This is a genomic window from Catenulispora sp. GAS73, from assembly GCF_041262085.1.
Classification (GTDB): Bacteria; Actinomycetota; Actinomycetes; order Streptomycetales; family Catenulisporaceae; genus Catenulispora.
On the sequence record NZ_JBGCCM010000030.1, the window covers coordinates 1 to 57671 of the forward strand.

Annotated in this window: 45 protein-coding genes and 1 pseudogene (1 of these 46 running past the window's edge); 29 read left to right on the forward strand and 17 right to left on the reverse strand. The window is 70.1% G+C overall.

Going from position 1 to position 57671, the window contains the following annotated elements; all coding sequences use genetic code 11:
- Positions 1–331 precede the first annotated feature (331 nt).
- The 5 genes from ABH935_RS36090 to ABH935_RS36110 all read left to right on the forward strand — a co-directional run bounded on the left by ABH935_RS36090 (position 332) and on the right by ABH935_RS36110 (position 6982).
- On the forward strand, positions 332–1357 hold the full coding sequence (locus tag ABH935_RS36090) for a LacI family DNA-binding transcriptional regulator (RefSeq protein ID WP_370382459.1): 1026 nt from the start codon (positions 332–334) through the stop codon (positions 1355–1357).
- 153 nt (positions 1358–1510) lie between these two features.
- Complete coding sequence (locus tag ABH935_RS36095; protein WP_370382460.1) at positions 1511–2665, forward strand: substrate-binding domain-containing protein; 1155 nt, start codon at positions 1511–1513, stop codon at positions 2663–2665.
- 2 nt (positions 2666–2667) lie between these two features.
- Complete coding sequence (locus tag ABH935_RS36100; protein WP_370382461.1) at positions 2668–4386, forward strand: sugar ABC transporter ATP-binding protein; 1719 nt, start codon at positions 2668–2670, stop codon at positions 4384–4386.
- On the forward strand, positions 4383–5402 hold the full coding sequence (locus tag ABH935_RS36105) for an ABC transporter permease (protein WP_370382462.1): 1020 nt from the start codon (positions 4383–4385) through the stop codon (positions 5400–5402). Before ABH935_RS36100 ends, ABH935_RS36105 begins: the two co-directional genes overlap by 4 nt.
- A 104-nt stretch (positions 5403–5506) precedes the next feature.
- A complete protein-coding gene (locus tag ABH935_RS36110) occupies positions 5507–6982 on the forward strand; it encodes a hypothetical protein (protein WP_370382463.1) in 1476 nt (491 codons plus the stop codon).
- A gap of 52 nt (positions 6983–7034) precedes the next feature.
- On the opposite strand, the gene ABH935_RS36115 is transcribed toward ABH935_RS36110, so the two are convergent.
- Entirely contained in the window at positions 7035–8273 is a 1239-nt protein-coding gene (locus tag ABH935_RS36115) for an MFS transporter (RefSeq protein WP_370382464.1), read from the reverse strand.
- A gap of 60 nt (positions 8274–8333) precedes the next feature.
- On the opposite strand from ABH935_RS36115, the gene ABH935_RS36120 reads away from it, so the two are divergent.
- Positions 8334–9320 carry a transcriptional regulator gene (locus ABH935_RS36120; protein WP_370382465.1) on the forward strand — a complete coding sequence of 329 codons (987 nt, stop codon included), beginning with the start codon at positions 8334–8336 and terminating at the stop codon, positions 9318–9320.
- Between the two features lie 41 nt (positions 9321–9361).
- Here ABH935_RS36120 and ABH935_RS36125 read toward each other — a convergent pair whose 3' ends face one another.
- On the reverse strand, positions 9362–10228 hold the full coding sequence (locus tag ABH935_RS36125) for a hypothetical protein (RefSeq protein WP_370382466.1): 867 nt from the start codon (positions 10226–10228) through the stop codon (positions 9362–9364).
- A 95-nt stretch (positions 10229–10323) separates the two neighbouring features.
- The gene (locus ABH935_RS36130; protein WP_370382467.1) at positions 10324–10794 is read right to left on the reverse strand and encodes a winged helix-turn-helix transcriptional regulator; all 471 of its coding nucleotides are present in this window, start codon (positions 10792–10794) and stop codon (positions 10324–10326) included.
- Between the two features lie 97 nt (positions 10795–10891).
- Between ABH935_RS36130 and ABH935_RS36135 the strand changes: the two genes are divergently transcribed.
- Positions 10892–11584, forward strand: coding sequence for an SDR family oxidoreductase (locus ABH935_RS36135; protein ID WP_370382468.1), 693 nt, complete (start codon positions 10892–10894; stop codon positions 11582–11584).
- Between the two features lie 14 nt (positions 11585–11598).
- On the forward strand, positions 11599–13191 hold the full coding sequence (locus ABH935_RS36140; protein ID WP_370382469.1) for an MFS transporter: 1593 nt from the start codon (positions 11599–11601) through the stop codon (positions 13189–13191).
- Here the strand turns inward: ABH935_RS36140 and ABH935_RS36145 are convergent.
- Together ABH935_RS36145 and ABH935_RS36150 are read right to left on the reverse strand one after the other, a co-directional pair.
- Positions 13154–14386 (reverse strand): cation:proton antiporter, encoded by a 1233-nt coding sequence (locus ABH935_RS36145; protein ID WP_370382470.1) that lies wholly within the window; start codon positions 14384–14386, stop codon positions 13154–13156. The two genes, ABH935_RS36140 and ABH935_RS36145, sit on opposite strands and share 38 nt — an antisense overlap.
- Positions 14387–14503: 117 nt before the next feature.
- Positions 14504–15385, reverse strand: coding sequence for an endo alpha-1,4 polygalactosaminidase (locus ABH935_RS36150; protein WP_370382471.1), 882 nt, complete (start codon positions 15383–15385; stop codon positions 14504–14506).
- Positions 15386–15566: 181 nt separating this feature from the next.
- On the opposite strand from ABH935_RS36150, the gene ABH935_RS36155 reads away from it, so the two are divergent.
- Positions 15567–16982 (forward strand): hypothetical protein, encoded by a 1416-nt coding sequence (locus ABH935_RS36155; protein ID WP_370382472.1) that lies wholly within the window; start codon positions 15567–15569, stop codon positions 16980–16982.
- Between the two features lie 416 nt (positions 16983–17398).
- Here ABH935_RS36155 and ABH935_RS36160 read toward each other — a convergent pair whose 3' ends face one another.
- On the reverse strand, positions 17399–18208 hold the full coding sequence (locus tag ABH935_RS36160) for a DeoR/GlpR family DNA-binding transcription regulator (RefSeq protein ID WP_370382473.1): 810 nt from the start codon (positions 18206–18208) through the stop codon (positions 17399–17401).
- A gap of 421 nt (positions 18209–18629) precedes the next feature.
- Here ABH935_RS36160 and ABH935_RS36165 point away from each other — a divergent pair, with 421 nt between their 5' ends.
- From ABH935_RS36165 to ABH935_RS36190, 6 genes are all read left to right on the forward strand, one after another.
- Positions 18630–19964, forward strand: a complete 1335-nt coding sequence (locus ABH935_RS36165) for an ABC transporter substrate-binding protein (RefSeq protein ID WP_370382474.1) — start codon at positions 18630–18632, stop codon at positions 19962–19964.
- Positions 19965–19975: 11 nt separating this feature from the next.
- Positions 19976–21067, forward strand: coding sequence for a carbohydrate ABC transporter permease (locus tag ABH935_RS36170; RefSeq protein ID WP_370382475.1), 1092 nt, complete (start codon positions 19976–19978; stop codon positions 21065–21067).
- Positions 21067–21900, forward strand: coding sequence for a carbohydrate ABC transporter permease (locus ABH935_RS36175; RefSeq protein ID WP_370382476.1), 834 nt, complete (start codon positions 21067–21069; stop codon positions 21898–21900). The genes ABH935_RS36170 and ABH935_RS36175 overlap by 1 nt, the downstream gene beginning before the upstream one ends.
- 107 nt (positions 21901–22007) lie before the next feature.
- A complete protein-coding gene (locus ABH935_RS36180) occupies positions 22008–22919 on the forward strand; it encodes an SIS domain-containing protein (RefSeq protein WP_370382584.1) in 912 nt (303 codons plus the stop codon).
- 31 nt (positions 22920–22950) lie between these two features.
- A complete protein-coding gene (locus ABH935_RS36185) occupies positions 22951–24279 on the forward strand; it encodes an alpha-glucosidase/alpha-galactosidase (protein ID WP_370382477.1) in 1329 nt (442 codons plus the stop codon).
- 499 nt (positions 24280–24778) lie between these two features.
- Entirely contained in the window at positions 24779–25708 is a 930-nt protein-coding gene (locus ABH935_RS36190; protein ID WP_370382478.1) for a carbohydrate kinase family protein, read from the forward strand.
- On the opposite strand, the gene ABH935_RS36195 is transcribed toward ABH935_RS36190, so the two are convergent.
- The 5 genes from ABH935_RS36195 to ABH935_RS36215 are packed head-to-tail and all read right to left on the reverse strand — an operon-like array spanning position 25695 to position 31268.
- The gene (locus tag ABH935_RS36195) at positions 25695–26969 is read right to left on the reverse strand and encodes a spherulation-specific family 4 protein (RefSeq protein ID WP_370382479.1); all 1275 of its coding nucleotides are present in this window, start codon (positions 26967–26969) and stop codon (positions 25695–25697) included. The two genes, ABH935_RS36190 and ABH935_RS36195, sit on opposite strands and share 14 nt — an antisense overlap.
- 43 nt (positions 26970–27012) lie before the next feature.
- Positions 27013–28248, reverse strand: coding sequence for a Gfo/Idh/MocA family protein (locus tag ABH935_RS36200; protein ID WP_370382480.1), 1236 nt, complete (start codon positions 28246–28248; stop codon positions 27013–27015).
- Positions 28249–28250: 2 nt separating this feature from the next.
- Entirely contained in the window at positions 28251–29072 is an 822-nt protein-coding gene (locus ABH935_RS36205; protein WP_370382481.1) for a carbohydrate ABC transporter permease, read from the reverse strand.
- Entirely contained in the window at positions 29065–30015 is a 951-nt protein-coding gene (locus tag ABH935_RS36210; RefSeq protein ID WP_370382482.1) for a carbohydrate ABC transporter permease, read from the reverse strand. The genes ABH935_RS36205 and ABH935_RS36210 overlap by 8 nt, the downstream gene beginning before the upstream one ends.
- On the reverse strand, positions 30012–31268 hold the full coding sequence (locus ABH935_RS36215) for a sugar ABC transporter substrate-binding protein (RefSeq protein WP_370382483.1): 1257 nt from the start codon (positions 31266–31268) through the stop codon (positions 30012–30014). The genes ABH935_RS36210 and ABH935_RS36215 overlap by 4 nt, the downstream gene beginning before the upstream one ends.
- Before the next feature lie 275 nt (positions 31269–31543).
- Between ABH935_RS36215 and ABH935_RS36220 the strand changes: the two genes are divergently transcribed.
- On the forward strand, positions 31544–32719 hold the full coding sequence (locus ABH935_RS36220) for an ROK family protein (RefSeq protein ID WP_370382484.1): 1176 nt from the start codon (positions 31544–31546) through the stop codon (positions 32717–32719).
- Here ABH935_RS36220 and ABH935_RS36225 read toward each other — a convergent pair.
- Positions 32706–33581, reverse strand: coding sequence for a LysR family transcriptional regulator (locus tag ABH935_RS36225; protein WP_370382485.1), 876 nt, complete (start codon positions 33579–33581; stop codon positions 32706–32708). The two genes, ABH935_RS36220 and ABH935_RS36225, sit on opposite strands and share 14 nt — an antisense overlap.
- A 93-nt stretch (positions 33582–33674) precedes the next feature.
- Here ABH935_RS36225 and ABH935_RS36230 point away from each other — a divergent pair, with 93 nt between their 5' ends.
- Positions 33675–34418, forward strand: a complete 744-nt coding sequence (locus ABH935_RS36230) for a glucose 1-dehydrogenase (protein ID WP_370382486.1) — start codon at positions 33675–33677, stop codon at positions 34416–34418.
- 34 nt (positions 34419–34452) lie between these two features.
- Here the strand turns inward: ABH935_RS36230 and ABH935_RS36235 are convergent, their stop codons facing one another.
- Positions 34453–35436 (reverse strand): alpha/beta fold hydrolase, encoded by a 984-nt coding sequence (locus tag ABH935_RS36235; RefSeq protein WP_370382487.1) that lies wholly within the window; start codon positions 35434–35436, stop codon positions 34453–34455.
- 122 nt (positions 35437–35558) lie between these two features.
- Here ABH935_RS36235 and ABH935_RS36240 point away from each other — a divergent pair, with 122 nt between their 5' ends.
- Both ABH935_RS36240 and ABH935_RS36245 read left to right on the forward strand, forming a co-directional pair.
- Positions 35559–35966 carry a hypothetical protein gene (locus tag ABH935_RS36240; RefSeq protein WP_370382488.1) on the forward strand — a complete coding sequence of 136 codons (408 nt, stop codon included), beginning with the start codon at positions 35559–35561 and terminating at the stop codon, positions 35964–35966.
- Positions 35967–36126: 160 nt separating this feature from the next.
- A complete protein-coding gene (locus ABH935_RS36245) occupies positions 36127–36777 on the forward strand; it encodes a LysE family translocator (RefSeq protein ID WP_370382489.1) in 651 nt (216 codons plus the stop codon).
- Between the two features lie 72 nt (positions 36778–36849).
- Here ABH935_RS36245 and ABH935_RS36250 read toward each other — a convergent pair whose 3' ends face one another.
- Positions 36850–40452, reverse strand: coding sequence for a hypothetical protein (locus tag ABH935_RS36250; RefSeq protein ID WP_370382490.1), 3603 nt, complete (start codon positions 40450–40452; stop codon positions 36850–36852).
- 422 nt (positions 40453–40874) lie between these two features.
- Here ABH935_RS36250 and ABH935_RS36255 point away from each other — a divergent pair, with 422 nt between their 5' ends.
- Positions 40875–42572: an ABC transporter substrate-binding protein gene (locus ABH935_RS36255; protein ID WP_370382491.1), complete on the forward strand. Its 1698-nt coding sequence runs from the start codon at positions 40875–40877 to the stop codon at positions 42570–42572.
- A 53-nt stretch (positions 42573–42625) separates the two neighbouring features.
- On the opposite strand, the gene ABH935_RS36260 is transcribed toward ABH935_RS36255, so the two are convergent.
- Positions 42626–43591 carry an acetylxylan esterase gene (locus ABH935_RS36260; protein WP_370382492.1) on the reverse strand — a complete coding sequence of 322 codons (966 nt, stop codon included), beginning with the start codon at positions 43589–43591 and terminating at the stop codon, positions 42626–42628.
- 97 nt (positions 43592–43688) lie between these two features.
- Between ABH935_RS36260 and ABH935_RS36265 the strand changes: the two genes are divergently transcribed.
- The 8 genes from ABH935_RS36265 (at position 43689) to ABH935_RS36300 (ending at position 54020) form a co-directional block, all read left to right on the forward strand.
- Complete coding sequence (locus tag ABH935_RS36265; protein WP_370382493.1) at positions 43689–44327, forward strand: maleylpyruvate isomerase N-terminal domain-containing protein; 639 nt, start codon at positions 43689–43691, stop codon at positions 44325–44327.
- Between the two features lie 230 nt (positions 44328–44557).
- A complete protein-coding gene (yicI, locus tag ABH935_RS36270) occupies positions 44558–46825 on the forward strand; it encodes an alpha-xylosidase (protein WP_370382494.1) in 2268 nt (755 codons plus the stop codon).
- Positions 46826–46876: 51 nt separating this feature from the next.
- Entirely contained in the window at positions 46877–48574 is a 1698-nt protein-coding gene (locus ABH935_RS36275) for a Tat pathway signal sequence domain protein (RefSeq protein ID WP_370382495.1), read from the forward strand.
- 89 nt (positions 48575–48663) lie between these two features.
- Positions 48664–49596, forward strand: coding sequence for an ABC transporter permease (locus ABH935_RS36280; RefSeq protein WP_370382496.1), 933 nt, complete (start codon positions 48664–48666; stop codon positions 49594–49596).
- Entirely contained in the window at positions 49593–50540 is a 948-nt protein-coding gene (locus ABH935_RS36285) for a carbohydrate ABC transporter permease (protein WP_370382497.1), read from the forward strand. The genes ABH935_RS36280 and ABH935_RS36285 overlap by 4 nt, the downstream gene beginning before the upstream one ends.
- A gap of 85 nt (positions 50541–50625) precedes the next feature.
- Positions 50626–50814, forward strand: a complete 189-nt coding sequence (locus ABH935_RS36290; protein ID WP_370382498.1) for a hypothetical protein — start codon at positions 50626–50628, stop codon at positions 50812–50814.
- A gap of 147 nt (positions 50815–50961) precedes the next feature.
- The gene (locus ABH935_RS36295) at positions 50962–52977 is read left to right on the forward strand and encodes a beta-galactosidase (RefSeq protein WP_370382499.1); all 2016 of its coding nucleotides are present in this window, start codon (positions 50962–50964) and stop codon (positions 52975–52977) included.
- 35 nt (positions 52978–53012) lie between these two features.
- Positions 53013–54020 (forward strand): LacI family DNA-binding transcriptional regulator, encoded by a 1008-nt coding sequence (locus ABH935_RS36300; protein ID WP_370382585.1) that lies wholly within the window; start codon positions 53013–53015, stop codon positions 54018–54020.
- 656 nt (positions 54021–54676) lie between these two features.
- Here the strand turns inward: ABH935_RS36300 and ABH935_RS36305 are convergent.
- Positions 54677–54915, reverse strand: a pseudogene (locus ABH935_RS36305) (SAM-dependent methyltransferase); the annotation flags it as partial.
- A 39-nt stretch (positions 54916–54954) separates the two neighbouring features.
- Positions 54955–57084 (reverse strand): beta-galactosidase, encoded by a 2130-nt coding sequence (locus tag ABH935_RS36310; RefSeq protein WP_370382500.1) that lies wholly within the window; start codon positions 57082–57084, stop codon positions 54955–54957.
- Between the two features lie 181 nt (positions 57085–57265).
- Here ABH935_RS36310 and ABH935_RS36315 point away from each other — a divergent pair, with 181 nt between their 5' ends.
- A protein-coding gene (locus ABH935_RS36315; protein WP_370382501.1) for an ABC transporter substrate-binding protein crosses the window boundary here: on the forward strand, positions 57266–57671 show its start. Its footprint extends 908 nt past the window's final position; only the first 406 of its 1314 coding nucleotides appear in the window; the start codon lies at positions 57266–57268; the stop codon falls past the right edge of the window.

Below are 57671 nucleotides of genomic sequence, written 5' to 3' on the forward strand. Positions count from 1 at the left end.
CATCATCCGCCTCGGCCCCACCGACGTGGTCCCGGCCGACGTGCGCCTGCTGACCGCGCAGGACCTGGCGGCCGACGCGGACCCCACAACACGGCCACACTCTCCTTACTCAGGGAGCCGTCGACCGTCACCGTGTTCCAGTGCCGCTTGCCCACCACGCGCGCACCCCCGGTTGCGAACAGGTTGCGGACTCTTGACGCTCCGGATGTTTGCGCTAACAATCGTCAACGCACAGCAACGCGCCACTGCTCGAAGCGGCAGAGCTCTGCCTTGCCGCCGTTCCTCGTCTGGGCCCGACCACCACCCGCCACCCCGAGAGATGTGAGGCGTCATGCAGATCGTCGTCGGCGACCGCGCTCCGGTCATGGCCGACGTCGCGCGGGTGGCAGGGGTGTCGCAGCAGACTGTGTCCCGCGTGCTCAACGATCGCCCGAACGTCCGGCCTGCCACGCGCGACCGCGTCATGGAGGCCATCAGGGAGCTGGGGTACCGCCCCAACGCCGCGGCTCGGACGCTGGTCACGCGGCGGACCCGCACTCTCGGCGTGATCAGCTTCAACACCACGCTCTACGGCCCCGCCTCCATGCTTTACGGCATCGAGCAGGCGGCGAAGCAGCACGACTACTTCGTCACCGTCGCCGCGCTGGCCGCCATGGACCGGCGGTCGGTGTTCGAGGCCGTGGAGCGGTTGCGCGACCAGGCGGTCGAGGGCATCGTCGCGATCGCGCCGCAGACCACCGCGGTCGGCGCGCTCGCGAACATGCCCTCCGACGTGCCGCTGGTCGCCGTCGGGTGCGGGGTGCACGCGCCGCTGAGCACGGTCGCGGTCGACAACGAGGCCGGGGCCGAGCGCGCCACCTCGTACCTGCTCGACCTCGGCCACCGCACCGTGCACCACCTGGCCGGTCCGCGTACCTGGCTGGACGCCCAGGAGCGCGAGGTCGGCTGGCGCCGGGCGCTGACGGTGCGCGGGGCGCGGGTCCCGGAGCCGTTCAAGGGCGGCGACTGGTCCGCGCGCACCGGGTACGAGCTCGGCCGCCAGATCGTCGGGGACGCCGACGTGACGGCCGTGTTCTGCGCCAACGACCACCTGGCGTTGGGCCTCATCAGGGCCCTGCAGGCCGCCGGGCGGCGGGTCCCGGAGCAGGTCAGCGTCGTCGGCTTCGACGACATCCCGGACGCCGAGTTCTTCGGCCCGGCGCTGACCACGGTCCGCCAGGACTTCGACGAGCTGGGGCGGCGCGCGCTGGTCGCCCTGATCCGCTCGATCGGCGGCGGCCGGCGTGCCGGGGAACCGGTGGCCGCCATCGACCCGAGCCTGGTGGTGCGTGCGTCCACCGCACGTCCCGCCCCCTGACCCCACTGATCGCACCACGCACACCGCGCCGCCGGCCGGCGCGAAATGTTACCGCTAACACTGCACCGCACCGCCAACAAAGCACCGCCAACACCGCACCGCCAAAGCACCGCCAACACACTCAGCAGGACTCCGGAAAGGATCTGAACGAGGATGGGCACCAGGACAATCCGCATCACCGCAGCCTGCGCGGCTGCGCTGCTCGTGGCCACGGCCGCGGCCTGCTCGAAGAACGGGTCGGGATCCTCCCCGTCGGGCACCGGCTCCACCGGTTCCGGCGGCGCCACCTCCGCACCGCCGGCCGCGCTGGCCGGCTCCATCACCTTCAACCAGGACAACCTCGCCAAGCTCGACGCGGCGCTGAAGACCGCGCTGGCCGGCAAGGACCTGTCCGGGGTGAACATCGCGATGGTGGTCAACGTCGCCGCCGACTACTGGAAGGCCGGCCAGGTCGGCTTCCAGAAGGGCTGCTCGGACCTGGGCCTGTCGGGCTCGAAGTGCACCTACTACGCGCCGCCGAACGGCAAGCTCACCGAGCAGAACTCCGAGATGGAGACCCTGCGCTCGCAGGGCGTCACCGGCTACGCGATCTCCGCGATCGACCCGACCTCGGCGGCCGGCACCATCCACACCGACGTCCAGCACGGCGTCAGCGTGCTGGCGATCGACTCCCCGCTGCCGGGCACCGACGCCGCCTCGCTCTACCTGGGCACGCCGAACTACACCGCCGGGCAGCAGGCCGGCCTGGCGATGAAGCAGGTCCTGGGCGGCAAGGGCAAGGTCGCGGTGCTGGTCGGCTCGCTGACCGCGGCCAACGCCACGCAGCGCATCCAGGGCTTCGAGGACGCGCTGAAGGGTTCGAGCATCACCGTCGCCCAGAAGGTCAACGACAACCTCTCGGCAGCCACCGCCACCTCCGACGCCGAGACCATCCTGGCCAACAACCCGGATGTGAACGGCCTCTACGGGGTCTACTCCTACGACGGCCCGGCGCTGGCCCAGGCGGTGCAGTCGGCCGGCAAGTCCAGCAGCGTGCACATCGTCTCCGACGACTCCGACGCCCAGACCCTGGGCTTCATCAAGTCCGGCGTCATCTCCGGCACCGTCGTGCAGATGCCCTACCAGCAGGGCTACACCGGCGCCTACATCCTGGCCGCCGAGAAGGTCCTCGGCAAGGACGCCACGATGGCGCTCGTCAAGCCCTACCTGGAGTCCGACGGCTCCACGCTCAGCTCCGGCGTGGGCCTGGTGACCTCCGCGGACCTGTCCGGGTACCAGGCGCTTGAGACGCAGCTGGGGATCAGCTGACGATGGCAGCCTCCGTCGACGCCCCCGGCCGCGCGGTCACCGCGCGGCTGCGGGGGGTCCACAAGTCCTACGGCCCGGTGCGGGTGCTGGACCTTCCCGAGCTGGACCTCTACGCCGGCCAGGTAGTCGGCGTCGTCGGGGAGAACGGCGCCGGCAAGTCCACGCTGATGGGCACGCTGTCCGGGTCGGTGCGCCGGGACGGCGGCGAGATCGAGATCGACGGCACGGCCCTGGTCCCGGGCTCGACCGAGGCCGCCGCCGCGCTCGGCATCGCCATGGTCTCCCAGGAGTTCCCGCTGGTCGGGCAGCTCTCGGTGGCCGAGAACCTGCTGCTGGGACGGCGTCCGCGCGGCTCCCGGCGGCGGGTCCTGCTCGACCGGCCGGCGCTGCGCCGCGAGGCGGTCGAGATGCTCGCCGAGATCGGCCTGTCCGCCACGGCCGTGCAGGTCGGCCGCCAGGTGCGGACCCTGCCGGTGCCCACGCGCCAGATGATCGAGATCGCCAAGGCCTGGGGCCGCCGCCCGAAGCTGCTCATCCTGGACGAGCCGACCTCCTCCCTCGGACCGGTCGAAGGCGCCCAGGTGCTGCGTCTGGCGCGCGAGCTGGCCGCGCGGGGCGGCACCGTCCTGTTCATCGGGCATCGGCTCGACGAGGTCCGCGAGGTCAGCGACCGGGTCCTGGTGCTGCGCAACGGCCGGCTGGTCGCCGACCTGACACCCGGCGAGGCGAGCGAGGAGCGCCTGATCCGGGAGATGGTCGGCGGCGAGGTGGCGCACTCGCGGCCGAAGGAGGAGCCGACCGACGCCCCGGTGCTGTTGTCCTTGCGCGGCCTGACAGCCGACGGCCTGGGCCCGGTCGATCTGGACCTGCGGGCCGGGGAGATCGTCGGGGTGGCCGGGCTGATGGGCTCCGGTCGCAGCCGCCTGATCCACACCGTGGCCGGGGCGCAACCCGCCACCGGCGGCAAGATGACGATCGCCGGTTCCCCCTACGCCCCGCACGGTCCCGGCGACGGCACGGCCGCGGGCATCGCGATGATCCCCGAGGACCGCAAGGAGCAGTCCCTGGTGGTGTTCGCCCCGATCCGGGCCAACGTCACGATCCCGATCCTGCGCCGCATCAGCACCCGCGGGCTGCTCGGCCCGCGCCGGGAACGGGCCGAGGCCGAGCGGATCACGGCGAGCGTCAACGTCCGCATGCGCTCCGTCGACCAGCCGATCGGCGCGCTGTCCGGGGGCAACCAGCAGCGCGCGATCTTCGGCCGGGCCTTCGCCACCGAACCGCGGCTGTTGCTGCTGGACGAGCCCACGCGCGGGGTCGACGTCGGGGCCAAGGCGGAGATCTACGAGCTCATCGACCGGGCCGCCGAGCGCGGGATGGCGGTGCTGGTCGCGTCCTCCGAGCTGGAGGAGCTGCTGTGGATCTGCCACCGGATCGCGGTGCTGAACCACGGCCGGCTGGCGACCGTGATCGACCGGGCCGAGGCCACCAAGGAACGGATCATGACGGCCGCGGCAGGCTCCGCCCCGATCGCGCCGATGGCAGAGGACGAGCCGGCGCGCGTGCCCGACGACGCGCCGGCACCGGTGCCGGAAGACGTACCAGAAAGCGTGCCCGAAGCCGGCGCGGAAAACGGGTCGGAAGACGGTCCGGCAGTCGGCTCGGAAGACGCGCAAGCAGACGTGTCGGAACACGTGTCAGAACACGGAGACGCACCATGACAGCACAGAGCACCCTGACCCCCGAGCAGGCGCCGCCGCGCGGGCAGCCGGCCGTCACGCGGCTGCTGCGCAAGCTCGCCGAATCGCCCGAGGCCGGCGTCATCGTGGCCTGCGTGCTGGTGTTCGCGATCATCGCGGCCAACGCCCCGACCTACACCTCGGTCGGCAACCTGCAGGTGATGGGCCGGGACCTGGCGCAGGTCGGGATCCTGGCGGTGGGGGAGTCCGTGGTCATCCTGACCGGCGGGATCGACCTGTCGGTCGGCGCGCTGGCCGGGCTCGCGGGCATCCTGACCGCCTGGTTCAACGTCAACCAGGGCCTGCCCGCGCCGGTGGCGATCGTCCTGACGCTGCTGATCTGCGCCGCGGTCGGGGTCTGGCACGGCACCATGGTGACCCGGCTGAACGTGCCGCCGTTCGTGATCACGCTGGTCACGTACACCATCGCGCAGGGCATGGCGCTGGCGATCACCACCGGCACGCCGATCAACGGGATCGATCCGCTGTTCAGCAACCTGAGTCAGTACTACATCGGCCGGGTGCCGGTGCCCGCGCTGTTCTTCCTCGGCGCGGTCGTGATCGCCTGGTTCGCACTGGAGCGCACGTACGTCGGGCGGCAGATCTACGCGGTCGGGGGCAACAAGGAGGCGGCCCGGCTGGCCGGTATCCCGATCGCGCGGCGCGTCACCTCCGCGTACGTCTCCAGCGCGGTCCTCGCCGGTGTCGTCGGCGTGCTGGTGATCGGCCGGATGAACGTGGCAGACCCCTCGGTCGGCAGCGGCTGGGAGCTGACCGCGATCGCCGCCGCCGTGGTCGGAGGAGTGTCGTTGTTCGGCGGCGAGGGGCGCATAGTCGGCATCGCGGCCGGCGCGATCCTGCTGGAGTTCATCGCCAACGGCCTGCTCGCGCTGCACGTGAACACCTACTACCAGACCGTCGTGCAGGGGGCGGTGCTCGGCGCCGCGATTCTGCTGGATCGGCTGCGGGCCAGGCTCTTCGGCAGGATCCGGAGATGAGGTTCTGAAGGCTGTTCCCTACTCCCCGGCTGCCGCAGTCTCCCTTTCTCGGCTGCGGCGACCGGGCCGCTCCTGCGACCGAGCCCGCCTGGCATCCTGGCCCCATGGACGCTGACGCCCCGACTCCGGTTCACCTCGGCAAAGTGGTGGACGGGCTGGCGGCGAACCCCGCCCTGCCGGCCGCCATGATCCGGCGCCTGTTCGCATGGCGGCGGGGAATGGGGAAGGTGGCGAAGCGGCGGGACCTCACCGATGACATGATCGCCGAGATCATCGAGCTCGACGACCACTGGCTCCTGCACAGCCTGGCACTCAACGAGCGGCTGCCGGACCGCTTCCGCATCCGACTCGCCTCCCACCGGAACAAGGGGGTGCGGTCCGCGCTCGCCGTCCGCGCCGCGACCGCGCCGAGGCAGATGCTGGAGCTGCTGATCGACGATCCCGAACCACAAGTCCGCGAGGAACTCGCCCAAAGCCGTCATACACCGCCCGATCTCCGAGCCCGCCTCGCCGCCGACCCCGACCCCGCGATCCGCGCCGCCCTGGCGAGATACTGGACCCAAGCGCCCGAGGAGGTCCGGCGGATCCTGCTGACCGATGCCGAGCCCAGGGTCCGTGGCGCCGCGTGCTCGACCTACTTCGCGCGCCCGCCGCATCCGACACCGCCCGCGGACCTGGTGCCGGCGCTGCTGGCGGATCCGGTGACCCGAGCGGGTGCGGTGATCCACGCCGTCCTGGACGCGGACACCCTTCGCCGGCTTGCCGAGGACCCGGACGACAACGTGCGCGCCGAACTCGCCCGCCATCCGGACCTGCCGCCGCCAGTCCGCGACATCCTCGCCGTCGATCCGGCCTTGAACGTCCGGATCAAGGTCTTCGCCCGGCCCGACACACCCGAGCACCTGCGGGCGCAGATCCACGCCTCGGTCCACGAGCTCTCGCGCGCGACGGCCGATCCGGGCCCCGACGTCGACGACGCAACGGAACAGCGCTGGATCGAGAATACTTTCGCGCCCATGGAACTGCGCATCCTGCATCTGGACTGGGTCACGGCCGATCCGCTGCCGCACATCGACTCGCCCTACGTCAGCTTCCGAGTTTCCGCGGCCTGCAACAAGTCCCTTCCCGCTGACGGGGTGGCACGGTTGCTGGACGACGAGGCGGAGAGGGTTCGCCTCACCATGGCCCACACCGCCCCGCACCTGGTCGATCCGGCGACGGCCGAGAGCATCGAGCGCCGCTACCGAGTGCGGGGGGACAAGTTCACGTTCTGGTGGGACGACGCGGAGGTCTTGACCTTCCCGCCGGAGACTCTGCGGCGCTTCGCCACCGACCCCGAGCCCAGGCTCCGCTCCTTCGCACCCCGCGATCCGGACCTGCCACCGGAACTCGCCGAGAAGCTGGCCCGCGACCCCGCGGATCGTGCTCGCCGCGCGGTCGCGGGCCACCGCAACCTTCCACTTCCAGCCCTGCTTCGGCTGCTCGCAGACTCATCAGAGTGCGTCGCGGAGGCTGCCGCCGCATCGCCGTCCCTTCCCGTCGAGCACATGGAACGGCTGCTGGCCCTGGCAGGCCTCTAACAGACAGGCCGCTGAGGTCCGGTTGCGATCGAGCGCATCGGCACGCTGATCCCTACGACGCGGGGGTGAGCGCGGGCACGGGCGAAGCTTCGGGTGCGGGCTCAGGCGTGGGCGTGGGCGTGGGCTCGGGCTCACGCTCGTCCCGCAGCCCACGAGCCAGACTCAGCGTCACCACCACCGACAGCGCGGCCATCACGGTCATCGCCGTACTCGGCGTGAACCACTGCGCCAGCACCCCGGCGACCACGGCCCCGACTCCCTGCATGGTCAGCATCCCCGACGACTGCAAACCCAGCGCCTGGCCGCTCAGCTCGTTCGGGGTCAGGGCCATGAGACGTTCCTGGAGCAGCAGACTCGCGGCGTACCCGATCGAGGCCAGCATGACCGCCACGGCCGCGATCGGTATCGCCGGGTGCAGCGCGAACACCAGGTACGGCACCGCGAGCAGGAGCCGCAGCGGCGCGCCGAGCATCCGACGCCACCGCGCGGGCAGGAAGCGGCCGGTCATGGTGTCGCCGAGCAGCATGCCGAACGCGGCGCTCGCGAACAGGACACCGGCGTGCTGCGGCGACAGCGACACGAACAGCGATTCGCAGCCCACGATCAGCCCGTTCGGCACCCACAGTGCGAGGAACACGTACCGGCGCGGTACGGAGGACCACAGCATCGCGTTGTTCCGCCACGTCTGGGCGATCGACGGCCGCCCCGACGCGCGCTGCGGCCGGGCGCTGAGCCCGAGGCGTGCGACGACGGCGGCGGCGAAGTAGAGCCCTGCGCCGACCAGCAGCGTCACGCGCGGCGACAGCGCCGTCAGCAGCACGCCGCCGAGGCCGTAGCCGCAGATCTGCATGGTCCCGACCGCCATGTTCAGCACCGAGCGGCCGAGCAGGTAGCCGTCCTTCGGCAGGACCTCGTTGAGCAGGCCGTAGCGCACGCCGCCGCCGACCGAGGCCAGCACGCCGATCACGAACAGGATGCCGAACGAGGCCGCGACCGGCAGCCCCGGGATCGCCTGCGCGGCCGTGGCGATCGCGAACGCGAGCGCGAGGCCGGACAGCGCGGCGCGCGGCGGGATCAGGTCGGCGGCCGACATCAGCGCCGTCGCCCCGACCACTTGCGCGAGGCTGGGCCCGAACATGCTCAGGGCCGACAGCAGCGGCGATCCGGTGGCCGCGTAGATGAGGGTGCCCAGCGCCAAGCCACTGACGGTCTGCGCGGCGACCTGGGACAGGCTGGTGAAGAACAGGGGCTGGAATTCGGGGGAAGCGAAGAGCTGCCGGTACGTTCGCATGGTCGTCAGTGTGCGAGCGGATGCGCGGCGCCAGGTACAGTTTCGCCAGGAGGCGAAACCATGACGCTGTGGCTGGTCGACACCGACACCCTCGCCAGCGGCCGGTTCGTGGTCTCGCCGCTCGCGGAGACGCTGGCTTGCCTGCAGACGCTCCACCGCCGGACCACGGCGCACCCGGCGGAAAAGGCCTGGTTCGACGAACACAATCCCGCCTTCCTCGCCATGGTGGCCGCCGACCCGCTGACCGGCCCGCTGCTGGAGGCGGCTCTGGGCTCCCGCTCGCACTGGATCGCCGATCTGCTGGCCCCGGTGCCGACCGGCGACCAGAGCTTCGAGGAGGAAGTGCGGCAGGTCCGCGCGACGTCACCGGAGCTGGCTCTGGCGAACCTGACCGTCGCCCACGGCGGCCCGCTGCCCGACCTCCTGGACCGCACGGACCTCGCGCCGCGCCTGGCCGACATCCTGGAGTGGATCTGGACACAGACCGCAGAGGCCACGTGGGAGCGCCGCCGCCGGCTGATGGAAGCCGACATCGTCTCCCGCACCGCCCAACTGAGCCAGGCCGGCTGGGCCGCCGCGCTGAGTGCGATGCGTCCCGGCATGCGGTGGCTCGGCGACGGCACCCTGCAGATCAACCTGCACAACTTCCCGCCCCGCCAGGTCTCCGGCGCGCGCCTGTACTTCGCGCCGGTGACGCCCGGGCGCGGCTGGGTGGCCTGGGACGACAAGCCGCAGTACGCGATCATCTATCCCTGCACCGGCGCCATGGCGGACGTCGGCACGACCGTCGCACCCCGGCCGCTGGCCCGCCTGCTCGGTGCGAACCGCGCAACGATCCTGCTGCTCCTGGCCTCTCCGAAGAGCACCACGCACCTGGTCACGCTGACCGGCCAGCCGCTCGGCTCGGTCGGCCGCCACCTCAAGGTCCTGCTCGACGCCGACCTGGTGCGTCGCCGCCGCTCCGGCCGGTCGGTGCTGTACTACCGGACGTCGGCCGGCGACGTGCTCGTCGAGAGCGCTTCGCGCGGGAGTCGGGACGACGAGTAGGCGGCATCAAGATCTGCGACATGCCCCGACCACATCCCTTTTCAGCCCTCCATGGAGAGCATCACCGGTGTCGCGTCCTCGCCCCGGAAGTGGACGGCCATCCAGTACCCGTCGGCGAAGTATCCGGCACCGCCGTCGCTGTAGTTCAGGATGAAATCGCCGGAGTAGTAGAACTCCAGCCGGAAAGCGATGGCCTCCCTGAAGAGCTCAGCTTCGGCCTGCTCCGAGGTCCGATCATCCGGGCCGCGGTCCCACAGATATCGAAGCCAGCGGTCCCACAGGTAGCGAAGCCCGGACTGCCGGATCCGCTCGAAGTCGTCCAGCAGCGTGCGCACTGATGGGAGCAGAGCCTTGATGCGTTCGGGCTCCGCCGCGCCGAAACGGACGTACACCTGGTCCGAGGGTGGCTCAAAAGTCGCTGAGTATTCGTACAGATCCTCATCGAACTCGAAGCCGCCGAGCACCTCGTCGCTGATCTCGGGGACGGGGCGGTCCGGCGCGTCGGTCGCGTACATGCGCGCGATCGCCTCCCACGACTGCTCCAGATGCGCCTGGTAGCAGGGGTTGTGTTCCTCGTCGAGGATCGGCGGCTGGTTGGCGAACTGGCCGGGGGTGGCCTTCAACGTGCGGCCGTCGGCGGCGTGCAGGATCCAGTGCCGGTCGTCGTGGTCGATGCGCTGGACGCGGAACGAGCCCGGGATGTCCTGGACACCGAACACCGGCCTGTTTGCCGCGCGGGCCAGCGCCACGGTGCCGGTCTGCCGGCCATCCGGACCGGGCTCGACGACGAAGACGCTGTTCAGCGGGCGCGCGACACCGGCCACGGCGCCTTCGGGCAGGTTCTCCAGCAGCGGCGTCGCGTCGCCTTGCACCGCCTTGCACCACAGGTCGTGGTCACTGTCACGCACGTGCTCTCCTCGGTCAGACAGACGACCGGCCGAACTTCTCACGCGTCGTGGACAGCGGCGGACGGCACTTTTGACGTTGTCGCGGACGCCACCGCTTAGTCAGGCCGCCGACTCCACAGTTCCACCTCATCAAGCCCCACCTCATGGTGGCTCCGGCAGGACACAGTCACATCCACACTCTCCCCGCAGCCGATGTGCGCGATGTCCACCGACTCCGGTCCGCCTGCGTGCTTCTGGCCCCAGCGGAACAGCGCGAACATCGCGGGCATCAGATCCCGCCCCGACTCGGTGAGCAGGTACTCCTCCCGGGACCGGCCGCCGGGGTCGCGGTAGGGCTGGCGGGCCAGCAGGCCGGCGTCGGCCAGCGCCTTGAGGTTCGCTGAGGTGGTCGCCGGGGCCATGCCGACGCGCTGCGCGAAGTCGTCGAAGCGGGTGGTGCCGTAGAAGGCCTCGCGCATGATCAGCATTGAGTTGCGGGTGCCGATCACGGCCATCGCCTTCTCGACGGGGCAGGCGCCGATCGGGGACCAGGTGGTCCGGTCGTCCAGGGGCGGGTGCAGCTCCATGGGCACGGCCTCCTCCGAGTTGACTTCAGTTTGCTGTAGTCAGATACTACCCGGTGTCAGCTGACTTCAGTTAGCCGAAGTGTCAAAGGAGCCCGCCATGAAGCTTGAGAACAGCGTCGTCCTGGTCACCGGTGCCACCGGTGGCCTGGGGCAGGAGTTTGTCCGGCAGGCCCTGGAGCGGGGCGCCGCCAAGGTCTACGCCGCCGCGCGCCGGGACCGGGACTGGGCCGATCCGCGGGTCGTGCCGATCAAGCTCGACGTCGCCGACCCCGCCGCGATCGAGGCCGCCGCAGCCGCCGCAGGGGACGTTACCGTCCTCATCAACAACGCGGGTGTCAGCGGCCCGCGTTCGCTGCTCACCGGCGACCTGGAGGAGATCCGCGCGACCTACGAGACCAACGTGTTCGGTCCTCTGGCACTGGTCCGGGCCTTCGCGCCAACACTCGCGGCCAACGGTGGCGGCGCGGTCGTCGACATCCACTCGGTGCTCAGCTGGATCGCCACGCCCGGTGCCTACAGCTCCAGCAAGGCAGCGTTCTGGGGCCTGACCAACTCCCTGCGTCTGGAGTTGGCGGCGCAGGGCACGCAGGTCCTCGGCGCGCACTTCGGCTACGTCGACACCCCCATGACCGCGCACCTGCCCGAGGGCACCGACAAGTCAGCGCCCGACGACATCGCCGGCCGGGTCCTGGACGCCCTGGAAGCCGACGAGAAGGAAGTCTTCGCCGACGCCCTGACCGAGTCGGTCCGTGCGGGCCTGGCCGGCCTGACCACCGGCGTCTTCGCCTAGGAAGCGCGCCGACCATGACCGAGACCCACCTGGCGTCGTCCTCCGGCGCCCCCGGACCTTCCTCGGACGCCGGCTCCGGCTCCGTGCGCAGCTCACCGACCCCGCCTCCCGCCGGCGCCAAGAACCGCGCGCTGGCCCTGGCTGTCATCTGCGTCGGCACAATGATGGCCTTCGTCAACGTCTCCTCGACGATCGGCGCCCTGGCCCGCATCCAAGCCGACCTGCACTCCTCGCCGACCGCCATCGTCTGGATCACCAGCGCCTACAGCCTGGTCGTGGCCGGCCTCATCCTCGCCGCCGGAACACTCAGCGACCTGATCGGCCGCCGCCTGGTCTTCGGCCTGGGCGTCCTGTTCTTCATCGGTGGCAGCGTCATCGCCGCCACCGCGGGCCAGACCGGCACGCTCATCGCCGCCCAGGCGGTCATCGGCGTCGGCGGCGCGCTGCTGCTGCCCAGCGGCTTGGCCATCGTCAGCCACGAGTTCTCCGATCCCCGGCAGCGCACCGAGGCCGTCTCGATCTGGGCCGGCAGCTCCGGGCTGGGCCTGGCGATCGGGCCGGTCGGGTCCGGCCTGCTGCTGGCGCACTACTCCTGGCACGCGATCTTCACGATCAACATCGTGCTCGGCGCGCTGGCCCTGGCCGGGACCGTGTTCCTGATCCCGGACAGCCGGCACCCGGGACGCCGGCTCGACCCGGTCGGGCTGGTCCTGGGGACCGTCACGGTCGTGATGCTGACCTTCGGCATCATCCAGGGCAAGACGCTCGGCTACGGCTCGCCGGCCATCCTGTCCTCCTACGCGGTCGCGGCCGTCTGTCTGGCCGCCTTCATCTGGTACGAGGCCCGGCATCCGGACCCGATGATCGACGTGCGGCTGTTCCGTTCGGCCTCGTTCAGCGCGGTGATGGCGGTGGCGGCCACGTCGATGATCGGCTTCACCGGCACGGCGCTGCTGAGCGTGCTCTACCTCCAGCGCGTCCAGGGCCTCACCCCGCTCGGCGCGGGCACGCGCGCGCTGATGATGTTCGTGCCCTTCATCGCGGTCAGCTCGGTGGCCGGCCGGATCGTGCACCGCGTCGGTTTCAAGCTCGTCCTCACCGCCGGGCTGCTGGCGATGGCCGCGGGGATCTTCGCGCTGCGCTGGTCGCAGGCCGGTCCCGGCTTCGGGCACGTGTGGCCCGGGCTGCTGGTCGTCGGCATCGGCGCCGGGCTGCTGGTCGCGCCGTCGACCGCGGCGGCGGTGATCAGCGTTCCGGCCGCGCGGGCGGGGATGGCGAGCTCGGTGGTGAACATGTTCCGGCAGCTCGGGAACGTGCTCGGCGCCAGCGTCCTGGGGACGATTCTGACCTCGAAGTTCGCCGACAACCTCACCTCGGATCTGACCCGGCGCAGGCTGCCGGGGCCGGTCGTGGACCAGGTCGTCGCCGGGGCTAAGCGCGGCGCGGACGCCTCCGGGCTGCCGGCGAACCTGGCCTCCGTGGTCGGGGACGCCGCCCGGCACTCCTTCAACGAGGCCTTCCATACGGGCCTGCTCGTCGCCGGGGTGTTCGTGCTCGTGATCGCCGTACCTACGCTGGTGCTGGTTCGTCATCGGCCGGCGAGCTGAGCCGTTGCGCGGCCAGCGGCACCGCCACCCCGTGCAGCAGCAGGCTCCCGAGCAGCACGATCGTCATCGTGGCGAGCGTCAGGTCGGCGTCCTCGTCGCGGGTGGCGTTGTAGGCGAGCAGCCCGAACACGATCGACGTAGTACCGCGCGGTCCGACCAGGCCCAGGAGCGTGCGGTCCACGAACGTCGCGCCGGTGCCGAGCATCGCCAGATACACCGGCACCATGCGCACGACCGTCAGCACCAGGACGCTGTAAAGGATCACCGATCCCGGAACGCCGACCTGGAACACCAGCACCGCGACGGCGCCGAACACGAACCACACGATCAGCGAGGCGACCGTGCCCAGCGCCTCGACAGTGGCGAACTCCGACTCCGGCAGGGGAGTTTGCTCGCCTCGGAACCCCATCCGGGCACGCTTGTAGGAGATGCCCGCCAGGAACGCCGCCACGAAGCCGTTCCCGCCGACGGACACCGCGATCGAATAGGTGACGATCGGCAGCAGCAGCGCCGCGATGCCCACCGACTCCGCGCTCGACCAGCGCTCGCGCTCCGAGCGCCGCAGCACGGTGCCGGTGACCGTGCCGAGCCCGACACCGACCAGCACCGCGTACGCCGCGGCCGGGAACGCCTGCCGCAGCGCGTCCTCCGGGGATCCGCCGTGCCCTGATTCGCCGATCAGCAGGATGCCGAAGGCGAACGCGGGGGAGAACAGGCCGTCGTTGTAGCCGCTCTCCACGGCCAGTACGTGCCGCACCCACAGCGGCAGGTTGCGGTCCTTGAGCAGGTGTGGGGCGGTGGCGAAGTCCAACGGCGCCACCACGCAGGCGATCACGAACGCCACCGCCCACGACGGCGTCGGCAGCAGCGGCACCCCCACGGCGAACGCCGCGGCCACCATCACCGGCAGCGCGATGAACAGCAGCCGCACCACCGCGCCGCGCTCGCCGGCCAGGAACCCGTCGCGCACCACGGTCGCGTCGACGAACAGGAGCACGGCCAGCACGAGTTCGACGATGCGCTCGGCGATGTGCGTGTCCAGACGCTCGGCGAAGCCGGTCCCGCCGATCAGCCCGGCCACGACGCCGCCGGCCACCATGAACAGCGGGCCGGAGATGTGCCGGCGCGCCAGGCGGCGCGCGGCGAAGGTCCACGCCAGCATCACGACCAGGCTGGACACGATCAGGGGCAGCATACCGTGAGGTTACTGACATAGTGGGCTGATTCCGGCACAGGCGAGGGAAGGCGAGCGTGTCCCCACCGGCAGCGCTCGCCTTCCCTCTTTATCAGTCGGGCTGGTGGTCAGGCTGGATCAGCGGCAGGGCTGGAAGGTCTTGTCGTCCAGGTTGATGTCGAAGCGCACGCCGTTGAAGTCGTTCGCGTTGTCCTTGGAGCAGAACGAGGAGGTAGACAGCTTGTACTCGGCCTGGAAGACCGGCTTGCCGGCGGCGACGTACTGGTCGTAGCCGTAGTCGCCGTTCTGTGCGGTGGTGCATTCCTTGTACTGGTTGCACTGCTCGTTCAGCGCGCCGTCGAAGTAGGGGAGCAGTTGTGGGATCTGCTCATTGTCGTTCTTCTGCAGGACGCTCATGCCGCGGGCGTGGGAATCGTTGGCCAGGGTGGCGTTGAAGTAGAGCTGGTCGGTGGCGGTCAGCGGGAAGCCGGTGCTGTTGGTGTAGCCGTCGACGTTGTCGAGCTCGACCATGTCGAAGCCCTTCTGGCGGCACATGTCCAGGCGGGCGTCCATGATCTTGCGTAGGGCGCTGCCGGACTTCTGGATCTCGCGGACGTCCAGCCACTTCTCGCCGGGCCAGCCGTTGCGGCTGCCCAGGACCGCGGACGGGAACTGCGAGGCGTCCGGGCGCCAGTTCTCGTAGGTGCCCGCGGACAGGTAGCAGACGGCCTTGATGCCGGCCGAGTGCAGCGCGGAGACGTTCGCGGCGGAGTTGTTGAAGCCGTCGACGTCGTACATCTGGACGTTGCGGAAGGGCGCGCTCGGGACCGTGGACAGGACCCAGTTCCAGGACGTCTGCAGGTTCGGCTGCCAACAGCCGTTGCAGGCGGCCGGGCTCGGCAGGGACGGCGTCGCGGTGGCCGCTGAGGCGGCCGGGGTGAGGGCGACGGTCGCGGCGGCGGCGAGGGCGAGGCCGGCTGCTGCCGCGGCCATGCGCTTGGGCGATGGAGTCAGGGGCATGATTTCTCCTCGTCGAGAATTGTGGCGGTTCTCGTGCTGGGCGATTCTTAGCAGCGGGGCCGTCGCAGTGTCGAGGTATGGATGGGAAACGCGCAGTCCCGGTGAGCGACTGGGCCGAATCGCTCATGTCGGGTGCGTTTTCGTTGACGGGGGTCGGTGCGGTGCGCACGCTCTGTGCGGTATGAAGCCACAAGTCCTGGCAGTCGCGGCTCTGGCCGCGCTCGTGCCGTCAATGCTCGCGGTGTCGGCCTTCGCCGACGCTTCCGGCGCCCCCTCCACGGTGTATGTCGCTCCGGGCGGCTCCGATTCGGCGGCGGGTAGTTCGACCGCTCCGTTCGCCACGATCCAGCGCGGGGTCTCGGCGGTGTCTGGCGGTGGCACGGTCGTCGTGCGCGGCGGGACCTACGCGCAGCGCGTCAGTCTGCACAACGCGAAGAACGTCACCATCACCGCGGCCGCCGGCGAGCACCCGGTGCTCGACGGCTCCAAGCTGACCGTCCCGAGCGGCCGCTCGGCGATGGTCGACATCGCCGACAGCACCTCGGTCGCGGTGCAGGGCCTGGAGATCACCGGCTACCGCACCAAGGACATCGCCGGGATGCCGATCGGGATCTACGTCCACGGCGGGGACACCGGCGTCACGATCAGCGGCGACCATGTGCACGACATGGGCAACGACAACGGCACGCTCGGCAGCATGGCGATGAACGCGCACGGCATCGCCGCGTACGGGGACTCCCCGACGCGGTCGATCAGCGGCCTGGTCATCGACCACAACGAGGTCGACCACCTGCACCTCGGGGCCAGCGAGTCGGTGGTGGTGAACGGGAACGTCGACGGGTGGCGGATCACCGCGAACCGGGTTCACGACAACAACAACATCGGGATCGACGCCATCGGCTTCGAGGCGACGCTGCCGCCGGCGTACCGGTACACGGACCTGAACCGTGCCCGCAACGGGGTGATCAGCGGGAACACCGTGGAGAACATCATCTCGGCGGGCAACCCCGCGTACTGGTCGTCGACCGGCTGGTGCAACTGCGCGGACGGTCTCTACGTCGACGGCGGCACGCACATCGACATCGCCGGCAACACGGTGCACGCCGACGACATCGGCATAGAGGTGGCGGCGGAGAACCCGAAGGGCGCCGCCGACCACGTGACGGTCGAGGGCAACGCGGTCAGCGACAGCCGCTACGTCGGCATCACCACCGGCGGCTACTGCGACGGCGGCCAGGACTGCGGGGGCGTGCAGACCGGGACGTCGTTCGCGAACACGTTCACCGGCAACGTGCTGCGGAACAACAACACGGACCACGACGGCTCACCGGAGTTCCTGATCCAGTACCACGAGAGCGGCAACCGCATCACCGGCAACACGATCTGCGCCGCCGGCCCCGGCACGCTGCTGATCGGCACGGTCGCACGTTCGGGCTCGGGCGCGGGGGATGTCGTGGACGGGAACCGGTACTCGGCCGCTGCCGCGGACGCGGCGTCGGCGCGGTGGGGGTGGCATGCGGTGACGTACACCGGGTTCGGCGCCTATCAGGCCGCGACGGGGCTGGACGCGCATAGCGTGTTCGCAGGGTCCTGCTGAGCGGACGGAAAGCCATGGCATCGGCAGCTCGATGATTCGGGCTGCCGATGGCGCTTGGGCGCTGGCGGGTTGCGGTTGGCCCGGGGGATGGCAGGCCGCCGCCGTACCGCCGCACCGCCGCACCGCCGCACCGCCGCACCGCCGCACCGCCGCGCCGCCGCGCCGCCGCGCGTGTTCGCCGGTCAGCTGCCTGCGCCGCGCCCGGCCAACTGCCCGCTGGTGTGCCCGCCGCCCCGCACCGCCGCGCCGCCGCGCGTGTTCGCCGGTCAGCTGCCTGCGCCGCGCCCGGCCAACTGCCCGCTGGTGTGCCCGCCGCCCCGCACCGCCGCGCCGCCGCGCGTGTTCGCCGGTCAGCTGCCTGCGCCGCGCCCGGCCAACTGCCCGCTGGTGTGCCCGCCGCCCCGCACCGCAACCCCTCACCGCCGCGCCGGCTCCGCGATCCGCACCGAAACCCCCTGAGCCGCAATGGCCTGCAGCTCCGCCGGGTCCGCGCTGCTGTCGGTGACCAGCTGGTCGATCGCGTCCAGCCCGACCACGTGCGCCAGATGTGTGCGCCCGATCTTCGAGCCGTCCGCGACCACCACGACCCGCTGCGCGCGGCCGATGATCACCGCGTTGGTGTGCGCCTCGACTTCGTCGTGGGTGGACAGGCCGCTGGCGGCGCTGATGCCGTCGATGCCGATGAAGGCCGTGTCCACGTTGAAGCGGCCCACGATGGTTTCGGCCCAGGGGCCGACCATCTCGTAGGAGTTGGAGCGCGCCACGCCGCCGGTGACCACCAGTTTCACCTTCGGGCGGTTCACCAGGATGCCGGCGATGTTCAGGGCGTTGGTCACCACCGTCAGTTCGGTGCGGGTGGCCAGGAGGCGCGCCACCTCGCTGGTGGTCGTGCCGCCGTTGACGGCCACCACGTGTCGGCCCGGCGCCAGTGCGCGCAGTGCCATGCGGGCGATGGCCTGCTTGGCGGCGCGGCCGTGGTTGTCCCGGTAGCGGACCGGGAGCTCGTAGGCGACGTCGCGTCCCACCGCACCGCCGCGGGTGCGGACCAGCAGGTTCTGGTCGTCCAGGAGGGTCAGGTCGCGGCGGATGGTCGCCACCGACACGCCGAGTTCGCGCGCGGCCGTGGCGACGTCGACGCTCCCGCCGTAGGCCAGCCGGTCCAGGATGGCCGTGACCCGGTCGGAGCGGTGCATGGTCGGAGTGTTCTTGCTCTGCAGTTCGGTCATCGCCGGACCCGCTACGCCTGGAACGGCGGCCCGGGGCGGACTGGACCTGCTGGGGGAAGGGTCGATCGGGCATCGATGAGGCTCACGGTGAGCTCCATTGTGCTGGTGGGCACGACCCCGCCTCGGAAAGCCGCCCGCACGATCGGCGGGCGGTCCTGGCGACTCGGTCCGGGCTCGCGGCGGTGCCGACATACCGGATGGGCGTACCTCTGACGTCGCGTTTCCACAGCGGCGCACCCCGATGCTACGCGTGCGTCCCGGTGCTGCCAAGCACTTGCTCATCGCGCCGCTTCGCGCGTCTTCGAGCATCCCCGGTGAGCGAAACGTGCGTGGATCTTGTGAGTTCGGTGTGCGGAGCCCTTGAATGACGGAACTCTTCCATCTCTGTTCCCCTCGTCTTCTCCGCCTGGGAGGTCTTCCCGTGCATCCAAGAACGGCTCGCACCCTTCGCTCGGCCGCCGCGAGCGCCACCGTCGCCGCGCTGGCGCTGACCGCCGCCTGCTCGTCGTCGTCTTCTTCCTCCACCTCCTCCAAGGCGCCCGCGGACCCGACGAAGCCCGTCACCATCACCGTCTGGACCGGGCAGGACGTCAACCCCGAGAAGCTGCTGGAGGGCCTGGCCAAGCAGTTCCACGACGCGCACCCGAACGTCACCGTCGACGTCTCGCCCGGCGCGCCGACCACCGACCAGCTGCTGCCCAAGCTCACCGCCGCCTTCACCAGCGGCACCTACCCGGACATCTCCTACAACTTCGGCAGCTGGGCCACCCAGATGCAGCTGTCGGGTCGCGCTCTGGACATCACCGACAAGGTCAAGGACCCGGCCGTGAAGTGGGAAGAGTTCCCGCCGGCGGCCCGGCAGACCGCGACGCCCAACGGGCACGTGATCGGCTTCCCGGCGGTCGTGGACAACCTGGCGCTGATGTACAACAAGAAGCTGTTCAAGGCCGCGGGCCTCGCCGAGCCGACGAACACCTGGACGTGGGACGACTTCCGCGCAGCGGCCAAGAAGCTCACGGACACATCCAAGAACGTCTACGGCACCGCCTACTCGGTCTCCGGCACCGAGGACACCACCTGGCACTTCTGGCCGCTGCTCTGGCAGAAGGGCGGCAGCGTCCTGAACTCGGACAACAGCAAGGCCGCGTTCGACTCGCCGGCCGGCGTGGCGGCCCTGACATTCCTGCAGCAGATGGCCGTGACCGACAAGTCCGTGTACCTGTCGCAGGACGACCAGAAGTACGCCGACCTGTTCAAGTCCGGCCTGATCGGCATGATCATGAGCGGCCCGTGGCAGCTGTCGGACAACGTCACCGCGAACCTGGACTACGGCGTCACCTACCTGCCGTCCTTCGACGGCACCAACCACCAGACCATCTCCGGCCCGGACATCTGGACGCTCTACGACCACCACGACACCGACCGCGCCTACTGGTCCTACCAGTTCGCGCAGTGGCTGACCTCGGAGCAGACCGACCCGAAGTTCAACCTCGCCACCGGTAACCTGCCGCTCCGTATCAGTGAGGCCGCCAGCCCGGAGTTCCAGGCCTACTCCAAGCAGTACCCGGGAGCCCAGACGCTCCTCGACAATCTGACGAACGCCACGACCGCCCGGCCCACCGTCCCCGGCTACGTCGGGCTCTCCCAGGCCGTCGGACAGGCCATCGCCAAGGTGCTCCAAGGGCAGGGTGATCCGGCCTCGGCGTTGAAGGACGCGGCCAAGGCCGCCGACGTCGCACTGGCTCAAGCGGATTGAGGTCGGGTGCGATGAAACACGGAATCCTGATATCGGATCATGAGAAGGCCGGGGGCGGCGGGGTCCGGCGCCGGCACGCCGCAGCGGGGTCGGGTGCGGCGCTCACTGCCGGCTCCGACGCCCGCCCCGACGCCCGCCCCGACGCCCGCTCCGGCGCCGGCTTCGCGGCCGACGACCTCGGCGGGGCTTTCGGCCCCGGCCGGGAGAAGCCGAAGTGGACCGCCCGGCGCCGCCGCGTCGTCGCGAACCTCACCGGCTGGTCCTTCGCCGCGCCGGCCACCCTGATCATCCTGGGCCTCACCCTGTTCCCGGCCGCCTGGGCGTTCCTGATCTCCCGGGAGCACTGGAACGGCATCACCCCGGCCCGTCAGATCGGCTGGGACAACTACCGCCTGATGCTGCAGGACTCGGACTTCCGGTCCGCGGTGAACCACACCGTGCTGTTCACCGTCCTGTATGTGCCGGTGGTACTGGTCCTCGGCATGTTCCTGGCGATCGCGCTGAACCGGAAGATCCGCTTCATCTCCTTCTACCGGACCGCGCTGTTCGTGCCGCTGGTCGTCTCCGCGGCGGCCACCGGCATCCTCGCCAACTTCGTGTTCGACCAGCAGTTCGGCCTGGCCAACAACCTGCTGCGGGTGCTGCACCTGCCGCAGCAGGGCTTCCTGGCCGACCGGCACGAGGTCATGTGGGTCATAGCCCTGATCTACCTGTGGACGGACCTGGCGTTCTCCGTCATCGTCTACCTCGCCGCGCTCCAGGACATCCCGACCGACTGCCTGGAGGCGGCGCGCATGGACGGCGCCAACCGCTGGCAGCAGTTCCGGCACGTAATCCTGCCGAGCCTGGCCCCGGTCACCGTGTTCGTCGGAGTTTGGGAGACGATCTCGGTGCTCCAGATCTTCGAGCTGGTCCTGACCACCACGCACGGCGGACCGCTGGGAGCGAGCCAGACCGTCGTGTACTTCGTCTACAACCAGGCGTTCAACCTGTCGCGCTACGGCTACGGATCCGCCGTCGCCTACACGCTGTTCGGCGCCACCCTGGTGATCACCCTCGGGCTGTTCGCGTACGCCCGGCGCAGCAAGATCGAGGCCTTCTGATGAGCCGCCTGACCCACACAATCAGCAGAGCCAGCCGCTGGCACCTGTTCCTGATGCCGTTGTCCCTGCTGTTCCTGCTCCCGCTGCTGCAGATGGTGCTGGCCTCGTTCACCTCGAACGCGGACATCAACCGGTTCCCGCCGCGGTTCATCCCCTCGGCCCTGCACATCAGCGGCTACGTGCGGCTCTTCCGGGACGCCCCGGTCGGGCGCTGGATGCTGAACTCCGCGATCGTCTCCGGCATCGCGATCGTCAGCCACCTGATCCTGTGCTCCCTCGGCGGCTACGCCTACGCGCGGCTGTCGTTCCGGGGGCGGACCGTGGCGTTCGTGACACTGGTCGCCACGATCATGATCCCGACCCAGATGCTGATGATCCCCACCTACTTCATGTTCACCCACCTGGGGCTCATCGACACCCTCGGCGCGGCCTTCGTGCCGTTCCTGACCTCGGCCTTCGGTGTGTTCCTGATGCGGCAGTTCTTCCTGTCGCTGCCCAAGGACCTGGAGGAGGCCGGCCGGATCGACGGCCTGACCACCTTCGGCGTGTTCTTCCGCATCGTGCTGCCGCTGGCCCGGCCGGCGCTGGCCACGCTGGCCGTGTTCACGCTGCTCAACTCCTGGAACGACCTGCTCTGGCCGCTGATCGCGATCAACGACCCGTCGAAGTTCACCATCCAGCTCGGGCTGATCAACTTCCAGGGCGCGCACCACATCGACTGGCAGGAGCTGATGGCCTGCAACGTCGTGGCCACGGCGCCGCTGATCCTCGGATTCCTCGTCGCGCAGCGGCAGTTCGTCCAGACGATGAGCATGTCCGGGCTCAAGGGCTGAGGCGGGCGCCGGCGGTTTCCCGGTTCCGAAGAACTCTCCTATCAGCTTGCCGAACAACCTGCTTGAACACGTTGCCTGAACGGAGCACCATGCCTTCCTTGCCTTCTCTGCCTTCTTTCGTCGCCGCCGAGCTCACCGACCAGCCGCAGAGCTGGCAGCGCGCCGCCGACCTGGCTGCCTCGGCGGACGGCCTGCCGCAGCCCGGCGAGCGGGTGGCCGTCGTCGGCTGCGGGACGTCCTGGTTCATGGCGCAGGCCTACGCCGGTCTGCGCGAGGCCTCCGGCGCCGGGGAGACCGACGCCTTCACCGCCTCCGAACTGCCGGCCGGCCGCAGCTACGACCGGGTGCTGGCGCTGAGCCGGTCCGGGACCACGACCGAGATCCTGGACGTGCTGGCCGCCGCCACCGCGCCGACCACGCTCATCACCGGCGTGGCCGACTCCCCGGCTCCGGCGCTGGCCGGCAGCGTCGTCGTGCTGGACTTCGCCGACGAGCGGTCGGTGGTGCAGACGCGCTTCGCCACCACGACGCTGCTGTTGCTGCGCGCGCACCTCGGCGAAGACGTGTCGGGCGCGATCGCCGACGCGCAGACCGCGGTCGGGTCGCCGCTGCCCTCGGGCATCGCCGACCGCACGCAGTTCACGTTCCTGGGCGCGGGCTGGACGACCGGCTTGGCCGCCGAGGCCGCGCTGAAGATGCGCGAGGCGGCGCTGGCGTGGTCGGAGTCGTATCCGGCCATGGACTACCGGCACGGTCCGATCGCCATCACCGACGAGCAGTCGGCGGTGTGGATGTTCGGCGAGGCCCCCGAGGGGCTGGCCGAGCAGGTCGGGGCCACCGGCGGGATGTGGGTCCGGCAGGACCTTGACCCGCTGGCGTCGCTGATCGTGGCCCAGCGCCTGGCGTTGGAGCTGGCCGCGCGGCGTGGGCTGAACCCGGATGCGCCGCGGCATCTGACGCGGTCGGTGATTCTTCGTCCGCACAGTGCTTCTGCTGCTTCGTCTGCTTCCTCCGCCTGATCCCGATCTCGATTTCGAAAGAGAATCCCGCGTGTTCCGCATAGTCTTCATCGGCGCCGGCTCGGTGGTCTTCACCCGCCAGCTGCTGCACGACATCCTGTCCTATCCCGAGCTGTCCGGCGTGACCATCGCGCTGCACGACATCGACCCCGAGCGGCTGCAGGTCGCCGCCGCGCTCGCCGACCACGCCGTGCGCACGCTCGGCGCCGAGGTGACCGTCACCGCCACCACCGACCGCCGCAAGGCCCTGGACGGCGCCGACGCCGTGGTCAACATGATCGCGGTCGGCGGCCACCGGGCCGTGGTCACCGACTTCGAGGTCCCGGCCGCCGCCGGCCTGCGGCAGACCATCGGCGACACGTTGGGCGTCGGGGGCATCTTCCGCGCCCTGCGGACCTTCCCGGTGCTGAAAGCGCTGGCTGACGACATGGCCGAGGTGTGCCCGGACGCCTGGCTGCTGAACTACACCAACCCGATGGCCATGAACATCCAGTACCTGAGCACGGTCGCGCCCCGGCTGAAGGCCGTCGGGCTGTGCCACTCGGTGTACTGGACGGTGCGCGGGCTCTGCGAGATCATCGGCGTCCCGGACGAGGAGGTCGACGTCCTGTCGGCGGGCGTCAACCACCAGGCCTGGATCCTGCGCTGGCAGCACCGGGGCCGCGACCTCTACCCGGAACTGGACGCGGCCATCGCGGCCCGACCGGACCTGGCCCGGCGCGTCCGCGTCGACATGTACCGGCGGCTGGGCTACTACCCGACGGAGACCAGCGAGCACAGCTCCGAGTACGTGCCCTGGTACCTCGGCCACGACAGCGAGATCGCCCGCCTCCGCATCCCGGTCGGCGACTACATGACCATCAACGCGGAGAACCTCGCCGAGTACCAGGCACTCCGCAAGGCGGTCGCCGACGGCGCCGACCTGGCCGGCGGCTGGGAGAGCGACGCGGCGGAGTACGCCCCGCAGGTGATCCACAGCCTGGTCACCGGCACCCCCCGCACGATCCAGGTGAACACCCCCAACACCGGCCTGATCAGCAACCTGCCCCCCGGCGCGGCGGTGGAGGTCCCGGCGACCCTGGACCGCCTCGGCGTGCACCCGCACCACGTCGGAGCGCTGCCAGTGCAGCTGGCGGCGCCGAACCGCCACTTCCTGAACGTGGTCGACCTGGTCGTCGCCGCAGCGGTCGAGGGCGACCCCCGCCACATCCGCCACGCCGCGATGGCGGACCCGGCCACGGCAGCGGCGCTGACGGTCGAGCAGATCTGGGCCCTGTGCGACGCGATGGTCGAGGCCCACGGCGATGCGCTGCCGGAGCCGCTGCGGCGCGCGCCGCTGGCTGCCCGGGGTGGTCGGTGAGCGGGGGCGGGAGGCGCCGGTCCGGTCGAGGCGTCGGTTCGCGCGCCGATCAGAGTGGGTTCGAGCAAAAGGCTGCGGTGGGCGGCTTCGGGCGAGCGGCTGCGGCTGCGGCATGTGGTTTGGGCCGCGTGGTTGTGCGGGGCGGGTTCGGGCAGAGGGCTGCGACAGGCGGCTTTGGCCGGGGCGTCGCGGTGAGTGGCGCGGGCCCGGCTGTGGCGCGCGGTGCGTGGGAGTGCGGGCGAGCAGCGGTGGGTGCTGGTGAGCGTGGGTTCGGGCAGAGTCTTGCGACAGGCGGCTTCGGCCGGGGCGTCGCGGCGAGTGGCGCGGGCCCGGCTGTGGCGCGCGGTGCGTGGGAGTGCGGGCGAGCAGCGGTGGGCGTTGGTGAGCGTGGGTTCGGGCAGAGTCTTGCGACAGGCGGCTTCGGCCGGGGCCTCGCGGCGAGCGGCGCGGGCCCGGCTGCTGCGCGGAGGATTGGTGGGCGTGGTTTGGCGGCGCTGACATGACCTTCGACCTCCTCGTCGTCGGCGACGCGAACCCCGACGTGCTGCTCTCCGGTGTCCCGCCGGTCCCGCCCTACGGCCAGGCCGAGACTCTGGTCGACTCCGGTGTCCTGGCGCTTGGAGGGTCGGCGGCGATCGTCGCGCATGGTGCCGCGCGGCTCGGCATTTCTACCGCGCTGGCGGCGGTGGTCGGGCGCGATGCCGCCGGCGACTTCGTCCTCGACACGCTCACCTCCGCCGGCGTCGACATCGGTGCCGTCACGCGCCATGCCGAGCTGCCCACCGCCCTGACCGTCTGCCTCGGTGGACCCGGCGGTGACCGGGCCATCCTCACCGCCGCTGGCTGCCTCGCCGCGTTCGATCCGCGCGCGCTGCCCGAGGCCCGGCACGTCCATGCCGCGTCCTACTTCCTGCAGCCGAGCTTGGCGGTGCGGCTGCCCGACCTGTTCCGTGCGGCGCGCGCCACCTGCTCCCTCGACACCAACCACGACCCGGCCGGTACCTGGCGCCTGGCGCCCGGATTGCTCGAAGCCTGCGACTACATCCTGCCCAACGAGGCCGAGGCGCTGGCCCTGACCGGCGCCGCGACCGTCGATCAGGCGATGGCGGCCTTCGTCGAAGCCGGTGTCACCCCGGTCGTCAAACGCGGCCGTGATGGCGCGACGGCCCGCCGCAGCGCGGAAACGCATACCGTGCAAGCAAAGCCGCTCGACCCTGTCGACACCGTCGGCGCGGGCGACAGCTTCGACGCCGGCGTCCTCGCCGCCCTGCTGAACGGCGAGGACCTGGACCGGGCCCTCGCCGTCGGCTGCGCCTGCGGCGCCCTGTCCACCCAGGCCGTCGGCGGTACCGCGGCTCAGCCCACGTGGGACGAGGCCACCGCCTACGCGGCCCCGCTCAGGCGCTCGGCCGACCTCAGCCCCGGCTGAAGGTGATCGGCGCGGTATAGAACGAGTTCCCGTTGAACACCGCCCGCTGAGTCGCCGCCGAACTCCCCAGCGCGCTCAGCGGGACGGTCCACGTGTAGACGTTCCCGTTCTGCGTCATGGCCGGGCTCACGCCGCTCACCGGCGTCCAGTTCCAGCCGGAGGACAGGCTCCGATACAGGGTGTTGTTCTCGATCATGTAGTCCGCGCCCAGCGGCGTCGAGGACGGCGACGGCAGCTGGAACCCGGTACTCTGGTTGTCGTCACTGTCGATGAAGACGTGGTGGAAGCTCGTCGCCGCGTTGAACGTGGCCCGGAAGACCTCGTTGCTGCCGCTTACACACGCCGAGAAGTTCGTGATGTCGCCCGACCCGGCGACCGGCGCGCACGAGGAGCCCCCGCCACCCCCGCCCGGAGCAGCGGCCTGCGCCAGTTCGTCGTTCCAATACGCCCCCGGCGGCAGCGTGTCCCAGGGGTTGGGCAGGTTGTCGTTCGTGACGTACAGGTACCCGGCGTTGCGCTGCTTGCTCAGGCTGACCGCGTTCTCCATGTCGGCCTGCGTCGGCGTGTCGTAGACGAGGTGCCAGAACTGGTCCGGGTTGTCGGAGTTCAGCTCCCACGCCGGCGGCGTCCAGCCCGTGTACGAGGCGTACGAGCCCTCGAACATCACCAATACGTCCGCCGCGGAGGCGTAGCACTGGTCCGCGGCCGTGCCGGGGTTGTCGGCGGTGAGTGCCCCGGGGTGGTTCTGCTTCACGTAGTCCCCGACGGCCTGATACAGCGCGACGTGCGCGTTGTTCGTGCCGCAGTCGTTCAGCGCGTCGTCGAAGAAGATCCCGGCCAGGCCGTAGCTCCCGTACCAGCTGTACCAGTTGTCGACGTCGGCCTCGGCCTGCGCGGTCCACGCCGCGGTGCTGGTCTGGCCGTCACGCGTGGTACGTCCGGTGGTCCCGAAGTACCCGGTGTCGACGTACCCGATCACCTGGGCGCCGGAGGACGTGGCTGCCTGGACGGCGTCGGCGTAGCCCTGGTCGAAGCCGGAGCCGGGGCCGTTGTTCGGGTTGGCGATCGCGATGCCGACGGCCGGGTTGCTCTGCTCCAGCTGAGTCCAGTAGCTGCTGCTGGGCCCGAAGTACGCCGGAACGCCGACGTGCTGCACGGTCGCGGTGTTCGCGCGCGCGGCCGTCGCCGGGGGTGCCAGGCCGAGGACCGCCAGCGCGAGCGCTGCGATCCCGACCAGTAGTCGGGGGCGGGACAGGTGCATGGTGCTCTCCTTCCACACAGTGGACTTACAGGACTTGCAGGACTTACAAGGAGGACGCCGGGGTCAAAGGAACCCGGCGGTGGTGCCCAGCGGAATCTGCGAAATGCGCGATGACCGCCGCATCAGGCGCGGCCACCGCGACCGGCACGCCGCCGCAGCGCAGCGACTCGGTCGCGGCGACCCCCGCGGCCACCGCCTCGCGCGCCGCGACCGGCGAGGTCTGCGTCGGCCCGCCGACCGCGACGAAGCGCAGGAACTCCGCGACCAACGCGCTGTCCGCGCCGCCGTGCAGCCCCTCGGCCTCGGCCCCGGTGATCGGGAGGACCAGGTCGGCGTCGCTCCGGTAGCCGGAGCGCTTCTGGTTCCAGACGCGGATCTCCGCCTGGTCGCCGTCGATGCCGTCGCCGAAGTTCTCCAGCCGTCCGGCGTCGCCGATGACCGTGTAGTTGCGCCAGTAGTCGGGGGAGTAGTGGCACTGCTGGTAGCTGGTGAACACCCCGTTGTCGAGCCGCGTGAGCATCTGCGACAGGTCTTCGACGTCGACGACCGGGTTGAGGTCGCGCAGCTCTGATGGCGGCCAGGCACCGACGTCGAACCAGTCGCCCATCAGCGAATCAGAGCTCTCGGCCCCGGCAGATCGCCGATGCGGATTGGCGCCGTAAACCGTCAGCCCGCCCAACGCCACGACCCGCCGCGAGTAGCCCCCCGCCAGCCAGTGGATGACGTCGAGATCGTGCGCGCCCTTCTGCAGCAACAAGCTCGTCGTGTGAGCGCGCTCGGCGTGCCAGTCCTTGAAGTAGTAGTCCCCGCCGTGCCCGACGAAGTGCCGGCACCACACCGCCTTCACCTCGCCGACCGCGCCGTCCTCGATCAGCTCCCGCATCCGCCGCAGCATCGGCAGATGCCGCAGGTTGTGCCCGATGTACAGCCGGGTCCCGGTCCGCGCCGCCGTCGCCAGCAGCGCGTCGCAGTCGGCGAGCGTGATCGCCATCGGCTTGTCCACGAACACCGCGACGCCCGCCGCCAGGAAGTGGAGCGCGGGCGCCGCGTGCAGATCGTCGGGCGTGAGTACGAACACCGCGTCCAGCTCGCCGTCCGGCATCGCATGCCAGTCCTCGTAGACCGCCACGTCGTCCCCGAACAGCTCCCGCGCCCGGGCCCGCCCGCGCGCGCTCGGATCCGCGCACGCCACCACCCGCGCGACCCCCGGCTGCTGCGCGTGCGTGGCCAGCTTGGCGCGCTGGCCCACCCCCACGACGCCGATCCTCAGCTCCGACATGCTCATCCCTTCGTTCCGGTCAGGGCGATGCCCTCGATCACACGGCGTTGCAGCACCACGAAGACGACGATCACCGGCACGGTGGCCATCAGCGCCCCGGCCATCAGCACCGGGTAGTCCGTCATGAACTGGCCCTGCAACGAGGCCAGGCCCGCCGACAGCGGCATTTTGTGCGGATCGGTGTTGACCACGAGCGGCCACAGCAGGTCGTTCCAGGACCAGATCATCGTCAGGATCCCCAGCGCGATCAGCCCCGGCCGGGCCAGCGGCAGCATGACGCTCCAATAGATCCGCAAGGGCCCGGCGCCGTCGAGCCGCGCCGCCTCCTCCAGCTCGGCCGGCATCGCCAGGAAGAACTGCCGCAGCAGGAAGGTCCCGAACGCGCTGAACATGCCCGGCAGGAACAGCGCCGTGCGGCTGTTCAGCAGGTGCAGGCTCTGGATGATCTGGTACTGCGGGATGACCAGCAGCTGGCTGGGCACCAGCAGGATCGACAGGAACAGCCCGAACAACAGGCTGCGGCCCGGGAAGCGCAGCCGGGCGAAGGCGTACGCGGCCATCGAGCAGAACAGCACCTGCGCGGCGGTCCGGGCCAGGGTGTTGATGACGCTGTTGACCAGCATGTCGCCGAACGGCACGGTGTCGAACACCGAGCGGTAGTTCGAGCCGTGCCAGTGCGGCGGCAGCCACGTCGGCGGCACCCGCGTGGCCTCGGTCAGGGTCTTGAACGAGGTCAGCAGCTCCCACAGGAACGGCCCGGCCATCGCGACGGACGCGGCGATCAGGAACGTGTGCGCCCCGATCGATCCCCGACGGCTACGCATAGTGCACCCACCGCTTCTGCAGCCGGAACTGGAAGCCGGTCAGCGCGACGGTCACCAGCAACAGGACGAATGCGATCGCGGCCGCGTAGCCGCGGTTGTTGTCGACGAAAGCGTCCTGGTAGAAGAGGTAGACCACGCTCCTGGTCTGCGGCAGCGCCGGGTTGGTCTGGCCGATCAGGACGTAGACGAGGTCGAACGTCTGCAGCGTGCCGATCACCGACAGCACGGTCACGAAGAACAGGCTCGGGCTCAGCAGCGGCAGCGTCAGTGCGAAGAACTGACGGACCGGGCCCGCGCCGTCGATCTGCGCCGCCTCGTAGTACTGACGCGGGATGGATTCCAGGCCCGCCATCAGGATCACCATCGTGTACCCGACGCCGGACCACAGTCCGACCACGGCCACCGCGATCAGCGCCGTGTGCTGGTCGCTGATCCAGTACGGACCGTGGATCCCGACCTTGCCCAGCAGGGTGTTGACGAGCCCGTAGTCCCCGGCGTAGAGCCACCGCCACACGATCGCCACCGCGACCGGCATCGTCACCACGGGCAGGAACAGCAGCGCACGGTAGAAGCCGACCCCGCGGCGGCCGGGCTGGGCCAGCACCGCGGCCAGGACCAGCGCGATCGGGACGCCGGCCAGGCCGAGCAGGCAGTACCACAGGGTGTTGACGAACGCCGAGCGCAGGTCCGGGTCGTGCAGCAGCGCGCGGTAGTTGGCCAGGCCGGTGAAGGTGTGGCCGCCGAAGGGGCCCCAGGTGGTGAAGCTGTAGTAGAAGGTCTGCAGGACCGGCCACAGGTAGAACACGCCGAGGCCGAGCGCGGTGGGGGCCAGGAAGAACGCGGCCCAGGCGGCCTCCTTGCCGCGGTGGCGCCGTCGTCGGCGAGCGGTGGTGGCCGGCGCGGCGGGCGCGAGAGACCGGGCTCCCGCGCCCGCCGCCGTCACGAGCCCTCCTTGGCCAGCGCCGCGTCCATCTGCTGCGCGAGATCGGTGGCGGCCTTGTCGATCGGCTCGCTGCCGTCCCACGCCTTGGTCAGCACATTGGTCTCCAGCGTGTTCCAGGCCGCGGTGTCCTTGGAGATCGGATACGGGACCGCGTCGGGGAGCTGGTCGAGGAAGGACTGGAGGTGGTACTGCGGATAGGCCTTGACCCAGCTCTGTTGCGTGCCGTTGTACGCCGGGATCACGGTGCCGGTGTCGGCCTCGATCTGCGCGGCCTGCTGCGAGCCGAGGAACGCGGCGAACTTCTCGGCCTGCGCCGGGTGCGAGGTGTGCGCGAACACCACGTTGGCCAGGCCGTGGATGATCGTGGCCTTCTTCACGCCGGCGGGCAGCGGGGCTACGTCGACGCCGGTCTTGGTGGTGTCGTTCGCGGCGAACGCCTTCGCGTCCCAGGACCCGCCCCAGTACATGGCCAGCTTGCCGGACTCGAACAGGTTCAGCGGCGCGGTGTCCGTCATCTGCTTCAGGCTCGGCGACTCCTTGGCCGCGACCAGGTCGGTCCAGAACTTCAGGCCGGCGATGGTGGCCGGGTCGGCGTAGCCGGACTTCTTGCCGTCCGGGGAGATGACGTAGCCGCCGGCCTGGTAGATCGTGTCGTAGAAGTTCTCCTGGCCCTCCAGGTTGGCGCCGACGCCGTAGACGCCCTTGCCCGGATCGGTGAGTTTTTTCGCCGCGGCTTGGAAATCAGCCCAGGTCCAGGCGGCGCTGGGGTAGGCGACGCCAGCCGCGTCGAAGATGGCCTTGTTGTACCAGAGGCCGACGGTGTCGAAGTCCTTCGGAAGCCCGTACTGCACGCTCTTGTACTGGTAGAGCTTGGCCAGCGCCGACGGGTACACCGAGGTGTCCGAGTGCAGGTCGGTGAGCGGCTTCAGGACGTTGTTCGAGGCGTAAAGCTGGAAGTTCGGGCCGTTCATCCAGAAGACGTCGGGCGCCGAACCGCCGGAGGCGGCCGCCTGGAGCTTGGTCCAGTAGTCCGCCCACGGCGTCTGCTGGATGCTGACCGTGATGGTCGGGTTCTGTGCTTCGAAGGCTGCGATGATCTTCTGCATGGCCGGGACCTGCGTCGCGTCCCAGACCCCGTAGCTGAGGGAAACCTTGCCACCGCCGGAGGAGGAGCTCGCGCTGCTCGAACAAGCGGCCGTCGAGGCGGCCAGCGCGAGCACCGCCGACGCTGCCACCACTGTGCGTATGCCCATGTCTCATCACCCTGATCGCGTCGAGCGGGGGATTAATATTGCGGCGAGTGTTACTAACTCGGGGAGACGTGTCAACCCTTGCGCTCCGAAGCGGGCAGGAAAGCTGCCTGCTCAGCGCCTGACTCGCGGTGAATCGGCAGATTTATCCCTGAGATTCGAGGCTGTACGGCGGCCGAATCATCTGGCGCGAGCCCCTGGGCCGTGGTTTATTATTCTCGCCACGGTTAATATTCGAGGCGTTGCGAGGCAGGACGGCGCGGGGTGGAAGATGAGACATGACTGAGCTGAGTGTCAACGGCGCCGACGCCGTGTTGCTGCGCCGGCTGCGGCTGCTGTCCGTGGTGGACGCGCTGCGCCGGACCGGGGCGCAGCCGCTCACGGCGCTGGCCCGGCAGACGGGGCTGTCCCGGCCGATCGTGCAGACCCTGGCCGACGAGCTCACCGAGATCGGCTGGGTCGCCTCGGTCGCGCCGGCCGAGCCCAACGGCGTCGGCCGGCCCGCGCGCGTGTTCCGGTTCCGGGCCGAGTCCGGCAACGTCGCAGGGCTTGACATCGGGGCGCACGCGATCACCGCGCTGGTCACCGACCTCGACGGCGAGGTGCGGGGCCGGAGTCGGCTGACGGTGAGCCCCGCGACCCCGGCCGCCGACCGGCTGCGTTCGGCCAAGGCCACGCTGACCGAGGCGTGCGCCGCCGCCGGCCTGGAGCCGAGCCGGCTCAGCCAGCTCGGGGTGGCCAGCACCGGCGTCATCGAGCACTCAGGACGCGTCGCGCTGTCCGTCGCGCTGCCCGGCTGGACCGGCATCGACATCCCCGCCGCCTTCGCCGACACGGTCGGCTGCCCGGTCGTCGCCGAGAACGACGGCCGCGCGGCGGCGCTGGCCGAACGCTGGCGCGGGGCCGGCCGCGACGTCGACGACATGGTCTACATCCACGCCGGCTTCCGCACCGGCAACGGCGTGTTCGTCGGCGGGCGCCTGCTGCGCGGGCACACCGGCGCGGCCGGCGAGATCGGGGCGCTGCCGGCGTCCGGATGGGCCGAGGCGCCGACGCATCTGCTCGGCTACCCGGGGCTGGACGAAGAAGTCCGGCTGGAGCAGATGGCAGAGCTCGTGTTCGCTCGGGCGCGCGCCGGCGACCCGACCGCACTGGTGGCCACCGAGCGGTTCGTGCGCGCGCTGGCCGGCGGGATCGCGGCGCTCGTGCTCACCTTCGACCCCGAGCTGGTCGTCTTCGGCGGCGGCATCTCGCGCTCGGCGGATCTGGTCCTGGACCGGCTCACCGCCGAGCTGGAGCGGGACTGCATCCGGGTGCCGCCGGTGGTCGCCTCCAGCCTGGACGCCGAGTGGGTGGTGCTGGGCGCGGTGCGGGTCGCGCTCGACGCGATCGAAAGGCGCTACTTCGCGACCGGCGTGTCAGAGCCGCTGGCGCCCCCGCCTATTGCGGCTTGACGCCCAGCGCCTGGGCCATGGCGCGGTGGAAGGCGTCGGCCAGCGGGGCGTCGTCTTCGGCGCGGGTGGCCGCGACGACCCGGCACGGATCTATCCCGTCGAGTGGAACCGTCACGAGACCCGGGCGCGAGGCGCGGCGGTGCTCGCCGGCCGGTAGCACCGCGACGGAGTGGCCGCCGGCGACGAGTTCCAGCTTGTCCTCGAAGCCGTCCTCGGCGCCGGGGCCTTCGGGGATCGCCGACCCGGGCGGCCCGGGCCGGGGCGTGCCCCAGATCGTCGGGGTGTAGGCGCAGGCGACGAGTTCTTCGTCGGCGAGGTCGTCGAGGGTGATGGAGTCTTTGCCGGCCAGCCGGTGCGTCGAGGGGAGGACGGCCATGCGGGGCTCGTCGTAGAGGGCTGTGATGCGAAGCCGGTCCGGCGCCATCGGCAGCGGCAGCCTCGTCACGAGCGCGTCCACCCGGTGCTCGGGCAGGGCGTCCAGCTCTCTCCAGCCCAGGTGCCGGGTGCGGATGAGGGCGTCGGGGTGGAGCCGGCGCAGTTCGCGCACCGCCGGGGTGACGGTCAGGTCGCCGACGTGGCCGATGACGAGCCTGCCCGCCGGTGCGGACCGGGCCGCCAGCGCGCCGCGCTCCGCTGTGGTCAGCAGGGTTCGTGCGTAAGGCAGGAACTCCTGACCCGCTTCGGTGAGGCTCGCGCCTTGCGGGGTGCGGTCGAACAGGCGCGCGCCGACCTGGTGCTCCAGCCGCTGGATCTGCCGGCTCAGCGCCGGTTGCGCCACGTGCAGTGCGGTTGCCGCACGGCCGAAGCCCTCGTGCTCGGCCACGACGGTGAAGTACCGCACCAGCCGGAGGTCGAGATCCATTCCTCAAGCGTACGTCGGGTCATGCAGCTGCGGTATGACCCCATCCCGACCAGGTCTTGGACCGCGACACCGGGCGTGGCCTTGACTCGAATCATGAACGACTATCTGCGGAAGAACGTGGTGATCACCGGCGGGAGCAGCGGCTTCGGCCTGGTCACGGCGAAGCTGTTGGCCGACGGGGGAGCGCGGGTGCTGATCACCGGCCGGGACCCGGAGGCGCTCGCCGTGGCGCGTGCGCAGCTCGGCGACGGCGCGGTGGCGGTGCGGGGCGACGTCGGCGACCTGGACGACATCGACGCGCTCGCGGCTCGGGCCGAGGCGGAGTTCGGCGGGGTCGATGCGCTGTTCGTGAACGCCGGGATCACTCGGTTCATGCCGTTCGAGGCGATGACCGAAGCGGTGTACGACGAGGTGTTCGCGACGAACGTCAAGGGGGCGTATTTCACTGTGCAGAAGCTTGCGCCGCTACTGCGGGAGGGCGGCAGCGTTGTGTTGACGACGTCGGTCGCGAACGTCAAGGGGCTGGAGATGATCAGTGCCTACTCGGCGAGCAAGGCGGCGGTGCGTTCCATGACCCGGAGCTTTGCGCGTGAACTGCTGCCCCGGGGGATCCGGGTGAACGCGATCAGCCCGGGGCCCATCGCGACCGGGATTCTGGAGAAGGTGATGCCGAAGGAGGCCGCCGAGCAGACCGCGGCCCAGATGCGGGACGCCAATCCGATGGGGCGGTTTGGCGATCCGGCTGAGATCGCCAAGGCTTTTGCGTTCCTAGCCTTCGACGCCACCTTCACCACCGGCGCTGAGCTTGTGGTGGACGGGGGTGCTTCGCAGCTCTGACGTGGTGACTTATCGGTTCGCGTCGCTGATTGGTTCAGCTGTCCAGGCTCGCGAGCCAGTCGGTCAGGAGCCGGTTGACTTCGTCAGGGCGTTCCTGCTGGAGCCAGTGGCCGGCGCCGTCGAGGATGTGCGCGGCGCTGAGGTCGGGCATCGTGTGCGGGAAGGCCTTGATGGCGTCGGCCAGCCAGGTGGTCGAGGCGTCCTGGGAGCCGCCGATGAACAGGGACGGTTGCGTGATCGGTGCTCCGTCGAGGTCGGCGAGGTCTTCCCAGTCGCGGTCCATCGCGCGGTAGCGGTTCAGAGCGCCAGTCAGGCCGGTCCGTTCGAACTCTGCGGCGTGGGCGTCCAGGTCGGCTTCGGTGAGCCAGGCGGGCCTGCGGCCTTCGGGGAACCGGTCGCGGAGCCGGCCGCCTGCTCGCGCGACGAAGTGCGGCGAGGGCGCGTCCGGGCCGGGCATGGTGTCGGCGGACAGCGCCGCATAGAACCCCGCGAGCCAGCCGTGCACGTCGGGTTCGATCTCCGCCTCGGCGCGGCCCGGCTCCTGGAAGTAGCTGACGTAGAACTCTTCATCGCCGCCCATCTGCGCGAACACGTCGCTGGGGCGCGGTCCGCCGCGCGGGGCGTAGGGGACGCTGAGCAGTGCGACGGCTCGGACGACGTCGGGCCGCAGCAGCGCCGTGTTCGCGGCGATGGTCGCGCCCCAGTCGTGGCCGACGACGATCGCGCTGCTCTCGCCGAGCGCCTCGACCACGGCGACGTTGTCCTCGACGAGCTCGACCATGCGGTACGCCGCCGCGTCGCCGGGCTTCGACGACCGGCCGTAGCCCCGCACGTCGACGGCCACGGCCCGGTACCCGGCGCGCGCCAGCGCGGGGAGCTGGCGGCGCCAGGAGTACCAGCCCTCTGGGAAGCCGTGGAGGAGCAGGACGAGCGGGCCTTCACCCTGCTCGACCAGGTGGATGCGGCCCGCCGGAGCGGCGACGAGGCGGTGTTGGGAGTGGTGCGGTGTGCTGGTCATGAGGTCTCCTGCGATCCGGTGCTCCTGGTACGGTTGTGATCATGCGCCGGACGGCGGCGCACGGCCAAACAGCGTTGCCGTTCCGGCAAACGAGGCGGCCGGCACCGCGATCGGAGCCCCGCGTGGCGGACGTGGACGCACTCGTGGACGTGAACGAGCCAGAATTCGCGGCAGCACTGGCAACGGTCCTCCGCGACCTCCAAGCACAGAGCGCGGTACAGCCCGAGCTACGCATAGACCCCGCCTACGGACCAGTCCTCTACGCCCCCGACGGCAGCGGCCAAGGCCTGACCCACCCGCGCGGCGCCACCACCGGCGACCGCCTGGCCAACCTCGCCGACCAAGTCCAGGAATGGGCAGTCGAGGCACTGTGGACCGCAGGCGTGGCGGCAGTCTGGCCCCACTGCCCCGAGCACCCGAACTCGCACCCGCTGCGAGCGACGGTGGTGGACGAGGCGGCGGTGTGGGCATGCCCGAAGAGCGGGGCAGTGGTGGCTCGGATCGGGGAGTTGGAGCGTACGCCTCGCTGAAGCAGGCTGATACGGTCGGCGCCAATGCTTTGACATGCGGGCTGTGCCGCGCCCGCCACCGCGGAAAATCACTAGCCCCTCCGCCCCCGAACCGCGCATAATCGCCGCTCTAACGGCCCGGTGCATCGCTCACCGCGCCCGAACGGCTTGGGAGGCCCCGATGGTGACGTTGTCCCAGCTCGTGCTCGTTGCCGGTGCGGCGGTGGTCTTCGCGCTGGTGCCGGGACCGGCGGTGGTGTTCATCGTGACGCGGAGTGTGGACCAGAGTCGGCGGGCCGGGATGGCTTCGGGGCTGGGCGTCGCGTGCGGCAACCTGGCGTTGGTGGTCGCGGCGGCGTTCGGGTTGTCGGCCCTGCTGACCACGTCTGAGATCGCGTACGACGTCGTCCGCTTCGCGGGTGCCGCGTACCTCGTCTACCTCGGGGTGCGGCGGTTGCTGGACCGGTCGGTTCCGTCGGAGGCGGGTGAGGCGGCGCCGCAGCCGCTCTCGCGGCTCTTCGGTCAGGGGCTCGTCGTCGGCGTGCTGAATCCGAAGGCTGCGTTGTTCATCTTCTCGTTCCTGCCGCAGTTCGTGAACCAGGGCCATGGCGCGGTCGCCGTGCAGATGCTCATTCTCGGCACGCTCGTCGTCGCGATCACGCTCGTCAGCGACTGCTGCTACGCCGCGCTGGCCGGCGGGGTCGCGCAGAGCCTGCTGCGCAAGCCGAAGGTGGTGCGGCGGCAGCAGATCGTCGCGGGCTGCGTCTACATCGGGCTGGGGGTCGCGGCGGCGGTGAGTGGGCCCTCGCATTCGAGCGCGAAGGCCCACTGACCGGCGCGCGCCGGCCGCCAGGTCCCGCTCAGCCGAACCCGAACCCGTGCCCGTGCCCGCGCCCGCTTCCGCTCACCCGATCCCGGTGTCAGACTGCTTGAGCTCGATCCCCCTGTGACCCACCCAGATCCCGCATCCGATCTCGGACAACTGGGTGGCCGCGCGCACCACGGCCAGGCCGGTCTGCACGTAGCCCGGCGGCAGCGCCTCCTCGAAGGCCAGGCAGCTGGTGAGCGCGCCCGAGAGGTTCGTGGCGAACTTGACGTTGACCATGGTGCGCCAGTCGTCCTCTTCGGTGGGCGGCGGCGCGGGCTCGCCGAGCTCCCAGCTGACCACCGTGGAGGCTAGGGCGAGCTGGGTGATGCCGTAGCCGACCTCGATGATCGCGAGCGCCTCCTGCTCCGGGATGACGATCGACTCCCTGTTCGCTATCTGTAGGCACAGCCAGAGGTCGCGGACCAAGGGCAGGAATCCGAGGACGACGACCACTTTGTCGAGCTGCTGCCGCGACGGACCGCCGACCGCGACGGTCTCCGGAGCCGGCCGGATCTCCTCGACGGTCTCGGTGTTGCCCAGGCCGTTGGCCCACGCGATCCAGTCCGCGATCGCCTTGACCAGCAGGAAGGCGCCGTACACCTTGTAGTTCCGCTTGACCGCGGGGATGTTGCTGGCGGCGTAGCACAGGAACCCGACGATGCGCAGCGAGCCGGCGACCATGACCTGCTTGGCGGCCGCCGCCAGGGCGTCGGCGTCGTCATCCCCGGTGGCCGCGGGCCGGTCCGCCAGGGCGGTGATCATGTCCTGCCAGGTGGCGGCGTCCATGATGGCGGCGGTGGTGACGCTGTCGAAGCAGTTCTCCCCGGTGGCGGCCTTGGCGGCGACGGTGGCCGGGATCGCGGCCAGCAGGCAGCCGAGGTCCTGCAGCGACAGCCGGCCGCCGGGATCGATGATGTGCTCGTAGAGCCAGGTGATCACCGGGATGTCCCAGTGCCCGGTGGCCATCGCCTGGAAGCCCTTCACCGACCCGTCGACCGCGTCGAACATCAGGTCCGTGATGTACTCGACGTCGTCGAAGAACAGCTCGCCGATCTGGCGCACGAACGTGTTCAGCGCGTCGGACCAGTCCATCGACGTGAAGCCGTCGACGAACGTGCCCGCGACCGCTTCCCCGATCTTCCCCATGTCGGCGACCACACGCTCGCTGATATCGGCGAACGGATTCCCGTCGTCCGGCGGGTTCCCGTCGCCGTAGCTCGTGGCCGGGGCGTTCGTCTCGAACTGCCGGTTCGCCCAGTTGGCCTGCGGGCTGTTCAGCCCGGGATCCGTCGGCGCCTGGCTGTGCCGGGCCTTGTCCTGGTAGGGCGAATGGTCCTCGTCGATCGGGAGGAGCGAGGTCTTGCACCACTGGAGGACCTCGTGGACGTCGGCCCGGGCGGCCTCCGAGAGGCTGATGGCATAGGGGTACACCAGGTCGAGAATCTTGGAGAACACCCTGTGCGTGTCCAGGATGTCGCCCCAGTCGAACAGGAACCCGAGCCAGGCGAGGATGTCGTTCAAGTCGAACCCGAACAGGGACCTGAGGATCCAGTTGAGGACCCCGAGCGCCTGCTCCAGCACGTCCAGGACGAAGGCGAGGACCCGGTCGCCCAGGTCGATGACGAAGTTGATGATGTCCTCGCCGATGTGCACCGTCCAGGAGACCGCCTGTTCGATGCCGTCGATGGCTGCCTTGAGGGCGTCGCCGATGCTGTGGATCCACTCCCAGGCATCGGGAGCCGGTAGCGCCTCCAGGGCGGCGCGGCCCTTGAGCACCGTCACGCCGCCGTCGGGCGCGAAGTGGCAGCCGGCGATATACGTCGAGTTCCGACCCACCCGGGAGGCGAGGTCATGTCCGTGCCGGGGACGCGTCAGAGGGACGCTGCCGGCCCGCGCGCCCTCGGCGGCGAGCTGGTCGTAGGCGGTCAGCATGCCCTCGATGCCGGTGACGGCGGCGGAGCACTGCTGCATCAGCTGGTCGGGATCGGCCGGGTCGGGGAACAGCGCGCCGCCGTCGCTGCGCTGCGCGTAGTAGACCTGGTCCGGGGTCGTGATGGTCCGCAGCTTGGCGACCAGGTCCGCGGCCGGGTCCGTCTCCCGCACCGCGTCGCCGATCGTGATCTGGTACGTCGGCGGGGCCAGGTCGTTGGTCTCCAGCACGATCGTGAGGTTCCCAGCCGGGTCGGTGACGGCGGACTTCGGGATGCCCGCCTTCAAGGCGTAGTACTTGCCGTTGACCAGCGCCGGCACGTCGAAGCTCGGCCGGATGAGCACCGGGGTGTCGGCGAGCGCGATGTTGTCGTCGTCCGTGACGGTGATCTGCGTGGTGAACGTGCTCAGGTCGAACGCGACGTCGACGGTCTGCAGCGAGACCGCCGACTCCAGCCACAGCTGCGAGGCGGAGCTCTTGGTCATCAGCGCCAGGTGGTCGATGTACGCGATGGCGACCGCGCCCTGCGTCGGCTGGCCGTCCGCGGCAACGCCGCCGGCGCCGTTCGGGCCGTCGTCCGGCATCGGCGAGCGGTACGCGGCCAGCGCGGTGATCTCGGTGGCCAGCGTCAGCGCCGGGTCCCAGGTGTACTGCGGCTCGGGCCCGGGGGCCGCGGTGTTCAGATAGCCGGTGGTGTGCGCGAGCTGGTCGTAGCCGTTCTTGGCCCAGACGTCGATCGTCGTCGCGGCGGGATCGCAGGACACCGCCAGCTGGGACGTCGTGCCGAAGAAGGTCTTGTCCGAGATCTGGATCGGCACGCCGAGCCTGCTGGCCGTCTGCAGGGACAGCGGGTACCGGTGGAGCCCGGCGCCGGACAGGTAGAGCTCGGTGTCGCCCTTGCTCACCGGAAGTGCGGCGAGTGCGACGGTGGTCGTCCTGGCGTAGTTGTACGGCAGGTCGAAGGTGCGCACGGTCCAGTGCGGCTCGCCGTGCTCGTCGACGGTGGGCAGCGTGGTGAAGGTCAGACTGTCCAGCGCGGGGTTGGTCGTGGCGCACATCGCGTAGATCCCGCGCCCGAGGCCGGGCGCGCTGCCGAAGGTGACGGACAGGGTGTACGTCGTGTGGTCCGGCATCTTGAACGGCACGCACGTCCAGTCGGGGTCCGACGGGTCGGGGTTGACGACGTACCACTCGACGTAGCCGGTCGCCGCGATGAGGGTCCCCGCCACGATGCCGGGGAAGCCGTGGCCGTCGTCCCCGTTGCCGAGCACGAGCTCCGAGAACGCCACCCCGGCCGGCGTCGGCCGGCGCAGGAGCAGCTCGGCGAACCGGCGCCAGTCGTCGGGCGTGGTGTCGATGGACAGTTTCGGACTGGTGTAGAGGTGCGACTCCAGCCGGGGATCGCCGGCCGACACGGCCAACGCGAGCCAGAGCCCGCCGTCGGTGTCCTGGGACACGGCGAAGCTCTGGGTCGTCGGCGAGTCGCCGAGCCCATCGATCCCGGCCAGCTGGTCCGAGAGCGGGATCTGCGCCCACCCCGTCGTCTGGCCGGGGTCGCGCAGGGTCACGGTGAGCCGGTCCTTGTCGTCCACCGCGAACAGGACCGGGGACTGATCGGCGGCGTACACGACGGCGAGCTGCTTCTGCGGCACGGGCGCGTGACCCGCGACGTGGTTCTCCATCAGAGTGGAATTGATCTGCACTGGCATGCTGCGACTCCCCTTTTCGATGCTGCGATGGCACGCGGAAAAGAAGCGATGTGGGGGGAGCCCGAGGGCGGTGCGGAAGAGTTCCTGACAACCCACTGCGGGGCCGGGCTTTCGAAGCGGAGTCTAGGTCCGGAGCCTTGAGCGGGCCATGACGGTCCGGTGGGGGATGACCCGCTGTTGACGGGCCGTGCCGATCCTCAGGTAACGCCGGCCAGCCGTAGTCGGCCGGCGCTCCCTTCGCGTCGAAGCGCTTCGCCGCGGTGACCACCGGCATCGGTTCGAGGATCAGCAGTGGATTCGGGCGTCAACGCACTCTTGTGCCTCTTCTGAAGCTGCCTTAACCTCAACGCAACGTTGAAGCGCTTCGACAGTCCACGCGAATTCAGGTATTTCAGGTACGTCCGTTTCGATGGAGGGGTCTCATGGCGAGATCGACTGTCTTCTCCCGCCGCCAGGTGTTCAGGACGTCCGCGGCCGTCGGCGGCGCGATAGCCGCCGCACCGCTGCTGTCGGCGTGCGGCTCCGGCAAGGCCGCGGTCAAGGAAAGCGGCGCCGCGGCGCCCAGCACCGTCAAGTCGGTCCTGCCGACCCACAAGGCCTCGACCCTGATCACCCCCGACGTCCCGCCTGTGAGCGGAGCCAACGGCGCGGCCAGCGACCCCGGCTTCCTGGCGTTCCCGGCGGCCCCGGCGAAGTCCGTGACCGGCCCGGTCGGCTCCGGCGGCAGCTATCAGGCGGTCACGCCGCTGTGGGGTTCGGTGCCGCCGGCCGGCAACAGCTACTACACCGCGGTGAACCAGGCCGTCGGCGCGACGCTGACCGACAGCCCGTCGGACGGCACCACCTACGCCACGATGCTCGCGACCCGCTTCGCCTCCGGCAACATCCCGGACTGGCTGGACGTCCCGGGCTGGAACACCCAGGGGATCCAGAACTTCGCCGAGGGCGTCGACAAGTACTTCAAGGATCTGACTCCGTACCTGGCCGGTGACAAGGTGCTGGACTACCCGAACCTCGCAGCCATCCCGACCGGCGGCTGGCAGGCCGGGGTGTGGAACGGCAAGCTCTACGGCATCCCGCTGTGGACCTCGGCGGGCCTTTTCGCCGGCCTGCTCTACTACCGCGCCGACATCTTCAAGAGCGCTGGCATCGACGCCTCGACGATCACCTCCGCCGACAAGCTCTTCGAGCTCGGCAAGGAGCTCACGAACACCGCCAAAGGCCAGTACGCGTTCGACGACCTCGGCGTCTACCTGTTCCAGGTCTTCAACATCACGTCGGCCACCACCGGCACCGGCTTCAAGGCCGACTCGACCGGCAAGCTGATCAGCAAGTACGAGCAGCCCGAGTTCCTGGAGTACCTGGCCTTCGCCAGCAAGCTGGCCAAGAGCGGCTACATGCACCCCGACGCGTTGTCCGGCGACGCCTCCAAGGCCGACAACCGGTTCTGGGCCGGCAAGAGCGTCATCTCCGCCGGCGGCACCGGGGCCTGGAACAAGGCCGACGCGCTCAGCGGCGTCGCGGCCAACCCGAACTACGTCCGGCAGGGCTTCAAGGTCTTCTCCTTCGACGGCAGCACGCCGACCATCGGGCTCGGAGCCGGCGCCGGCATGTTCTCCTACCTGAACAAGAAGCTCACCGACGCCCAGACCAAGGAGCTGCTACGGATCGCGAACTACCTCGCCGCGCCGTTCGGCACCGAGGAGTACCTGGTGTCGCGGTACGGCAAGGAAGGCACCACCTACACCATCACCTCCGCCGGGCCCGCGCTCAACGACGAGGGCAACAAGATCGTCACCGACACCTACGACCAGCTCGCCAACTGCCAGGCGATCATCTTCAACTCCGGCTACAACCAGATCACCAAGGACTACGCCGCCTGGCAGGCCGACGCCGTGCAGCACGCCTACAAGCCCATGTTCTACGCGATGAACATCACAGAGCCGCAGCAGACCGCGAAGGCCACCACGGCGCTGGAGTCGGTGATCACCGACGTGAAGTACGGCCGCAAGTCCGTCTCGGACTACCAGGCCGCGCTGAGCAGCTGGGTCACCAACGCCGGCGACCCGCTGCGCACGTTCTACGACGGCATCGTCAAGCAGTACGGGACAGGCATCTGAGACCGTCCGACAGGCATCTGAGACACCTGTCGGCAGGCGACTGAGACCACCGGCTAACCCCGGACCGACTGCGCGAACTCCAAGGCGCGCGCCACGTGATGCGCCCCGCCGCCCTCGTGGCCGTTGTACGGGTAGACCTCGATCTCCTTCGGTCCCGCGTAGTGGTTGAAGGAGGCGAAGACGGTCGAGGGCGGGCAGACGTCGTCCATCAGCGCCACCGAATACAGCGCCGGGGCGGTGGCGCGCGCCGCGAAGTTCACGCCGTCGAGGTAGGAGATCGTGTCGAAGACGCGCTCCACCTTGTCCCGGTGGACCTTGCAGAACTCGGCGATCTCCTTGTAGGGGTAGCCGTCGGTGATCTCGGTCGCGTAGCGGATGTGCTGCATGAACGGCACGTCGGTGATGACCCCGGCGAGGTCAGAGACCAGGCCGGCGGCGGCCAGCGCGATGCCGCCGCCCTGGCTGCCGCCGGCCACGAGGACGCGGGCCGGGTCCACGGCCGGATGCGTGCGCGCGGCCTCGACCGCCCGTACGGCGTCGGTGTACAGCCGCCGGTAGTAGTAGGTGTCCCGGTCCAGCACGCCGCGGGTGGCGAAGCCGGGGAACGAGTTGCCGGCCGGCCCGTCGTCCGGGGTGTCGCCGACCTGCCAGGCGCTGCCCTGACCGCGGGTGTCCATGGTCAGGTGTGCGTAGCCGGCGCTGGCCCACACCAGCCGCTCGTGCGGCAGACCGCGGCCGCCGCCGTACCCGACGAACTCGACGACGGTCGGCAGCGGTCCCGTCGCGGCGGCGGGGCGCACCAGCCAGCCCTTCACCGCCTGGCCGCCGAACCCGTGGAAGGTCACGTCCTCGACCTCGACGGTGGTCAGCCGGGTTTCCACCGGCTCGAACCGCGCCCCGAGGTCGGTCTCGCGCGCTTCGGCGAGCGTCGCGGCCCAGAAGGCGTCGAAATCGGCGGGTTCGGTGCGCGCGGGGAGGTAGTCGCGGAGTTCTTTCAAGGTCATGTCGACGAATGCCATGTGCGAGAACGCTAGTGTCGAACGTGTTCGCTGTCATCGTCGGGGGTCCGGCGCCCGAGTGGTCGTGGTCGCAGTCGTGGCCGGAGAGGGTCAGCTCATGATCAGGGAGAGTTACCTCGCGGCGGCTGAAGCGGCGGCGAATCTGCTGGCGTACCCGGCGGTGGCGAAGGCGTGGGACGAGCCCAGCGCCCTGGCCGGCTACACCGTCAGCGGACTGGCGGGCCATCTGGCCGGCCAGATGAACGTGGTGGCCAAGGTGCTGGACGGCCCCGACCTCGACCCCGGCACCGAGCCGGTCGCCGCGCTGGACCACCTGCTCAACGCCAGGTGGCTCAACGCCGAGCCGGACGGCGAGGTCCACGTCACGATCAGGGCCAGCGGCGTGGAGTACGCGGAGGTCGGCCCGAAGTTGCTGGCCGACCAGACCGCTGACGTGCTCGACCGGCTGCGCCGGGACCTGCCGGGTCAGCCGGAGCGGCGGCTGGTGCAGTTCCCGTGGGGCCCGCCGGCGTTGCTGCTGGACGACCTGCTGCTCAACCGCATGATGGAGCTCGTCGTCCACCTCGACGACCTCGCGGTCAGCGTCGCGGTACCGACGCCCGAGGTTCCGGTCGCGGCGACGGACGCCGTCATCGGCCTGCTCGCCGCGGTCGCTGCTCGCAAGCACGGCCCTGTGGCGCTGATCCGTGCGCTGAGCCGCGCCGAACGCGCGCCGGAGTCGATCACCGCATTCTGATCACCGCGTTCTGATCGCTCCTCCCGCCGCCTCCCTTCAACAACTCGTCGGCCCGACGCCGACAAAGTTTCCGCCAGGTGTTGTTTCGCGCATCGGCACGCCCTTACGATGTCGAACCATTGAAGCGCTTCGACAACTTCGACAAGCATCGACAGCGAGTCGATAGTCGCGTCGGCGCTCTAGATCGAAGCGCTTCGATCGAGCGCACCTGAAGACCCGAAGGGGGTCCTGTGAAGTTCACCGACGGCTACTGGATGATGCGGCCGGGCGTCCAGGCGTCCTATCCCGCCCAGGTGCTCGACGGGCAGATCGGGCCGGACTCGCTGGTCGTGCACGCCCCCTGCTACCGCTTCCGCGACCGCGACGACCTGCTGCGCGGACCGGCCCTGACCGTGGCGTTCGCCGCGCCGCTGCCGGACGTGGTGCGGGTGACCGTCACGCACTTCGCCGGGCAGGACCGCAAGCCGGACTTCGTGCTGGTGGAGGGGGAGCCCGAGACCCCGGTGATCGTCGAGGACGACGACGCGCTGAGCTTCACCTCCGGCGCGCTGACCGCCCGGATCGCCAAGGGGCCGCGCTGGAGCCTGGACTTCCTGGCCGACGGCCGGCGGCTGACCGGCAGCGGGACCAAGGCGATGGCCGCGATCGACACCGGTGAGGGCGGACACTTCGTCCGCGAGCAGTTGGACCTGGCGGTCGACGCCTACGTCTACGGCCTCGGCGAGCGCTTCGGCCCGCTGGTGAAGAACGGCCAGTCCGTGGACAGCTGGAACGCCGACGGCGGCACGGCCAGCGAGCAGGCGTACAAGAACGTCCCGTTCTTCCTGACCAACGCCGGCTACGGCGTGTTCGTCAACCACCCCGGCCGGGTCTCCTTCGAAGTGGCCTCCGAGTCGGTGGCGCGGGCCCAGTTCAGCGTCGAGGGCCAGAGCCTGGAGTACTTCCTCATCTACGGCCCCACGCCCCGGGAGATCCTGCGCAAGTACACCGCGCTGACCGGCCGTCCGCCGCGGGTTCCGGCCTGGTCCTACGGCCTGTGGCTGTCCACGTCGTTCACCACCGACTACGACGAGGCGACCGTCGGAGCGTTCATCGACGAGATGGTCCGGCGCGACCTGCCGCTGTCGGTGTTCCACTTCGACTCGTTCTGGATGCGCGAGTTCAACTGGTGCGACTTCGAGTGGGATCCGCGCACGTTCCCCGATCCGCGCGGGATGCTGGAGCGGCTGAAGGCGCGCGGCCTGCGCATATGCGTGTGGATCAACCCTTACATAGCCCAGCGCTCGCCGCTGTTCGCCGAGGCCAAGGCGGCCGGGTACCTGCTGCGGCGGGCCAACGGCGACGTGTGGCAGTGGGACCTCTGGCAGCCCGGCCTGGCGGTCGTCGACTTCACCAACCCCGAGGCCCGGCAGTGGTACGCGGGCAAGCTGGACGCGCTGGTCGAGATGGGCGTGGACTGCTTCAAATCAGACTTCGGCGAGCGTATCCCGACCGATGTGGCCTACGCCGACGGCTCCGACCCCGAGCGCGTGCACAACCTGTACGCGTACTACTACAACCAGACCGTCTTCGAGCTGCTGCGCAAGCGGCGCGGCGAGGGCGAGGCGCTGGTGTTCGCCCGTTCGGCGACGGTCGGCTCGCAGCAGTTCCCGGTGCACTGGGGCGGCGACTGCGAGTCGACGTTCGAGGCGATGGCCGAGAGCCTGCGCGGCGGGCTCTCCCTGGGCCTGTCGGGCTTCGGATACTGGAGCCACGACATCGGCGGCTTCGAGGGCACGCCGGATCCGGCGGTGTTCAAGCGCTGGATCGCCTTCGGGCTGCTGTCCTCGCACAGCCGGCTGCACGGCCACGAGTCCTACCGCGTCCCCTGGCTGTTCGACGAGGAGGCGGTGGACGTGCTGCGGCACTTCACCAAGCTCAAGGCCCGGCTGATGCCGTACCTGCTCCAGAGCGCGGAGCAGGCGGTCGCCGGCGGCCTGCCGGTGATGCGGGCGATGGTGCTGGAGTTCCCCGACGATCCGGCGTGCACGCACCTGGAGCGCCAGTACATGCTCGGCGACGACCTGCTGGTCGCGCCGGTGTTCACCGCCGACGGGACGGTGCGGTACTACGTGCCCGAAGGCACGTGGACGCACCTGCTCACGGGGGACAAGCTCGTCGGGCCGCGCTGGGCCGCCGAGCAGCACGGGTTCGACAGCGTCCCGTTGCTGGCGCGGCCGGGATCGGTGATCCCGATCGGCGCGGTCGACGACGGGCCGGAGTACGACTACGCCGCGGGCGTCACGTTGCGGGTGTTCGAGCTCGACGACGGCGCCGAGGTCTCCACGACCATCCCGGCCGCGGACGGCACAGTGCTGGCCACGTTCACCACGACGAGGAAGGGCCGCGAGATCCGCGTGACCTCCTCCGGCGGCGCGCACGACTGGCGGGTTCAACTCCCCGGAGCGAAAGCCGTGCAGGCCGAGGGCGACACCGTGGTGCTGACCCTTGGCGCGTGAGGTTCCACGTTTCACTCAATCAGGCATGTCTGTTTCGATATGGAGGGTCCCATGGCGAGCTCCGACGGCTTCTCCCGCCGCCAGATATTCAAGACCTCCGCGGCTCTCGGCGGTGCTGTAGCCGCCGCGCCGCTGCTGTCCGCGTGCGGCTCGGGCAAGGCCGCGACCAAGGAGAGCGGCGTCGCCGCGAAGAGCGCGGTGCAGGCGGTGCTCCCGACCTACAAGGCGAGCACCGCGGTCACCCCCGACATCCCCTCGGTCTCCGGCGCGAACGGCTCGGCCAGCGACCCGGCGTTCCTGTCCTATCCGGCCTCGCCGCCGAAGTCGGTGACCGGTGCGGTTGGCAGCGGTGGCTCCTACCAGGCGGTCTCGCCGCTGTGGGGCTCCGTCCCGGCGCCGGGCAACAGCTACTACACCGCGGTGAACCAGGCGCTTGGCGCGACGCTGACGGACAGCCCGTCGGACGGCAACAACTACGCCACGATGCTGGCCACGCGCTTCGCCTCGGGCAACATCCCGGACTGGCTGGACGTTCCCGGCTGGAACGTCTCCGCGATCCAGAACTTCGCCGAGGGCGTCGACAAGTATTTCAAGGACCTGACCCCCTACCTGGCCGGGGACAAGGTGCTGGACTACCCGAACCTCGCGGCCATCCCGACCGGCGGCTGGCAGGCCGCGGTGTGGAACGGCAAGCTGTACGGCATTCCGCTGTGGACCTCGGCCGCCACCATCCCGGGCGCGCTGTTCTATCGCGCGGACCTCTTCAAGGCCGCCGGCGTCGACGCCTCCGCGATCAAGTCCGCGGACCAGCTCAAGGCGGCCGGCAAGCAGGTCACCGTCCCAGCGAAGGGCCAGTACGCGTTCGACGACCTGGGCATGTACCTCTATCAGCTCTTCAACGTGCCGGCGAACAACGGCCGCACCGGATGGAAGCGGGACAGCACCGGCAAGCTGGTCAACGGCTACGAGATGCCGGAGTTCCTGGAGATGCTGAGCTTCGCCAGCTCCCTGGCCAAGGGCGGTCTGATCCATCCCGACGCGCTGGCCGGCGACTCCTCGAAGGCCAAGAACCGCTTCTGGGCCGGCAAGACCGTGATCACCGGCGACGGCAGCGGGTCGTGGAACAAGGGCGACTCGCAGAGCGGGGTCGCGGCGAACCCAGGTTATGAGCGTCAGGCATTCAAGGTCTTCGCCTTCGACGGCGGTACCGCGTCGATGCCGCTCTATCCGAGCGCCGGGATGTTCTCCTACCTGAACAAGAAGCTGAGCGACGCCCAGGTCAAAGAACTGCTGCGGATCGCGAACTACCTCGCCGCCCCCTTCGGCAGCGCGGAATACCTGATCGCCCGGTACGGCAAGGAGGGCGTCGACTTCACGATGACCGACGGCGCGCCGATCCTCACCGACCAGGGCAACAAGGACGTCACCGACACCCTGGACCAGCTGGCCAACTGCCAGGCGGTCACCTTCAACTCCGGCTACAACCAGATCACGAAGGACTACGCGGCCTGGCAGGCCGACATGGCCCAGCACGCCTACAAGCCCATGTTCTACGCGATGAACATCAGCGAGCCGTCCCAGACCGCGAAGGCGAGTACGGCGCTAGAGGCGGTCATCACCGATGTGCGGATGGGGCGCAAGAGCGTGTCGGACTACCAGTCGGCGTTGACCACGTGGCAGAACAGCGGCGGCAACCAACTGCGTGACTTCTACGAGGGCATCGCCAAGCAGTACGGCACGGGGAACTAGAGGTGAGCGCGTCGACGGCGCCGCCCGGGTCGCGTTCCCGTTCGCGCTTCCGCTCCCGTCCGGGATCGCCTTCAAGCCCGCGTTCGCGGATGTCCTTCCGCATACGGTTCCGCAGGGACAAGTCCCTGCTGCTGATGACGTTCCCCGCCCTGCTGCTGCTCCTGCTGTTCAACTACCTGCCGATGGCCGGCATCATCGTGGCCTTCGAGCGCTACGACATCTACCAGGGCCTGCTCCACAGCGACTTCGTCGGGCTCGACGAGTTCCGTCAGCTGGTGTCCAACCCGGACTTCTGGCACGCCTTCGAGAACACGCTGGTGATCAGCTTCGTGCAGCTGGTGCTGTACTTCCCGCTCCCGATCGCGCTGGCGTTGATGGTCAACACGATCCTGAGCCCGAAGATCCGCGGCTTCATCCAGGCCGTGGTGTACCTGCCGCACTTCTTCTCCTACGTGCTGGTCATCACGATCTTCCAGGAGTTCCTCGGCGGCGCGGGCGTGCTGAACGTGTTCCTGAACAGGCACGGGATCTCGTCGTGGAACGTCATGACGGACCCGCACACGTTCAAGTACCTGGTGACGGCGCAGGCGGTCTGGAAGGAAGCGGGCTGGGGGCTGATCGTGTTCCTGGCCGCGCTGGCCGCCATCGACCAGTCGCTCTACGAGGCGGCGGCGGTGGACGGCGCCGGGCGCTGGCGGCGGATGCGGCACATCACGATGCCGGGGCTGCGCGGGATCGTGGTGCTGATGCTGGTGCTGCGGTTGGGCAACGCGCTGAGCGTCGGGTTCGAGCAGATGCTGATCCAGCGGCAGGCGGTCGGGGCCGGAGCCGCGGACGTGCTGGACACGTACTCCTACATCTACGGCATCGGCGGCGGATTCGGCTCGGCCACCACGATGGGCGCCGACTACAGCTATGGCGCCGCGGCGGGGCTGTTCAAGGCGGTGCTGTCGCTGATCTTGATCCTGGGCGCCAACAGACTCGCGCACGCTTTCGGTGAGGACGGGTTGTATCGCAAATGAGCTCTCTGACGGAAACCCCGCGCACGGTCACCACCGCCCCGCGCAAGCGGGCCAAGGGCCGCGAGGTCTGGGAGGAGTCCCCGACCCGGTTCGGGCAGTTCAGCAAGGGCACGGTGCTGACCGTGGTCTGCGCGCTGGTCATCGTGCCGGTGTGGGCCGTGGTGCTGACCAGCTTCTCGACCAAGGGGTCGATCAACGGTGCCGGCGGCCTGGTGCTGGTGCCGCACGGGCTGAGCTTGCAGAACTATCAGCTGATCTTCTCCGGCGGCACGGTGTCGCAGGCGCTGTATGTCAGCCTGTTCGTGACCTTGATCGGCACGGCGCTGTCGATGTTCGTCAGCGTGCTGTGCGCGTACGGCCTGTCGCGCCCGCGCTCGCTGGGGCAGCGGCCGCTGCTGATGATGCTGATCGTCACGATGTTCTTCAACGGCGGCCTGATCCCCACGTTCCTGGTGGTCAGCGACCTGAAGCTGTACGGCAGCCTGTGGGCGATGATCCTGCCCTCGATGGTGAACGTCTTCAACATCCTGATCATCCGCTCGTTCTTCCAGAACACCGCGGCGGAGATGATCGAGGCCGCGCGCCTGGACGGCGCGAACGAGTGGCGGCTGCTGTGGTCGGTGGTGATCCCGACCTCGCGGCCGGTGCTGGCGGTGATGACGATGTTCTACGCGGTCACGTACTGGGGCACCTTCTTCAACGCCCTGCTGTACGAACCCGACAGCCGCAAGTGGCCGCTGGCGATGGTGATCTACGAGTACACGTACTCCGGGAACCAGATGCCGGGGATGGGGACGACCGGGATCGGCGGGCTGCAGAACGCCTCCCAACTGGGGTTGCAGATGTGCGTCGTCTCGCTGTCGCTGGTGCCGATCATCGTGCTGACGCCGTTCGTGCAGAAGCACTTTTCCAAGGGCATGCTGACGGGGGCTATCAAGGGGTAGCGAAGTCCACAGGCGGATCCGGAGAATGGTGCCCAGGTGCCGGGCAGGACGCCCGGCACCTCAGCTGCGAAGAACGGGGGCGGGGATGGACGGCTATGTCAGCACGGGAGCGGGCTGGTTCACGCTGAGCATGGTGAACGCCGGCTTGGCGCAGGGGAAGGGCCGCAGCGGCTGGAACTGGTTCGTCCTGTCGCTGTTTCTCGGCCCGGTCGCGACGTTTCTGATCGTCGTGTGGCCGGCGCTTGAGCCTGATCGCGACCGATTCCTGCGGTGACGTATCGAAGCGCTTCGATTTTTTCTCCTGCAGCACATGTGTCACAGGGATAGCTATCCCTGCACGGGCCTTGTGTCTGGCACATGGTCTGCCGTACCTTCGACATCGAAGCGCTTCGACTAGCTCCGACCCCGGAAGGTCCGCCCGGTGCCACACCTCAACGACGCTACGCGCGGTCGGCTCCTCTACGGCGGCGACTACAACCCCGAGCAGTGGCCGGAAGAGGTGTGGGCCGAGGACATGGCCCTGATGCGGCAGGCCGGTGTGAACACCGCCACCGTCGGCGTGTTCTCCTGGGCCCGCTACGAGCCGCGCCCCGGTATGCGCGACTTCTCGTGGCTGGACCGTGTCCTGGACCTGTTGCAGGACAACGGGATCAGCGCGATCCTCGCCACCCCGACCGCCTCCCCGCCCCCGTGGCTCGGACACCTGCACCGCGACACCCTGCCGGTGATGGCCGACGGCGTCGTACTCGGCTACGGCTCCCGCAACCATTACTGCCCCTCCTCCCCGGTCTACCGCGAGCGCGCCGACGCGATCGTCGAGGACCTGGCGTCCCGTTACGCGCACCACCCGGCCGTCGTGATGTGGCACGTCGGCAACGAACCCGGCCCCTGGTGCTGGTGCCGCAACTGCGAGTTCGGCTTCCGCCGCTGGCTGCGCGAGCGCTACGGCGAGGGCGACGACGGCCTGGCCGCGCTGAACCACGCCTGGGGCACTGCCTTCTGGAGCCAGCACTACGGCGCCTGGCCCGAGATCAAGCCCCCGCGCGCCGTCCCCTACATGCCCAACCCCGCGCAGGTCCTCGACTACAGCCGCTACCAGTCCGACGCCCTGGTCGCCTGCTTCGACGCCGAAGCGGCGATCCTGCGCCGCCACAACCCCGAGCTGCCGATCACCACGAACCTGATCCCCGACGTCTCCGCCGCCGACCAGTGGGACCTGCGCGGCCGCTTCGACTTCGCCTCCGTCGACTCCTACCCCGACCCCGCGCCCGGCCCCGAAGCGGGCGCGGACCACGCCTACGCCGCCGACCTGGCGCGCTCGCTGTCCGGCGGCCGGCCGTGGGTGCTCATGGAGCAGTCCCCGTCGGAGGTGAACTGGCGGCCGGTGAACAAGCACAAGCAGCCGGGCCGGATGCGCCTGTTCTCGCTCCAGGCCATCGCCCGCGGGGCGGACGCCTCCCTGTTCTTCCAGTGGCGGCAGGCATCGGCCGGAGCCGAACGGTTCCACGCCGGGATGCTGCCGAACGCCGGGCCCGACACCCGCGGCTTCCGCGAGATCACCGAGCACGGCCGCGAACTGGCCGAACGTGCCGAGCTCAGGAACCTGGTCGGCACGACCGTGACGGCGCGCGCCGCGATCGTCCTGGACTGGCCGAGCCGCTGGGCGCTGGCCGGTCGGGGCCTGCCCTCCGAGCACGTCGACTACCAGCGGATCGTGAAGCAGTGGCACGCTTCGCTGTGGCGGCAGAACATCGCCGCGGACTTCGTCCGGGTCGGCGACGACCTCGGCGGCTACGCCCTGGTGCTGGCCCCGGCGCTGCACGTGCTGTCCACCGCCGACGCCGAACACCTCGCTGAGTACGCCGCAGCCGGCGGATGCCTGGTCGTCGGACACCTGACCGGGACGGTCGACGAGACCACGCGCCTGCACCCCGGCGGGTATCAGGCCGCTGCGCTGCGGGAGGCGCTGGGGGTGTTCGTGGAGGAGTTCCATCCGCTGGACGAGGGCGAGACAGAGCCCTGCCAGTCCTCCGAACTCGGCGCGTTCGACGCCGTCGACTGGACCGAGCTGGCGCATCCGCGCGGCGCGCAGGTCGTCGCCGAGCTCAAGGACGGCCGCGCCGCGGTGACGCGGAACGCGCACGGCGAGGGCACGGCCTGGTACGTCGCGGTCCACCCGAGCCTCGACGGACTGGACCGGATCCTGGCCGCCGCAGCCCGCGGCGCCGGGGTCTCGCCGGTGGTCGCGGGGCTTCCGTCCGGGGTCGAGGCAGTACGGCGCGGCAACACGCTCGTGCTGCTCAACCACAACGCGGAGGCGGTCTCGATCGACCTCGCCGCCGCCCCGGCCGCCGACCCCGCCACCACCCCCGCCGGACTCGAACTGTCCGGCTACGGCGTCCTGCTCCGCGACACCGCCCGCGACAGTCCACAATGACAGGCATGACCGATCCGAAGGGCCAGGTTACGAGGATGGCGACACTCGCCGAAGTGGCGAAGCACGCGGGAGTCTCGCCGAGCACGGTCTCCTACGTCCTGAGCGGCAAGCGCTCGATCTCGGACTCCACGCGCGTGCGCGTGCAGGCCGCGATCGACGCCCTGGGCTACCACCCGAACGCCGGGGCGAGGGCGCTGGCCAGCAGCAAGTCGCACATCGTCGCCCTGGTGGTGCCCCTGCGCACCGACCTGTACGTGCCGGTGATGATGCAGATCGCCATCGCGGTCACCACCACCGCCCGCCAGTACGGGCACGACGTCCTCCTGATCACCAACGACGAGGGACCCGACGGCGTCCGCCGCGTAGCCGGCAGCGGCCTGGCCGACGGCGTGATCCTGATGGACGTCGAGCTGGAGGACGAACGCGTGGAGGTACTCCGCAGCCAGGGCACCCGCGCCTCCCTGATCGGCCTCCCGGCGGACCCCACAGGCCTGTCGTGCGTGGACCTGGACTTCGCCGCCGCCGGCGCCACCGCCGCCGACCACCTCGCCGACCTCGGCCACCGCGAAATCGCCTTCATCGGCCAAAGCGAAGGCGTCTACCGCCGCCACACCGGCTTCGCCGAACGCACCCTGGCCGGCTTCCAGGAACAATGCCGCCAGCGCGGCCTCCGCGCAGTACACCGCCCCTGCGACGCCTCCTTCGAAGGCGCAGCCGGCGTCCTGGCCCGCATCTTCGAGGACCGCCCCGACACCACCGGCCTAGTGGTCCAGAACGAAGCGATGATCGCCCCCCTCCTAGGCCTGCTGCGCTCCTCCGGCCGCACAGTCCCGGAGGAGGTCTCAATAGTGGCAATCGGCCCCGACGAACCAGTGGCCCTCCAGACCTCACCCCGCCTGACAACGATCCCAGTCCCAGCCCAGGAACTGGGCCGCCAGGCGGTAGACCTACTGCTGGGCCCAGACGCGGGCAAGCCCGGCGTGACACTGCTGCCACCGACGCTGTCAGTGCGGGAGAGCACGGCACCTGCGCCGGGGGAGTGACAGGCAGGCGGCGCGGAGGCGAGGGCTCGGCTTCGGCCACCTCGGGTGGTGACGTGCCAGCGCTGGCCGGCCCCGTGGTTCGTCGTGTCCGACCGGACCATGCGGGGTGTTGGTTCTGGGTCCCTCGCCGCGTCGGCGGGCTCTGCCAACCTGCCCGGTCCGGTGGTGTCAAGCCGGACGAAGCAGCACCACAGCAGCAGCGATGCGGCTGGACACCACCGGACCGGGCTGGTTCCGTTTACGGCGACGACGCGGCGAGGGACCCAGAACCTCGGTGACCACAAGCAGCGACCGCCACCGGACAACGCAACGCAGGCAACAGCGGATAGGAAGCCGACCAGTCGCGGACCGGCGCCCCCAAGCCCGACGCGCGGGTCGCCCCCTCGCTGTAGAGCGCCCGCCGGAGGCCTTGAGGTGCCCACCACGCCCGACGATTGCCGCCTACGACATGCGCAGTGACTCGGACCTGTGCGCGGTCGTGGACATGAAAACCGGCGGCCGCCAGCGCGAAATGAGTCGCTCAGCCGAACTGCGTCCCCCCGCGAGGCCATCAACCCCTGCGCGAAGCCGTAAAAATCGCCCGTAAACCACAGCCCAACCGCACCGGCAACCACAGACACCACGCACGCAACGCAGCGTGCCGAAGCCGAAGCCCATTACCGCACCGCAATCAGCAGATCGACGAATAGCCCTCCTCAACGTCCCCATCAGGGAACGCCTCCCGCAGCCTGCCCCGCTCCTCAGCAAGGAACGCATCCCTCGAACCCCGCTCCAGAACAAGAAACGCCGACCGACTCCCGACGTTCCCCAGATGCGTGTCGAGCGACACCGTCCGCCCCCACCGAATCTGCCGCCGCACGACGCGCAGCCCGCTCAGGCCCGCAAGCTCGACCGCCCCCTGTGCTTGCCAGCGGGAGCTGTGGTCGCACCGTGCCTACGAGCCGGAGCCGGAGCCGGAGCCGGAGCCGGAGCCCGATCCCGAGCCCGAGCCGGAGCCGAAGCCCGAGCCGGAACCCGATCCCGAGCCCGATCCCGAGCCGGAGCCGGAGCCGGAGCCCGAGCCCGACCCCAAACCCGCCCCCACCCGCCGCCGCACCACCCGCACCTCCCCCGCCGGCACCACCAACCCCTCAACCTCCCCCCCGCTCAGCAACTCCCGACCAACCACCGCCAACCGCACCTCCTCCTCCCCATGATTGATCACCGTCACATACTCCCCATCCCCGCCCCGCCGCGTCACCACCTCCACCGTCTCCGCCAGCCCCGCGAACTCCGACCGCGCCCCCGGCATCCGCGCCAGCAGCCCCCGCAGATCCTCCGCCGCCAACCGCGTCGACACGTACCAAGCCTCCCCGGCCCCCACCGCGTGCCGCGTCACCGCCGGCTTCCCGGCGGCCGGCCCGTCGACGTACTCCGCCACCGCCTCCGCGCCGCGCAGCCGCAGGTCATCGGCCCACAAGTCAGCCCGCGATCCGTCGCTGAGCCGGACCGTCTCGCCCTCGCGCAGCGGCAGGAACTCGTCTACCACGATCCCCAACAGGTCCCGCAGCGCCCCCGGATACCCGCCGAGCAGCACCGCGTCGTTCTCGTCCACGATCCCTGAGAAGAACGAGACGACCAGCGTCCCGCCCGACTCCACATACCCCCGCAGGTTCTTCGCCGCCTCCTCCGTCGTCAGGTACAGCGACGGCACCACCACCAGCGGATACCGCGTCAAGTCCGTGTCGGCGCGCACGAAATCAGCCGTCAGATGCGACCGCCACAGTTGCTCGTACCAGTGCGCCACCTGCTCGACGTACCGCACGTCCTGCGACGGCCGCCAGTCCAACTCCAGCGCCCACCACGCCTCCCAGTCCCACACGATCGCGACGTCCGGCACCACCCGCGAGCCCACCACCGGCGCCAACGCCCGTAGCGCGGCGCCGAGCTCCACCACCTCGCGCCAGACCCGGGTGTCGGTGCCCCCGTGCGGCAGCATCGCGGAGTGGAACTTCTCCTGGCCGAAGCGCGAGGCGCGCCACTGGAAGAAGAGGATCCCGTCGGCGCCGCGCGCGAAGTGCGCCAGGCTGTTGCGGGCCATCTCGCCGGGGCGCTTGGCGATGTTGCGGCGCTGCCAGTTCACCGCCGAGGTGGAGTGCTCCATCAGCAGCCACGGATCGCCCCCGGCCACGCCGCGCGTCAGGTCCGCGGCCAGCGCCAGCCCGATGTGGTTGTCGCGCTGCTCGGCGACCAGGTAGTGGTCGTTGGAGACCACGTCCAGCTCCGAGGCCCAGGCCCACTGGTCCAGGCCCTGGCAGCGCACGTCCTGGAAGTTGGTGGTGATCGGCACGTCGGGGGAGTGCCGCCGGATCGCGTCGCGCTCTCGGCGGAAGCACTCCAGCCACGCGTCGTTGCTGAAGCGTGCGAAGTCCAGGCGCTGCGCCGGGTTCACGGCCGACGGCGCGGTGCGCGGGGCGTCGATCTCCTCCCAGTCGCCGTAATCCTGGCTCCAGAAGGACGTGCCCCAGGCCTGGTTCAGCGCGTCGAGCGTCTCGTACTTGGCGCGCAGCCACCGTCGGAAGTTCCGGACCGAGTTCTCGCAGTAGCACTCGCCGGTCGGGGCCATGTACTCGTTGAAGACGTGCCAGAGCACCAGGTTCTCGTGCTGTCCGTACCTCTGGGCCAATGCCGAAGCGATGCGCACCGAGGCCTCGGCGTAGTCCGGTGAGGACGGGCAGACCGACTGCCGCGAGCCGGTACCGAGCCGCTGTCCGTCCCGGGTCACCGGCAGCGAGTCCGGGTGCGCGCGGCTGAACCACGGCGGCGGCGCGGCCGTCGGCGTGGCCAGGTCGACACGGATCCCGTTCTCATCGAGCAGTGCCATGATCCGGTCGAGCCAGCCGAAGTCGAAGACGCCCTCGGCCGGCTCCAGCCGGGACCAGGAGAAGACGCCGAGGCTGACGAGGTTCACTCCGGCTTCCCGCATCAGGGCGACATCCTCGGCCCAGATCTGCTCGGGCCACTGTTCGGGGTTGTAGTCGCCGCCGTAGGCGGGACCGTCCAGGCGCGGCCAGCGGTGGGTCATGGCGGTTCGCTTTCAGTTCGCACAGCATATTTGGGAGCGCTCACAGCTCGGTAACGAAGTCTTATCACAGAGAGATCCGGACGAGGAACCTCTTGACTTCCGCTCGGCCAGCTCCATTATTGGGAGCGTTCACAGCGCCGAAACATCCCTCCTCCGTCCTCACTCCGTAGTGGAGCTCCGTATGAAACTGATACGTGCCGTGTCGGCCGCCGTCGCCGGGCTCACCGCCGCGGCCCTGGTCACCGGCTGCTCGTCCGCCTCCTCCAAGCCGGCCGGCGGCGGGTCGCCGGCCGCCGCCGGCGGCAAGGCGGACCTGACCTTCTGGTCCTGGGTCCCGAACATGGACAAGGTCGTCGACGCCTGGAACGCCTCGCACCCGGACATCCACGTCACCTTCAGCAAGCAGGCCGGCGGCGACTCCGAGGCGCAGAAGGTGCTCACCGCGGCCAAGGCCAACGCCATGCCGGATGTGATCCAGGCTGAATACCAGGAGATCCCGACGATGGTCTCCAACAACGTGCTCGCCGACATCTCCGGCCAGGCCAACGCGGTCCAGGGCAAGTTCGCCCCGGCGATCTGGAACCAGG

Bases quoted from the DNA above. Each gene is read 5' to 3' on its own strand.
- ABH935_RS36090 (WP_370382459.1), top strand. From the start codon at position 332: ATGCAGATCGTCGTCGGCGACCGCGCTCCGGTCATGGCCGACGTCGCG.
- ABH935_RS36095 (WP_370382460.1), top strand. From the start codon at position 1,511: ATGGGCACCAGGACAATCCGCATCACCGCAGCCTGCGCGGCTGCGCTG.
- ABH935_RS36100 (WP_370382461.1), top strand. From the start codon at position 2,668: ATGGCAGCCTCCGTCGACGCCCCCGGCCGCGCGGTCACCGCGCGGCTG.
- ABH935_RS36105 (WP_370382462.1), top strand. From the start codon at position 4,383: ATGACAGCACAGAGCACCCTGACCCCCGAGCAGGCGCCGCCGCGCGGG.
- ABH935_RS36110 (WP_370382463.1), top strand. From the start codon at position 5,507: ATGGACGCTGACGCCCCGACTCCGGTTCACCTCGGCAAAGTGGTGGAC.
- ABH935_RS36115 (WP_370382464.1), bottom strand. From the start codon at position 8,273: ATGCGAACGTACCGGCAGCTCTTCGCTTCCCCCGAATTCCAGCCCCTG.
- ABH935_RS36120 (WP_370382465.1), top strand. From the start codon at position 8,334: ATGACGCTGTGGCTGGTCGACACCGACACCCTCGCCAGCGGCCGGTTC.
- ABH935_RS36130 (WP_370382467.1), bottom strand. From the start codon at position 10,794: ATGGAGCTGCACCCGCCCCTGGACGACCGGACCACCTGGTCCCCGATC.
- ABH935_RS36135 (WP_370382468.1), top strand. From the start codon at position 10,892: ATGAAGCTTGAGAACAGCGTCGTCCTGGTCACCGGTGCCACCGGTGGC.
- ABH935_RS36140 (WP_370382469.1), top strand. From the start codon at position 11,599: ATGACCGAGACCCACCTGGCGTCGTCCTCCGGCGCCCCCGGACCTTCC.
- ABH935_RS36145 (WP_370382470.1), bottom strand. From the start codon at position 14,386: ATGCTGCCCCTGATCGTGTCCAGCCTGGTCGTGATGCTGGCGTGGACC.
- ABH935_RS36150 (WP_370382471.1), bottom strand. From the start codon at position 15,385: ATGCCCCTGACTCCATCGCCCAAGCGCATGGCCGCGGCAGCAGCCGGC.
- ABH935_RS36155 (WP_370382472.1), top strand. From the start codon at position 15,567: ATGAAGCCACAAGTCCTGGCAGTCGCGGCTCTGGCCGCGCTCGTGCCG.
- ABH935_RS36160 (WP_370382473.1), bottom strand. From the start codon at position 18,208: ATGACCGAACTGCAGAGCAAGAACACTCCGACCATGCACCGCTCCGAC.
- ABH935_RS36170 (WP_370382475.1), top strand. From the start codon at position 19,976: ATGAAACACGGAATCCTGATATCGGATCATGAGAAGGCCGGGGGCGGC.
- ABH935_RS36175 (WP_370382476.1), top strand. From the start codon at position 21,067: ATGAGCCGCCTGACCCACACAATCAGCAGAGCCAGCCGCTGGCACCTG.
- ABH935_RS36190 (WP_370382478.1), top strand. From the start codon at position 24,779: ATGACCTTCGACCTCCTCGTCGTCGGCGACGCGAACCCCGACGTGCTG.
- ABH935_RS36195 (WP_370382479.1), bottom strand. From the start codon at position 26,969: ATGCACCTGTCCCGCCCCCGACTACTGGTCGGGATCGCAGCGCTCGCG.
- ABH935_RS36200 (WP_370382480.1), bottom strand. From the start codon at position 28,248: ATGTCGGAGCTGAGGATCGGCGTCGTGGGGGTGGGCCAGCGCGCCAAG.
- ABH935_RS36205 (WP_370382481.1), bottom strand. From the start codon at position 29,072: ATGCGTAGCCGTCGGGGATCGATCGGGGCGCACACGTTCCTGATCGCC.
- ABH935_RS36215 (WP_370382483.1), bottom strand. From the start codon at position 31,268: ATGGGCATACGCACAGTGGTGGCAGCGTCGGCGGTGCTCGCGCTGGCC.
- ABH935_RS36220 (WP_370382484.1), top strand. From the start codon at position 31,544: ATGACTGAGCTGAGTGTCAACGGCGCCGACGCCGTGTTGCTGCGCCGG.
- ABH935_RS36225 (WP_370382485.1), bottom strand. From the start codon at position 33,581: ATGGATCTCGACCTCCGGCTGGTGCGGTACTTCACCGTCGTGGCCGAG.
- ABH935_RS36230 (WP_370382486.1), top strand. From the start codon at position 33,675: ATGAACGACTATCTGCGGAAGAACGTGGTGATCACCGGCGGGAGCAGC.
- ABH935_RS36235 (WP_370382487.1), bottom strand. From the start codon at position 35,436: ATGACCAGCACACCGCACCACTCCCAACACCGCCTCGTCGCCGCTCCG.
- ABH935_RS36245 (WP_370382489.1), top strand. From the start codon at position 36,127: ATGGTGACGTTGTCCCAGCTCGTGCTCGTTGCCGGTGCGGCGGTGGTC.
- ABH935_RS36250 (WP_370382490.1), bottom strand. From the start codon at position 40,452: ATGCCAGTGCAGATCAATTCCACTCTGATGGAGAACCACGTCGCGGGT.
- ABH935_RS36255 (WP_370382491.1), top strand. From the start codon at position 40,875: ATGGCGAGATCGACTGTCTTCTCCCGCCGCCAGGTGTTCAGGACGTCC.
- ABH935_RS36260 (WP_370382492.1), bottom strand. From the start codon at position 43,591: ATGGCATTCGTCGACATGACCTTGAAAGAACTCCGCGACTACCTCCCC.
- ABH935_RS36265 (WP_370382493.1), top strand. From the start codon at position 43,689: ATGATCAGGGAGAGTTACCTCGCGGCGGCTGAAGCGGCGGCGAATCTG.
- ABH935_RS36275 (WP_370382495.1), top strand. From the start codon at position 46,877: ATGGCGAGCTCCGACGGCTTCTCCCGCCGCCAGATATTCAAGACCTCC.
- ABH935_RS36280 (WP_370382496.1), top strand. From the start codon at position 48,664: ATGTCCTTCCGCATACGGTTCCGCAGGGACAAGTCCCTGCTGCTGATG.
- ABH935_RS36285 (WP_370382497.1), top strand. From the start codon at position 49,593: ATGAGCTCTCTGACGGAAACCCCGCGCACGGTCACCACCGCCCCGCGC.
- ABH935_RS36290 (WP_370382498.1), top strand. From the start codon at position 50,626: ATGGACGGCTATGTCAGCACGGGAGCGGGCTGGTTCACGCTGAGCATG.
- ABH935_RS36300 (WP_370382585.1), top strand. From the start codon at position 53,013: ATGGCGACACTCGCCGAAGTGGCGAAGCACGCGGGAGTCTCGCCGAGC.
- ABH935_RS36310 (WP_370382500.1), bottom strand. From the start codon at position 57,084: ATGACCCACCGCTGGCCGCGCCTGGACGGTCCCGCCTACGGCGGCGAC.